The 57,671-nt window shown below is 46.5% G+C and carries 53 protein-coding genes and 1 other RNA gene (2 of these 54 running past the window's edge); 34 read left to right on the top strand and 20 right to left on the bottom strand.

Annotated elements, in window-relative coordinates:
- Window positions 1-642 carry the end of an ABC transporter ATP-binding protein/permease gene (locus tag Q4Q54_RS01785; protein ID WP_311987435.1) on the top strand. 1,158 nt of this gene lie to the left of the window's left edge, so the window shows 642 of its 1,800 coding nt (coding positions 1,159-1,800); its start codon lies beyond the left edge, outside the window; the stop codon is at window positions 640-642.
- Between the two features lie 77 nt (window positions 643-719).
- Window positions 720-980 carry a hypothetical protein gene (locus tag Q4Q54_RS01780; RefSeq protein ID WP_106651643.1) on the top strand — a complete coding sequence of 87 codons (261 nt, stop codon included), beginning with the start codon at window positions 720-722 and terminating at the stop codon, window positions 978-980.
- A 138-nt stretch (window positions 981-1,118) separates the two neighbouring features.
- Here Q4Q54_RS01780 and Q4Q54_RS01775 read toward each other — a convergent pair whose 3' ends face one another.
- The 3 genes from Q4Q54_RS01775 to Q4Q54_RS01765 form a co-directional block, all read right to left on the bottom strand.
- A complete protein-coding gene (locus Q4Q54_RS01775) occupies window positions 1,119-1,328 on the bottom strand; it encodes a hypothetical protein (RefSeq protein ID WP_006080153.1) in 210 nt (69 codons plus the stop codon).
- Between the two features lie 151 nt (window positions 1,329-1,479).
- Complete coding sequence (locus Q4Q54_RS01770; RefSeq protein ID WP_106651642.1) at window positions 1,480-2,970, bottom strand: FMN-binding glutamate synthase family protein; 1,491 nt, start codon at window positions 2,968-2,970, stop codon at window positions 1,480-1,482.
- An 11-nt stretch (window positions 2,971-2,981) separates the two neighbouring features.
- Window positions 2,982-3,599, bottom strand: coding sequence for a histidine phosphatase family protein (locus Q4Q54_RS01765; RefSeq protein ID WP_311987433.1), 618 nt, complete (start codon window positions 3,597-3,599; stop codon window positions 2,982-2,984).
- A 225-nt stretch (window positions 3,600-3,824) separates the two neighbouring features.
- Between Q4Q54_RS01765 and Q4Q54_RS01760 the strand changes: the two genes are divergently transcribed.
- The 3 genes from Q4Q54_RS01760 to Q4Q54_RS01750 all read left to right on the top strand — a co-directional run bounded on the left by Q4Q54_RS01760 (window position 3,825) and on the right by Q4Q54_RS01750 (window position 5,992).
- Window positions 3,825-4,451, top strand: a complete 627-nt coding sequence (locus tag Q4Q54_RS01760) for a DUF5610 domain-containing protein (protein ID WP_311987432.1) — start codon at window positions 3,825-3,827, stop codon at window positions 4,449-4,451.
- A 113-nt stretch (window positions 4,452-4,564) separates the two neighbouring features.
- The gene (locus Q4Q54_RS01755) at window positions 4,565-5,314 is read left to right on the top strand and encodes a ferredoxin--NADP reductase (protein WP_311898639.1); all 750 of its coding nucleotides are present in this window, start codon (window positions 4,565-4,567) and stop codon (window positions 5,312-5,314) included.
- 81 nt (window positions 5,315-5,395) lie between these two features.
- Entirely contained in the window at window positions 5,396-5,992 is a 597-nt protein-coding gene (locus Q4Q54_RS01750) for a glutathione S-transferase N-terminal domain-containing protein (RefSeq protein ID WP_107949212.1), read from the top strand.
- Between the two features lie 14 nt (window positions 5,993-6,006).
- Here the strand turns inward: Q4Q54_RS01750 and Q4Q54_RS01745 are convergent, their stop codons facing one another.
- Window positions 6,007-6,417, bottom strand: coding sequence for a hypothetical protein (locus Q4Q54_RS01745; protein ID WP_107949209.1), 411 nt, complete (start codon window positions 6,415-6,417; stop codon window positions 6,007-6,009).
- A 219-nt stretch (window positions 6,418-6,636) separates the two neighbouring features.
- On the opposite strand from Q4Q54_RS01745, the gene Q4Q54_RS01740 reads away from it, so the two are divergent.
- The 5 genes from Q4Q54_RS01740 to Q4Q54_RS01720 all read left to right on the top strand — a co-directional run bounded on the left by Q4Q54_RS01740 (window position 6,637) and on the right by Q4Q54_RS01720 (window position 13,477).
- The gene (locus Q4Q54_RS01740; RefSeq protein ID WP_311987431.1) at window positions 6,637-7,644 is read left to right on the top strand and encodes a Fe(3+) ABC transporter substrate-binding protein; all 1,008 of its coding nucleotides are present in this window, start codon (window positions 6,637-6,639) and stop codon (window positions 7,642-7,644) included.
- An 84-nt stretch (window positions 7,645-7,728) separates the two neighbouring features.
- Window positions 7,729-9,360: an iron ABC transporter permease gene (locus Q4Q54_RS01735; protein WP_311987430.1), complete on the top strand. Its 1,632-nt coding sequence runs from the start codon at window positions 7,729-7,731 to the stop codon at window positions 9,358-9,360.
- Window positions 9,360-10,409: an ABC transporter ATP-binding protein gene (locus tag Q4Q54_RS01730; RefSeq protein ID WP_311987428.1), complete on the top strand. Its 1,050-nt coding sequence runs from the start codon at window positions 9,360-9,362 to the stop codon at window positions 10,407-10,409. Before Q4Q54_RS01735 ends, Q4Q54_RS01730 begins: the two co-directional genes overlap by 1 nt.
- 176 nt (window positions 10,410-10,585) lie before the next feature.
- Window positions 10,586-12,298, top strand: coding sequence for a gamma-glutamyltransferase (gene ggt / locus Q4Q54_RS01725; RefSeq protein ID WP_311987426.1), 1,713 nt, complete (start codon window positions 10,586-10,588; stop codon window positions 12,296-12,298).
- Window positions 12,299-12,541: 243 nt separating this feature from the next.
- Window positions 12,542-13,477, top strand: a complete 936-nt coding sequence (locus Q4Q54_RS01720) for a Dyp-type peroxidase (RefSeq protein WP_011845757.1) — start codon at window positions 12,542-12,544, stop codon at window positions 13,475-13,477.
- A 71-nt stretch (window positions 13,478-13,548) separates the two neighbouring features.
- On the opposite strand, the gene Q4Q54_RS01715 is transcribed toward Q4Q54_RS01720, so the two are convergent.
- On the bottom strand, window positions 13,549-14,451 hold the full coding sequence (locus Q4Q54_RS01715; protein ID WP_012588568.1) for a LysR family transcriptional regulator: 903 nt from the start codon (window positions 14,449-14,451) through the stop codon (window positions 13,549-13,551).
- 106 nt (window positions 14,452-14,557) lie between these two features.
- Between Q4Q54_RS01715 and Q4Q54_RS01710 the strand changes: the two genes are divergently transcribed.
- Window positions 14,558-15,190, top strand: a complete 633-nt coding sequence (locus Q4Q54_RS01710; RefSeq protein ID WP_311987422.1) for an NAD(P)-dependent oxidoreductase — start codon at window positions 14,558-14,560, stop codon at window positions 15,188-15,190.
- Between the two features lie 140 nt (window positions 15,191-15,330).
- Here Q4Q54_RS01710 and argR read toward each other — a convergent pair whose 3' ends face one another.
- Complete coding sequence (gene argR / locus Q4Q54_RS01705; protein WP_006080175.1) at window positions 15,331-15,801, bottom strand: transcriptional regulator ArgR; 471 nt, start codon at window positions 15,799-15,801, stop codon at window positions 15,331-15,333.
- Window positions 15,802-16,095: 294 nt separating this feature from the next.
- Between argR and mdh the strand changes: the two genes are divergently transcribed.
- Window positions 16,096-17,031, top strand: a complete 936-nt coding sequence (gene mdh / locus Q4Q54_RS01700; RefSeq protein WP_006080176.1) for a malate dehydrogenase — start codon at window positions 16,096-16,098, stop codon at window positions 17,029-17,031.
- A 96-nt stretch (window positions 17,032-17,127) separates the two neighbouring features.
- Here mdh and Q4Q54_RS01695 read toward each other — a convergent pair whose 3' ends face one another.
- Complete coding sequence (locus tag Q4Q54_RS01695; RefSeq protein ID WP_006084140.1) at window positions 17,128-17,526, bottom strand: thiol-disulfide oxidoreductase DCC family protein; 399 nt, start codon at window positions 17,524-17,526, stop codon at window positions 17,128-17,130.
- Window positions 17,527-17,810: 284 nt separating this feature from the next.
- On the opposite strand from Q4Q54_RS01695, the gene folM reads away from it, so the two are divergent.
- Window positions 17,811-18,557: a dihydromonapterin reductase gene (gene folM / locus Q4Q54_RS01690; RefSeq protein ID WP_311987419.1), complete on the top strand. Its 747-nt coding sequence runs from the start codon at window positions 17,811-17,813 to the stop codon at window positions 18,555-18,557.
- Window positions 18,558-18,699: 142 nt separating this feature from the next.
- Here folM and Q4Q54_RS01685 read toward each other — a convergent pair whose 3' ends face one another.
- From Q4Q54_RS01685 to Q4Q54_RS01675, 3 genes are all read right to left on the bottom strand, one after another.
- Window positions 18,700-19,407 carry a 5-formyltetrahydrofolate cyclo-ligase gene (locus Q4Q54_RS01685; RefSeq protein ID WP_311987417.1) on the bottom strand — a complete coding sequence of 236 codons (708 nt, stop codon included), beginning with the start codon at window positions 19,405-19,407 and terminating at the stop codon, window positions 18,700-18,702.
- Window positions 19,408-19,415: 8 nt separating this feature from the next.
- Window positions 19,416-19,596: non-coding RNA, 6S RNA (gene ssrS / locus Q4Q54_RS01680), on the bottom strand.
- Between the two features lie 117 nt (window positions 19,597-19,713).
- Entirely contained in the window at window positions 19,714-20,016 is a 303-nt protein-coding gene (locus Q4Q54_RS01675; RefSeq protein ID WP_006080182.1) for a cell division protein ZapA, read from the bottom strand.
- A 235-nt stretch (window positions 20,017-20,251) separates the two neighbouring features.
- On the opposite strand from Q4Q54_RS01675, the gene Q4Q54_RS01670 reads away from it, so the two are divergent.
- From Q4Q54_RS01670 to thrS, 7 genes are all read left to right on the top strand, one after another.
- Window positions 20,252-20,827, top strand: a complete 576-nt coding sequence (locus tag Q4Q54_RS01670; RefSeq protein ID WP_006080183.1) for a UPF0149 family protein — start codon at window positions 20,252-20,254, stop codon at window positions 20,825-20,827.
- A 218-nt stretch (window positions 20,828-21,045) separates the two neighbouring features.
- Window positions 21,046-22,272, top strand: coding sequence for a 2-octaprenyl-6-methoxyphenyl hydroxylase (gene ubiH, locus Q4Q54_RS01665; protein ID WP_259514247.1), 1,227 nt, complete (start codon window positions 21,046-21,048; stop codon window positions 22,270-22,272).
- Window positions 22,273-22,316: 44 nt separating this feature from the next.
- Entirely contained in the window at window positions 22,317-23,540 is a 1,224-nt protein-coding gene (locus tag Q4Q54_RS01660; protein WP_311987414.1) for an FAD-dependent monooxygenase, read from the top strand.
- A gap of 450 nt (window positions 23,541-23,990) precedes the next feature.
- A complete protein-coding gene (gcvT, locus tag Q4Q54_RS01655) occupies window positions 23,991-25,085 on the top strand; it encodes a glycine cleavage system aminomethyltransferase GcvT (RefSeq protein ID WP_006084135.1) in 1,095 nt (364 codons plus the stop codon).
- A 25-nt stretch (window positions 25,086-25,110) separates the two neighbouring features.
- Window positions 25,111-25,500, top strand: coding sequence for a glycine cleavage system protein GcvH (gene gcvH, locus Q4Q54_RS01650; RefSeq protein WP_006080188.1), 390 nt, complete (start codon window positions 25,111-25,113; stop codon window positions 25,498-25,500).
- Between the two features lie 122 nt (window positions 25,501-25,622).
- On the top strand, window positions 25,623-28,511 hold the full coding sequence (gcvP, locus tag Q4Q54_RS01645) for an aminomethyl-transferring glycine dehydrogenase (RefSeq protein WP_311987411.1): 2,889 nt from the start codon (window positions 25,623-25,625) through the stop codon (window positions 28,509-28,511).
- An 852-nt stretch (window positions 28,512-29,363) separates the two neighbouring features.
- Complete coding sequence (gene thrS, locus Q4Q54_RS01640) at window positions 29,364-30,617, top strand: threonine--tRNA ligase (protein ID WP_311987470.1); 1,254 nt, start codon at window positions 29,364-29,366, stop codon at window positions 30,615-30,617.
- A gap of 92 nt (window positions 30,618-30,709) precedes the next feature.
- Here thrS and Q4Q54_RS01635 read toward each other — a convergent pair whose 3' ends face one another.
- Window positions 30,710-30,955, bottom strand: coding sequence for a DUF3297 family protein (locus tag Q4Q54_RS01635; protein ID WP_006080205.1), 246 nt, complete (start codon window positions 30,953-30,955; stop codon window positions 30,710-30,712).
- Window positions 30,956-31,120: 165 nt separating this feature from the next.
- Window positions 31,121-31,747, bottom strand: a complete 627-nt coding sequence (locus Q4Q54_RS01630) for a short chain dehydrogenase (RefSeq protein ID WP_311987409.1) — start codon at window positions 31,745-31,747, stop codon at window positions 31,121-31,123.
- A gap of 99 nt (window positions 31,748-31,846) precedes the next feature.
- Here Q4Q54_RS01630 and Q4Q54_RS01625 point away from each other — a divergent pair, with 99 nt between their 5' ends.
- Together Q4Q54_RS01625 and Q4Q54_RS01620 are read left to right on the top strand one after the other, a co-directional pair.
- Window positions 31,847-32,734, top strand: coding sequence for a LysR family transcriptional regulator (locus tag Q4Q54_RS01625; RefSeq protein WP_311987408.1), 888 nt, complete (start codon window positions 31,847-31,849; stop codon window positions 32,732-32,734).
- A gap of 430 nt (window positions 32,735-33,164) precedes the next feature.
- Window positions 33,165-33,566: a ribosome recycling factor family protein gene (locus Q4Q54_RS01620; protein WP_311987406.1), complete on the top strand. Its 402-nt coding sequence runs from the start codon at window positions 33,165-33,167 to the stop codon at window positions 33,564-33,566.
- A gap of 31 nt (window positions 33,567-33,597) precedes the next feature.
- Here Q4Q54_RS01620 and Q4Q54_RS01615 read toward each other — a convergent pair whose 3' ends face one another.
- Together Q4Q54_RS01615 and Q4Q54_RS01610 are read right to left on the bottom strand one after the other, a co-directional pair.
- Window positions 33,598-33,777 carry a DUF6435 family protein gene (locus Q4Q54_RS01615; RefSeq protein ID WP_311987404.1) on the bottom strand — a complete coding sequence of 60 codons (180 nt, stop codon included), beginning with the start codon at window positions 33,775-33,777 and terminating at the stop codon, window positions 33,598-33,600.
- Between the two features lie 252 nt (window positions 33,778-34,029).
- Complete coding sequence (locus Q4Q54_RS01610) at window positions 34,030-35,694, bottom strand: methyl-accepting chemotaxis protein (protein WP_311987402.1); 1,665 nt, start codon at window positions 35,692-35,694, stop codon at window positions 34,030-34,032.
- A 311-nt stretch (window positions 35,695-36,005) separates the two neighbouring features.
- Between Q4Q54_RS01610 and Q4Q54_RS01605 the strand changes: the two genes are divergently transcribed.
- Together Q4Q54_RS01605 and Q4Q54_RS01600 are read left to right on the top strand one after the other, a co-directional pair.
- Window positions 36,006-36,236, top strand: a complete 231-nt coding sequence (locus Q4Q54_RS01605) for a hypothetical protein (protein ID WP_311987468.1) — start codon at window positions 36,006-36,008, stop codon at window positions 36,234-36,236.
- A 259-nt stretch (window positions 36,237-36,495) separates the two neighbouring features.
- The gene (locus Q4Q54_RS01600) at window positions 36,496-38,685 is read left to right on the top strand and encodes an OsmC domain/YcaO domain-containing protein (protein WP_311987401.1); all 2,190 of its coding nucleotides are present in this window, start codon (window positions 36,496-36,498) and stop codon (window positions 38,683-38,685) included.
- Window positions 38,686-38,845: 160 nt separating this feature from the next.
- On the opposite strand, the gene Q4Q54_RS01595 is transcribed toward Q4Q54_RS01600, so the two are convergent.
- The gene (locus Q4Q54_RS01595) at window positions 38,846-39,754 is read right to left on the bottom strand and encodes a GGDEF domain-containing protein (protein ID WP_106651612.1); all 909 of its coding nucleotides are present in this window, start codon (window positions 39,752-39,754) and stop codon (window positions 38,846-38,848) included.
- 373 nt (window positions 39,755-40,127) lie between these two features.
- On the opposite strand from Q4Q54_RS01595, the gene Q4Q54_RS01590 reads away from it, so the two are divergent.
- From Q4Q54_RS01590 to lgt, 5 genes are all read left to right on the top strand, one after another.
- On the top strand, window positions 40,128-40,598 hold the full coding sequence (locus Q4Q54_RS01590; protein ID WP_311987399.1) for a cupin domain-containing protein: 471 nt from the start codon (window positions 40,128-40,130) through the stop codon (window positions 40,596-40,598).
- 392 nt (window positions 40,599-40,990) lie between these two features.
- Complete coding sequence (locus Q4Q54_RS01585; protein ID WP_311987397.1) at window positions 40,991-41,716, top strand: hypothetical protein; 726 nt, start codon at window positions 40,991-40,993, stop codon at window positions 41,714-41,716.
- Between the two features lie 143 nt (window positions 41,717-41,859).
- The gene (locus Q4Q54_RS01580; protein WP_311987395.1) at window positions 41,860-45,360 is read left to right on the top strand and encodes an Ig-like domain-containing protein; all 3,501 of its coding nucleotides are present in this window, start codon (window positions 41,860-41,862) and stop codon (window positions 45,358-45,360) included.
- 211 nt (window positions 45,361-45,571) lie between these two features.
- Window positions 45,572-46,018: a hypothetical protein gene (locus Q4Q54_RS01575; protein ID WP_006084117.1), complete on the top strand. Its 447-nt coding sequence runs from the start codon at window positions 45,572-45,574 to the stop codon at window positions 46,016-46,018.
- 212 nt (window positions 46,019-46,230) lie between these two features.
- Window positions 46,231-47,010: a prolipoprotein diacylglyceryl transferase gene (gene lgt, locus Q4Q54_RS01570; RefSeq protein WP_311987466.1), complete on the top strand. Its 780-nt coding sequence runs from the start codon at window positions 46,231-46,233 to the stop codon at window positions 47,008-47,010.
- 79 nt (window positions 47,011-47,089) lie between these two features.
- Here the strand turns inward: lgt and Q4Q54_RS01565 are convergent, their stop codons facing one another.
- Window positions 47,090-48,007, bottom strand: coding sequence for an alpha/beta hydrolase (locus Q4Q54_RS01565; RefSeq protein ID WP_311987393.1), 918 nt, complete (start codon window positions 48,005-48,007; stop codon window positions 47,090-47,092).
- 533 nt (window positions 48,008-48,540) lie between these two features.
- Between Q4Q54_RS01565 and Q4Q54_RS01560 the strand changes: the two genes are divergently transcribed.
- A complete protein-coding gene (locus tag Q4Q54_RS01560; protein WP_311987391.1) occupies window positions 48,541-49,902 on the top strand; it encodes an MATE family efflux transporter in 1,362 nt (453 codons plus the stop codon).
- Window positions 49,903-49,929: 27 nt separating this feature from the next.
- Here the strand turns inward: Q4Q54_RS01560 and Q4Q54_RS01555 are convergent, their stop codons facing one another.
- The gene (locus Q4Q54_RS01555; RefSeq protein WP_311987389.1) at window positions 49,930-50,535 is read right to left on the bottom strand and encodes a DUF4274 domain-containing protein; all 606 of its coding nucleotides are present in this window, start codon (window positions 50,533-50,535) and stop codon (window positions 49,930-49,932) included.
- Between the two features lie 99 nt (window positions 50,536-50,634).
- On the bottom strand, window positions 50,635-51,060 hold the full coding sequence (locus Q4Q54_RS01550; protein WP_263209330.1) for an HPP family protein: 426 nt from the start codon (window positions 51,058-51,060) through the stop codon (window positions 50,635-50,637).
- 255 nt (window positions 51,061-51,315) lie between these two features.
- Between Q4Q54_RS01550 and Q4Q54_RS01545 the strand changes: the two genes are divergently transcribed.
- The gene (locus Q4Q54_RS01545) at window positions 51,316-53,082 is read left to right on the top strand and encodes an alkaline phosphatase D family protein (protein ID WP_311987385.1); all 1,767 of its coding nucleotides are present in this window, start codon (window positions 51,316-51,318) and stop codon (window positions 53,080-53,082) included.
- Window positions 53,083-53,367: 285 nt separating this feature from the next.
- On the top strand, window positions 53,368-53,934 hold the full coding sequence (locus tag Q4Q54_RS01540) for a phosphoribosyltransferase (RefSeq protein WP_028759331.1): 567 nt from the start codon (window positions 53,368-53,370) through the stop codon (window positions 53,932-53,934).
- 91 nt (window positions 53,935-54,025) lie between these two features.
- Here the strand turns inward: Q4Q54_RS01540 and Q4Q54_RS01535 are convergent, their stop codons facing one another.
- Entirely contained in the window at window positions 54,026-55,303 is a 1,278-nt protein-coding gene (locus Q4Q54_RS01535) for a glycerophosphodiester phosphodiesterase family protein (RefSeq protein WP_311987383.1), read from the bottom strand.
- A gap of 370 nt (window positions 55,304-55,673) precedes the next feature.
- On the opposite strand from Q4Q54_RS01535, the gene Q4Q54_RS01530 reads away from it, so the two are divergent.
- On the top strand, window positions 55,674-55,976 hold the full coding sequence (locus Q4Q54_RS01530) for a DUF3622 domain-containing protein (protein WP_006080221.1): 303 nt from the start codon (window positions 55,674-55,676) through the stop codon (window positions 55,974-55,976).
- Between the two features lie 373 nt (window positions 55,977-56,349).
- Window positions 56,350-57,534 (top strand): DUF3103 domain-containing protein, encoded by a 1,185-nt coding sequence (locus Q4Q54_RS01525; protein ID WP_006080223.1) that lies wholly within the window; start codon window positions 56,350-56,352, stop codon window positions 57,532-57,534.
- A 99-nt stretch (window positions 57,535-57,633) separates the two neighbouring features.
- Here the strand turns inward: Q4Q54_RS01525 and azu are convergent, their stop codons facing one another.
- Window positions 57,634-57,671 carry the end of an azurin gene (azu, locus tag Q4Q54_RS01520; protein ID WP_006080224.1) on the bottom strand. It continues 439 nt past the right edge of the window, so only the last 38 of its 477 coding nucleotides appear in the window; the start codon falls outside the window, past its right edge — the gene reads right to left on this strand; it ends in the stop codon at window positions 57,634-57,636.

The following is a 57,671-nucleotide window of genomic DNA, read 5'->3' as shown; positions in this document are numbered from 1 at the left end:
GATAGTGGTGCTGGTAAGTCGACGCTGATTAAACTGCTATTTCGATTTTACGATGTGGACCAAGGCGCGATTAAAATCGATGGACAAGATATCCGTCATTTGACGCAAGATGCGCTGCGACGGGCCATCGCTATCGTGCCGCAGGATACTGTGCTGTTTAACGATTCATTAGTTGAGAACATACGCTATGGCCGCCCAAGCGCGACGGATGAAGAGGTGCGCAACGCAATTAAATTAGCGCACTTAGAGCAATTTATTACATCACTTGCCCTTGGGTGGGATACAAAGGTGGGTGAACGCGGCTTAAAGCTCTCTGGCGGAGAAAAACAGCGGGTTGCGATAGCCAGAGCCATTTTAAAGGGCTCGCCCGTGCTAGTGTTTGATGAGGCAACATCCTCACTCGATAGCCGCTCCGAGCAAGCGATTTTGTCGGCACTGCGGGAAGTCGCTAAAGGGCATACCAGCCTTGTGGTGGCACATCGATTATCTACGATTGTCGATGCTGACCAAATCGTTGTATTGAGCCAAGGTGAAATTGTTGAGCAGGGTAATCACCAGACTTTGTTAGTGGCGAATGGTCTATATGCCAAATTATGGCGGATACAAAATGAGCAGCAACATACTCATCTGAGCAGTGAATAGCGCAATACAGTTCAGTCTTTATTCAGCTTCGGCTCTCTATACTCAAATGCCAACACATCAATCGGAAGAGATCTGGCATGGAAAATATTGCACTGAGAGTGAACATTGAAGGCAAAGAAGAAAAAGTCGCCACTGATTGGTTTGCCATCATGGCGACATTGAAAAAACGTGGTGTTGATTATGATTCGCTGCAACGTATTCATGCTGAATTGAATGCGGGTCTACTGGTGACGACTCGGTGTCTTACTTTGGCTAAGGTCAATCCAGAGATGGTACTTGCGGGCGTGATCCGCGATATGCATGTGCCGACAAGTGACTATATGATGAGCATGCGCTAAACATCATAGAAAATGCGTTAGAAAGTCAGCGTTTGATGAGAATGTGGGAGGGTAGTGGTGAGCAACTATTCTCGATGCTCAAGGAAGAGTCATTTTGCTTTAACGCTTTATATCTTGTTTAAGACCAATAGTGCCGAATTAAGCTACGCCGTTCAGCTTACCAGCTTTCCAACCTTCGCATAAAAGATTCAATTTAGGCGCTGACTCATCGATCAAGGTGAGTCGAATGATCTGTCCTTCACGAAAACACACAAGCTCGCCTTCGATCTCAGTTAGGCGATTACAGCTCTTACAGCTCGTGCTTACAGTTTTACTGGGGGGCAGTTGGCTTACGAAGCTAGATTTCAAAGTGTTTCCTTAAGTTCTATTGTGGGTAAGGTATTTGAATAACGCCTCACCTCACGGATCTTACCTCTTTTGTGATACGCATTCAAATATACCTTATGTAAAACTCATATAGACAAAAGTTGTACTGGCTAATCACCGCAAGGGTTTGCGGCTATTTATCCATGTGCGAATAGAATTTGTCGAGTGAGATAGATAAACCGCTATCGAGCACAATTCGTACATGTGAAGGCTTAAGTTGTCTTGGCTCTGTCACACCGCAAGAGTGCGCGATTAGCCCTAAGTCATGGTGTAAATTATGATTATAGTTAGCGACCCGCGTCGATTTATCCCTAGGATTTAGCCCTTGTTGAAGTTTTGGATTGTGCGTAGTGATACCCGTTGGACAGGTATCTTTATTACATTGCAAGGCTTGAATACAGCCGAGGGCGAACATGTTGCCACGGGCCGATGCGATAAAGTCAGCACCTAATGCCAAAGCCCAAGCGACTCTAGATGGGACGATAAGTTTGCCCGAGGCGATGACTTTGATACGTTTACGCAAGCCTCGTTGGATCAAGATATTGACTAGGATAGGTAAGCTTTCTTTCAGCGGTAATCCGACATAATCCATTAACGGTTGCGGCGCTGCGCCCGTGCCGCCATCGGCGCTGTCTAAGGTGAAAAAGTCGGGGGCTGAGTCTTCGCCGCGGCGTTCAATTTCATCACATAAATCTTCCAGCCATTGTACATCACCGAGTACGGCTTTAATGCCAGTAGGTTTACCTGTAACTTCACGTACTCGTTCGACCATATCCAAAATGTCGTTCACTGACTTAAATTCGATATGGCCATTGGGGCTGATTGAGTCGTGTCCCTCAGGAATGCCGCGAATATGGGCAATTTCAGCATTCACTTTAATACCGGGTAAAATGCCACCCTTGCCAGGTTTTGCGCCTTGGCTCATTTTGATTTCGAACATTTTGACTTCAGGATGAATCGCTATCGCTTTCAGTTTTTCATCATCTAAATGTCCTTGTTCATTTCGCACACCGTATTTTGCTGTTCCAATTTGAAAGACGAGATCGCAGCCACCTTTGAGATGATAAGGGCTCAAGCCGCCTTCACCTGTGTTAAGCCAGCAACCCGCTTGCGCTGCGCCATGGGAAAGGGCGGTGATGGCTGGGCGCGATAGGGCGCCAAAACTCATGGCTGAAATATGGCAAATGGCTTGAGTCGTATAAGGTTGACGACAGTGAGTGCCAATCGTCAGCGGATGAATAGGAGTGATATCTTCATCTTGGGTTGGGAAGGCGGTATTCATAAACATGATAGTACCAGCTGTATCCAAAGGGCGAGTCGAACCAAAGGCTATGGTTCTATCGACATTTTTGGCGGCGCGGTACACCCAGCTGCGTTCAGCACGGTTGAAGGGGAGTTCTTCCCTGTCTTGGGCGAAAAAGTATTGTCTGAAAAACTCACCTTGTTTTTCGAACAGATATCGAAAGCGACCAATCACGGGATAGTTATGTCTTACCGCTTGTTTGGTCTGCATTTTATCTGCGATATACATGTAAATAACCGCGAGTACTGCGAGTCCTATAACGATCAAAAATAGTCCTGAAAACAGATCGAGTCCCCACATAAACCAATTGAGTTCACTCATGTTATTTATCCTTATTCTTGTCCGTAACGGGTGGCGATCAAGCTTGCGGGTTGGCCATCATTGAGAGAGAGTAAAAACAGCTGACTATAGTCCTCTTCGCCGATTGCTTGGATCTCAGGTCCACCCAGGGCTTTGATGATCAATGGCACTGTGTTTGAATGCCCAACGATGAGCGTATTGCCTTGTACTGCATGCACTTGTTCGACAATCTGCTGAATATGTTCTTCGATAGGTTTGGCTGCCTCGACTATCGTCACGGGCAAATGGCGAGCCTCGGCGATAGGCGCGAGTGTTTGCTGGGTTCGCAGGTATTGAGTCGCGATGAGTTGCGACAATGGCGTGCGGTTCAAGGCGGTGATCAGTGACGTTGCGCGCATTTCCCCCTTGGGCGATAACTGTGGGTCATTGGCTGGCGTGTCGGCTTTTTCGGCATGTCTGACTAAAATAATCAGCCTGTTTTCAGCATGGGCTTGGCTAATCGGGGCGAGGCTGAGGCAAGTTAAGATAATAAGACCGGTGAGCAAACTAAGGCGTTTGATATTGATGCTCGTATAGTGCTCAATAGTGCACTTAAGCATTTGTGTAAACACGTGAAAGCGGAAATGACTCAAATTGCGGCCTGCTGCCATGGTGTAACATCCTTTTCTATTGGCTTATCTCTAAGCTCGACGATAGTAATGATCTGCATGCGGGTGGATGGCGCTTTATGCACTTTATACAGAATAAACCCACTCAATTTATGCGGGCCTTATCATGACCTTGTGGTCACGATGGTACTTCAATTCTAAAAATTACTAAAGCTGGTCAAATTTTGGTCGATAATAAAGTCGACCCGAATTGAATGGATAGTCATCATGGAAATCAATAAACCCTCTCAAGTGCAAAGTACCCCTTTGCCGCAGAAAAAATATGCTGAAAATACGGCGCCTAAGGGTACCGAAGTGAGTGATTCGAAGGACGCGAAAACCACCGAAGTGACCTCGAAACAAACCGCGCAGCAAACGAGTAAGCAGCTGATGAATCAAGCGATTTTATCGGCACAGCAAGATGTGAATATCAAGTCAGGCGATCAGTCTATGATCTTGCTTTATCGCGCTGCGATAGAGTCGATTAATAAAGAGTTAGCGCCTACTATGGGCGAGAACGCGATTCAAACTGCTTACGATAATGGCGTAGATACATCGCCAGAAGCGACTGCAGATCGTATCGTGAGTTTTGCGACGCAGTTTTTTAGCATTCACCAGCAACAAAATTCGGGTATGAGCTTAGATGAGCAACTCGATAGCTTTATGGGAATTATTGGTGGTGCAATTGATAACGGCTTTAAAGAAGCGAAAGACATTCTGTCTGGCCTTAGAGTCTTGCAGGGGGATATTGCCGATGGTGTCGATAAAACCTATGGTTTAGTGCAAGAGGGACTACAGGCCTTTAGAGATAGTTTTAATAAGAAGACAGAAGAGACACAATCGAGTGCCAGTTAACGCTCTGTTGTTTTCGGTTCTATCGCCATAAGCCCCTTATCATAAGGGGTTTTTGTTATGCGGAAAAAAGTCTATGCTGGAAGCCTATTTAACGTTTCGCTTGAGGGTACGCTATGTGGACTAGGGGACAAGTTATAGAACGTATTGATTGGAGCGATAAGTTATTTTCATTGCGCATCGCCGCCGAGTTAGCCCCATTTATTCCTGGCCAGTTTATCAAGTTAAGTCAAATGCAAGATGATAAGCGTGTTGCCAGAGCATACTCCTTAGTCAATTCTCCCGATAAACCCTATGCCGAAGTGCTCGCAGTCGCGGTAGAGGACGGCCTGTTATCGCCGCAATTGCAAAACCTTGGCATAGGCGATGAAATTGAAATTACCTCAACCGCGACTGGTTTTATGACCTTAGTGGAAATTCCTAAGGGTGGACTTCAAGGCAAGCACTTATGGTTTTTGGCTACAGGTACAGCGGTAGGGCCATTTTTGTCTATGCTCGACACCCATGAACCTTGGGAGCGTTTCGAAAAAGTCGTACTTGTGTATGGCGTGCGCGAGGCGCAGGATTTGGCGTATCTTGATAAGCTGCGTGAGTTAGAACGCACATACCCAGCACAGTTTACATTAGTCTTGAGTGTGACCCGTGAACCCTTTGCCGATGCGTTGCAGTGTCGTATACCCGAGGGCCTGGTCTCGGGTGAGATTGAAAAAAAGGCAGGAGTAACCTTAAGTGCTGCTGATTCCCAAGTTATGATTTGTGGCAATCCCGGAATGATCAATGGCGCGCAAAGCGCCTTACTCGATAAGGGATTAGTGAAGAATTTACGTCGTGCTCCCGGACAAATTACCGTAGAGAAATATTGGTGATCCCATTTTATATGGGTGGGAGCAAGCCGTTTTCGCTCCTAAATAGCCATAGCGTTTAATGCAAATATAAGGAAATTTTTGATGAAGTTGTTAAGTTCTCAAGCTTCACCCTACGCCCGTTGTGTTAGAGCCTTAATCCAGTATTTAGGAATTAACAATATTGAAGAGCAGCTAGTCAATCCCTTTGAAAACAGTGCCGAATTACTCGATGCTAACCCGCTAGGACAGATCCCGTGTCTCATCACTAACGATGGCGTGGCGTTATTCGATAGCGAAGTGATTATGCGCTACCTAGATGCTGAGCTTGGCGATCGTAAGATGTTTGGCATCTCAAGTCATAACTGGGTGTTGGAGTGTCAATATTCTTTGATAAAAGGCTTAATCGATAGCGCGGTGAAATTACGCCAAGAGCAGATGCGTGAAGATGAAGGCGTGAGATCGGCTTTTTGGACGGCTCGCTTTGAACAAGCATTGCTGCGTGGTCTTATGCAGGTTGAGCTGCAAACCGTCATCACCCAAACCACGATTCAGGCACCGCAATTAGCCTTGATTTGCTTGCTTGATTATGTGGACTTTAGACATCCAGAGTTAGATTGGCGCAAGGTTGCCCCTGCGACGGCACTTTGGTTTAGTGATATGCGTAATCTCCCCGCGTTTATCCAAACCCGTCCCCAATAACTGGATGGAGATGCTCAGCCATCGGTTGCGCGTCTTCCCTTTGGTCTATCACGGCGGTTTTGTTCTCCAAAAGCGCCGAATAATTCCCGTGTAACCCCATATTCGACTCTACGGTCATTCCCTATTTGACGCCTATCTTCATGGTGTTGATAGCGACATTGGCACTGGGTCATAGTGCATTCTTCCATCGGGATTTCCGGTGCATCCTTCGATAAAAAACGTTTTCCAGACAGTGTTTCAGCCTGCTCACAGCAACTGCCGTCATTCACTATGCTTACACTGTGAAAATGATGATGCGGCTTAGTTCTATCCGCGTGTTGATTTACCGCTTTAGCATAGTGTCTATGCCGCTTGTGACCAGTATTGAGTTTAAATAGGCCAAATAGCGCTACTGCGACTATACCTAGTAGCAAAACAGTTAACATGACGCCTCCTGAAAGCATTTTAAGCAAATTAAGGTTCAGTTTAGTTTGATTTGAGATAATCACCAGTTTTGAATTTAAATTCATTAAAAACAAAAAGTTAAATGGACTATTGCTCTCTGTATATCCATCTATTACTCTTGCGCTACTGATAAGCATTATCATTAATGCGGCCATGTTCACACTCGCTGAACATATCATCACTTTGGGGAGAAATGAGTAATGAAATGGGTAACTTGCGCGGCTATTGTTGGGTTAATGTCGGTTGGGCATTCAGCGAATGCAGATGATAAATTAACCGTTTATTCTTATCGTCAAGCCTTCTTGGTGGAGCCTATCTTGACGCGTTTCACCGAAGAAACCGGCATAGGTGTTAATTTGGTCTTTGCAAAAGATGGTATTGCCGAGCGTCTCGCCCGTGAAGGTCGTTTATCCCCAGCAGATTTGGTGCTGACCTCTGATTTCTCGCGTCTAGTTGAATTAGTCGATAAAGATCTGACTTCACCAGTTAAAAATACCCAACTCGAAAGCAACATTCCTGCTCAGTATCGTGACCCCGATGGCCAGTGGTATGCCCTGACCATGCGAGTACGAAATCTCTATACGGCGAAAGACCGTTTAGGGCCGCAGCAAATCACCTATGAAGAACTCGCCGATCCTAAATACAAAGGCAAAATCTGTACCCGCAGCGGTAAGCATCCATACAACATAGCATTAGTGGCATCTATGATTGCTCACCATGGTGAAGCTGAGGCTAAAACGTGGCTGACCGGTGTGAAGAGTAACTTGGCGCGCAAGCCACAGGGTAACGACAGAGCCCAAGTGAAAGCGGTAAAAGAAGGCTTATGTGATATCGCTATCGGTAACAGCTATTACTACGGCAACATGATGCAAGACCCTGAGCAAAAAAGCTGGGCCGAGGCCGTCACGATTAACTTCCCAAACCAAGCCGATCGCGGTGCTCATGTGAACGTTTCTGGCATGGTGCTAACTCGTCATGCGCCTAATAAAGCCAATGCGATAAAATTGATGGAATTTCTATCCGCCGATGTGGCTCAAAAGGCCTATGCTGAAGTGAATATGGAATACCCAGTAAAAGCCGATGTGGCACCTTCAACCTTAGTGGCTTCATGGGGGGAGTTTAAGTCGGATCAATTGCCGATTTTTAAATTGGCTGAATATCACCAAGCGGCAGTTAAGTTATTAGATGAAGTGCAGTTTGATCTCTAGCATTTGACGTTAAGTACGAGTGACAAATTGCAGAATTAGGTTATCAGCGCCATTGATTGGCGCTGTAACTTTTTAAGGATTGACATGATTTTAGGATTAGCCAGAAGCTGGTCGCTTGCTGGTTATGCGGTGGCCACCCTGCTGGTGCTGCCACTGGTTGCGCTGATATTGCAGGCTTTGCAGCCTGACGAAGCCGTGTTTGGCCACTTGATGGCAACTGTCCTGCCAACTTATGTTATCAACAGCTTATTGCTGATCTTTTGGGTGAGTTTAGGCGCGTTATTACTCGCGTTACCCTGCGCTTGGTTGATGGCTCGCTGTGAATTTGTCGGCAGGCGCTACTTGCAATGGGCGCTATTACTGCCCCTCGCTATGCCGGGGTACATTGTTGCCTACGTGTATACCGATTTGCTCGATTATGCGGGGCCAGTACAGCGTAGCTTGAGATCGATTTTTGGTTGGAACTCACCGCAGGATTATTTCTTCCCCGATATTCGCACCTTAGGCGGCGCGGCGTGCATGTTGTCGCTAGTGTTATTCCCCTACATTTATCTATTGGCGCGTACCGCCTTTATGGAACAATCCTTAAGCTTGGCCCATGCATCAAGGAGCATGGGATGCTCGCCGTGGCAGAGTTTTTGGCGTTTATCTTTGCCCATGGCAAGGCCAGCGCTCGCGGTTGGGGTGGCTTTGGTGGCGATGGAAACGGCCGCCGATTTTGCGACGGTTAACTATTTTGCCGTGCCAACCTTAACCACGGCCGTATACGACACTTGGTTGGGTTATGGCAATCTGACCGCCGCCGCTAAGTTGTCGGCGATTATCTTGCTGGTGGTGTTTAGCTTGATTGGATTTGAGCGTTTTGCCCGCCGTAAACAGCAGTTATTCCAAAAACAATCGCGCATCCAAGCCAGTGATTTGTATCGACTCTCGGCAGCGCAAACCGCAGTGGCACTGAGCTTTTGTGCCACTCTGCTGCTATTAGCCTTTTTGTTGCCCTTTGGGATTCTATTGTCCTATGCCATTAGTTATTTTGAACAAAGTTGGGATAAGAGCTTTTGGCAGTTAAGCCTTAACAGTCTCAGCCTTGCGCTGATCACTAGCTTAATTTGTTGCTTAATCGCTTTGCTGCTCATGTTTGTACGCCGGATAAGCCCAAGACCCAGTGATGCCTTGCCCTCACGTTTAGCCTCGACGGGTTATGCCTTGCCCGGCACTGTGCTCGCTATCGGCGTATTAGTGCCGCTCACTATGCTCGATTTTGCGATTAACGATCTAGCGGATCTGCTTGGTTTAAACGGCCCAGGACTTATCCTGACGGGCAGCGTAGTGGCATTGATTTTTGCCTTTTGCGTACGTTTTGTGGCAATTGCTATCGGCAGCGTTGAAAGTAGCTATAAACGCATCTCGCCATCACTGGACATGGTGAGCCTGACTATGGGCCAAGGTCCACGGCAGTTGCTGCAAAAAGTGCATTTACCTCTACTTGGTAAGGGATTGTTTGCGGGCGCATTATTGGTATTTATTGAAAGCATGAAGGAACTGCCCGCAGCATTATTACTGCGACCTATCGGCTTTGAAAACCTTGCAACCTATGTTTTCCAGTTTGTGTCCGATGAAAAACTCGAGCACGGCGCCTTAGCCGCGATTGTCATTGTGCTGGTGGGCTTAGTACCGCTGATTTATTTAAACCGTTCATTGGAGCAACACAGCTGATGACAAACACGCTCAAGCTCATGCAAGTTCATAGCGATTATCAGGGCCAGCAAGTACTCAAAGGTTTGAGCTTGGCCCTCGAGCAAGGGGAAATCCTTGCGCTGTTAGGCCCTAGCGGTTGCGGCAAGACCACATTGTTGCGGGCGGTTGCGGGATTGCAGGCGATTAGCCAAGGTGAAATCCAGATCAATGGTCGCGTTGTGAGTGGAAACAGTCAGTTTGTGCCTAGCGAACAGCGCGGTATCGGCATGATTTTCCAAGACTATGCGCTTTTCCCCCATTTAACTGTGGCGGAGAATATCCTTTTTGGCGTGGCTAAATTGTCGGCCGCCGAGCGTCAGGCACGGTTGGATGACATGCTAACCTTAGTCAAACTCGAAGGCTTAGCTCAGCGTTATCCCCATGAGTTATCTGGCGGTCAGCAGCAGCGCGTCTCGATTGCGCGGGCACTTGCCTATGAGCCGCAGTTATTACTGCTCGATGAGCCTTTTTCTAATATCGATGCCCAAGTGCGCTACGAAATGATGGCGGAAATTCGCAGCATTTTGAAACAGCGTAATGTTAGCGCGGTGTTTGTCACCCACAGTAAGGATGAAGCCTTTGTATTTGCAGATACTTTGGCGATTTTTAATCAAGGCATTATAGTGCAGCATGGTAGTGCTGAAGCCTTATACGCCGCGCCCAATAGCCGTTATGTGGCGGACTTTTTAGGTAGCGGTAATTACTTACCCGCCGCAGTGCTCGATGGACACAGTGTTGCCACTCCAATCGGCCACTTAACCAGCCTCACACCATTAGGGTTGCCGAGCGAGTTCAGCGGTACGGTATTCTTGCGCCCGCAGCAATTGACGCTCAGCGCCGATGAGCAAGGTGTGGGCACGATCACAGAGCGGCGTTTCTTAGGCGCTTTTTGTCATTACTGGGTCAAAATTGAAGCCGCTTCTCACGCTTATTATGTCGAAGTACGAAGCCAAATGATGCAGCTCACTATCGGCCAAAAAGTCGGAGTCACGACAGAGCCGCACTCGCTGGTACTATTTGAATCTTAGACATATTGATATTGTGCAGAGCAAATCTAAGCGGTCAGGTATTAATGTCACGGCGATAAGCTATCACCAACGAAAGTACGACATTTTTGCTTACGTTTAACTTGCGTCTATGCGGTATGGGGTGGTGATTTTTTCGACCATCCTTGTTACTTTGAACCTCCGGTTTTGGAGGACTTATGATAAAAACAATAAAATCAATTTGTAGCTTAGTGACAGTAGTGACGGCGATGTCGTCTTCAGGAGTGATGGCCATGGATAGGATCACGGGTAAAGCCTTTGCGACGCGCTCTGAAGTGTATGCCACCCATGGAATGGCGGCGACCAGCCAACCACTCGCCACGCAAGTCGCTATTGATATACTCAAGCAGGGCGGCAGCGCGGTCGATGCGGCGATTGCCGCCAATGCCATGCTAGGGTTAGTCGAACCAACGGGTTCGGGTGTTGGTGGTGACTTATTTGCCATCGTCTGGAGCGCGAAAGATCAACGCCTCTATGGCCTTAACGCTTCGGGCCGCAGTCCAAAATCCTTAAGTTTAGAAAAGCTTAAATCCCTCGGCTTAGACTATTTACCGCCGCTTGGGCCTTTGCCTGTTTCTGTGCCCGGCGCTGTGGATGGCTGGTATGAACTGCATAATAAGTTCGGCAAATTAGCTATGGCCGATAATCTTGCGCCCGCAATCCATTACGCCCGTGATGGTTTCCCTGTGTCCGAACTCATCGCCTATTACCTTGAGGGGAGTGGTAAAAAACTCGCAAAATTCCCCGGTTTTAAAGAAACCTATATGCCTAATGGCAAGATGCCAGCGGTGGGCGAAATCTTTAAAAACCCAGCGCTTGCTAATACCTATGAGAAAATTGCCAAGGGCGGCCGCGATGCTTTCTATAAAGGCGATATCGCCAAAAGTATCGATAAGTACATGAAATCCCAAGGTGGTTATTTAAGTTATGATGACTTAGCGAGCCATACTAGCGAATGGATCGATCCCGTTTCGGTCAACTACCGTGGTTACGATGTATGGGAACTGCCGCCCAATGGTCAAGGGATTGCGGCGCTGCAAATCCTAAAAACTATGGAACCCTTTAATGTGGCTGCTATGGGCTTTAATAGTCCCGAATATGTGCATTTATTTGTCGAAGCGAAAAAACTCGCCTTTGCCGACAGAGCTAAGTTTTATGCCGACATGGCCTTTAATAAAGTGCCGGTTAACGAGTTGATTTCACAGCAATACAATTATGATCGCGCTAAGTTAATCGATCCCAATAAAGCGGCCAAGAGTGTTGATGCGGGTAATCCTGCGTTGCAACATGGCGATACTGTGTACCTGACCACCGCCGATAAAGACGGCAACATGGTGTCACTCATTCAAAGTAACTACCGTGGTATGGGGTCGGGCATGACACCGCCAGATCTCGGTTTCGTGCTGCAAGACCGTGGGCAAATGTTTGATTTAACGGAAGGGCGTTTTAATAGCTACGCACCGGGTAAGCGTCCATTCCATACTATTATTCCCGCCTTTGTGACCAAAGACGGTAAGCCTTGGTTGAGTTTTGGGGTGATGGGCGGCGCGACTCAGCCACAAATGCACGCACAAATTGTAATGAATCTGATTGATTTTAAAATGAACTTGCAAGAAGCGGGCGATGCCCCGAGAATTTTGCATATGGGCTCAACCGAGCCCACCGGCGAAGTGATGAATGATGGCGGCTACGTCAGTCTGGAATCGGGCTTCCCTGTGGAAACACGCCGTGAGCTTATCAAGAAAGGTCATGTGCTGCGTGATGGACTTGGGGATTTTGGCGGCTATCAAGCTATTGGATTTAATGCTGAAACGGGCGTGTATCGTGGCGCTTCTGAGAGCCGTAAAGATGGTCATGCTGCCGGTTATTAACTTCAGCGTCACGCTAAGGTAAGCTCGAGGTAGAGTAAGCTTTGCTGCTCTAATTCGATTAAACTGAATGACGAGACTTTCCAGTCTCGTCATTTTTACATTAGGGATCTTGGGCGTGATATTGCTACCTAATGAGCATTATCATGATAAACCAGAACAAACTGTGCGTTAGTTAATGTCATTTTCAGGTAAAGTTGCGGATAATATTGCCGAAAATGAATTTAGAAAAAGGGTGATAACCAAATGGATATACAAAATATGCCGCGTGAACAGTTGGGTGTGTGTGCAGAGGGGAACTTACACAGTGTCTATTTGATGTTTAATGCCAATGACAATGTAGAGTCACAATTACGTCCCTGTCTTGCCAACGTTGCGCAGTATATTTATGAGCTGACAGATCAGTATTCTGACAGTGCATTCAATGGTTTTGTAGGGATTGGCGCTAACTATTGGGATAGCCTCTATCCTAATGCGCGTCCTGAAATGCTTAAGCCTTTCCCTGCGATGCAAGTCGGCAGCCGTGAAGCACCGGCAATTGAATATGATTTGTTCGTGCATATCCGCTGCGATCGTTACGATATTCTGCATTTAGTCGCTAATGAAATCAGCCAAATGTTTGAAGACTTAGTGGAATTAGTCGATGAAGAACGTGGCTTTAGATTTATGGATAGCCGCGATTTAACCGGTTTTGTCGATGGCACTGAAAACCCTAAGGGGCGGCACCGTCAGGAAGTCGCTCTGGTTGGTGATGAAGATCCTGAGTTTAGAGGCGGCAGCTATATTCACGTGCAAAAGTATGCCCATAACTTGAGTAAGTGGCATAGATTACCGGTTAAAAAACAAGAAGATATTATCGGCCGTACTAAGCAAGATAATATCGAGTATGAGTCAGAGGATAAGCCACTGACCAGCCATATCAAGCGGGTGAATCTTAAAGATGCGAACGGTCAGTCGATGGAAATCCTGCGCCAGAGCATGCCCTATGGTTCGCTGAAGGAGCAGGGATTGATGTTTATCTCTAACTGCCGTACGCCGGAGCATTTTGAAAAGATGCTGCATAGCATGATGTTTGGTGATGGCGAAGGTAACCATGATCACTTGATGCATTTTACTAAGGCGATGACAGGCTCATCCTTCTTTGCCCCCGCATTGGATTTTATGCTGCAATTCGACGAATAAGCTTTCGAGATCTGCGCCGATTCAGCATCAATTAAACGCACTTACGCTAACGCCTAAGTGCGTTTTTTATGCTAATGCGCTGGGAGCCATTTTTTGATATCGAGTTGCCATTGCTGGGCAGTGAAATCGATAAAGGCGCGCACCAGATTTTGCTGATAACTGCGGGACAAGTACACAGCCCATAAGGTTTGGCCTGGCGTCGTAAAGTCGGGTAACACTTCTTTGAGCTGGCCACTGGCAAGGTATTGATTGGCTAAGTCGCAGGGCAAACGCACTATGCCATGTCCCCGCAGCGCCGCACTCACCAGTACGCCCATATCGTTGGCTTTAAGATTACCTGTGACTTTTACATGCTCGGCTTGCAGCTCTTTCAGGAAAGGCCAATTTTGTTGCGCCGAGTGTATCAGGCAGTTGTGAGCCAGTAGATCGATGGGCTCGACAAGTGGTGTGTTGCTATCAAGGTAGCTCGGCGCAGCACAGATCACGGCATCTATGGTCATTAAACGGCGGGCAATCAAATTATCATCCGGCTGCTCGGTATAGCGCAGTGCCACATCGACTCGCTCATCCACCAATTGGGCAAAACTGTCTGACATCACCAGCTGAATGCTGACCTTAGGGTGAATTTTAATAAAGCGGTCGACGACATCAAACAGGCTGTGCTGTCCAAGGCCAATCGGTGTGGCGATGCGAATACTGCCCACCAGTTCACTGTTATGGCTGTGGGCGCGGCTTTCCATGGCGGCGACTTCACTTAAGATCCGCTGGCAAAATTGCAGCGCTTCTTCGCCTTGCAAAGTCAGGCTGACGCTGCGGGTGGTACGGTGTAGTAAGCGTAAACTCAACCACTGCTCCACTTCTTGAATATGGCGGGACACCTGCAGGCGGCTGAGGTCTAAATGTTCGGCAGCTTTGGTAAAGCTGCCGCAGTTTGCCACTTCGACGAAACTGCGTATTGCGGCAATTTTATCCATATTAGTACCTCAAACTGAAACAATCATGCTCATTTATTGATGTTTATCACGTGAACCACTGCAAGTAAACTGGCTTCAATGTAAATCATCAGAGAGAGTTAACGAAATGAAAATCGCAATTTTAGGTGCAACAGGTTGGATTGGTGGTGCAATTTTAAAAGAAGCATTGAGCCGTGGGCACCAAGTAACTGCGCTAGTGCGTGATCCGAGCAAGTTATCCGCTACTGACGTGGTTGTGCATGCTGTGGATTTAGAGCAGCCATTAGTTGCGCAAACCTTTGCTGGCGTAGATGTTGTCATTGCCGCTGTTGGTGGCCGCGCACAACAAAATCATGGCCTAGTGGCGAGTACAGTTCAGCATTTACTGAATGTGCTGCCTAACGCTAAGGTGCCACGTTTATTGTGGGTTGGTGGTGCAGGGAGCTTAGAAGTGGCGCCGGGCGTGACTCTGGTTTCTAGCCCAGATTTCCCCGCTGCATATAAAGATGAGGCGTTAGCTCAGGGTGAAGCTTTGCAGGTATTCCGTGCGGCGCAAACTGCAATTAATTGGACCTTTGTGAGCCCAGCCGCTGAGATTTATCCTGGCGAGAGTGAAGGCCCATATCGCCTTGGTGGCGACAGCTTCTTTACCGATGCTAATGGTCGCAGCCGCATTTCTGTTACGGATTACGCTAAAGCCATGTTAGATGAGGCCGAACAGGGCACTCACGCAAATCAGCGCATCAGTGTGGCTTACTGACCTTAGCGTATAAACATCGGTGCACGAGAGATTGGCTTAAATGTGTAACGTAATCGGGACAATGGCCAAATAATCAGCGCAAGATTGGACTGAAATGCGTACAGATGAAATAGAACAGGTCAGCAAGCTGACCTGTTTTTTTATTCTGCGTAATTGAATAAAGATTTGATGGTTTCTAAGGTATCGGCGATATCTTGGATGCTCGATGGACAAATAAAGATAGTGTCATCACCGGCAATCGTGCCCAAAATGCCTTCTGGTTTACCGATAGAATCCAATAAACGGGCAATCAGCTGCGCTGCACCTGGGCTAGTTCGCACGACGATCATCGCTTGGTTATGATCGACATCGAGTACCAAATTCTTCAACGGGCTACCCGCGGTTGGTACGCCTAATTCGGCCGGCAAGCAATACACCATCTCTTGCTTAGCGTTGCGAGTCCGCACTGCGCCGAACTTGCTGAGCATGCGTGATACTTTTGATTGGTTAATATTACCAAAGCCTTCAGCTTGCAAGGCGGTGACGATTTCACTTTGAGAGCCAAAGCGCTCTTCTTTTAAAATCGACTTAAAAATTCTAACAAGGTCATCCTGATTCTTGGTCGTTTGCATAATATTATTATTCGTTATTCAAAAAAACAGGCCCATTTTGAATATTTTTAGAAAAATTGTCAACAAATAACCAGATTGGTTGAATAAAAATTCACTAACTCCCTGTGGTTAAGCGTTTGCTGTGGGCTTAAAAATACCAATTTGAGTAATTGTTCTACATTGCTTCTAACTTATTCCGGAATTCTTTTGTCCCACGACTAAGGGATAATTGAAATTGTTGTGACATTCCAGTAATGTGACGCCAACGTAAATTAGATCCATGTCACACATATCCGAGAAATAACGGAGATAACTATGAAAGTTGCTGTACTTGGTGCTGCTGGTGGTATCGGCCAGGCTCTTGCCCTACTGTTAAAAACTCAACTGCCTGCGGGTTCACATTTGTCTCTATATGATATCGCACCGGTTACTCCGGGTGTTGCGGTTGACTTGAGCCACATCCCGACTGCTGTTGAAATCAAAGGTTTTGCTGGTGAAGATCCAACGCCTGCCCTAGTGGGTGCTGACGTTGTTCTAATTTCTGCTGGTGTTGCGCGTAAGCCTGGTATGGATCGTTCAGATCTGTTCAATATCAATGCTGGTATCGTTCGCAACCTGATCGAAAAAGTAGCGGCAACTTGCCCTACGGCTTTGGTTGGCATTATCACTAACCCAGTCAACACGACTGTCGCTATCGCAGCAGAAGTGATGAAAAAAGCGGGTGTTTACGATAAGAACCGTCTGTTCGGTATCACGACATTAGACGTGATCCGTTCTGAAACTTTCATCGCCGAATTAAAAGGCCTGAACGTTGCTGACGTTAAAGTGAATGTGATCGGCGGCCACAGCGGCGTGACCATTCTGCCATTACTATCTCAAGTTGAAGGCGCGACTTTCACTGATGAAGAAGTGGCAAGTCTGACAACTCGCATTCAAAACGCGGGTACAGAAGTGGTTGAAGCTAAAGCCGGTGGCGGAAGCGCGACTCTGTCTATGGGTCAAGCGGCATGCCGTTTCGGTCTGTCTTTGGTTCGTGGTCTGCAAGGTGAAGCTAACATCGTTGAATGCGCCTATGTTGACGGCGGCAGCGAGCACGCAGAGTTCTTCGCACAACCTGTGCTGTTAGGCAAAAACGGTATTGAAAAAGTACTGCCTTACGGTGAAGTGAGTGCATTCGAAGCTAACGCTCGTGATTCTATGTTAGATACGCTGAAAGGCGATATCAAACTAGGCGTTGATTTCGTTAAATAATCTTTCGGATAATCTTTTTAGATTATGACGAATTAAAAAACGGAGCCATTGAGCTCCGTTTTTTTATGCCTGCGTTTTACACTTTCTAAAGCTCATTCAGCGGCGTTTGGTGGGAATTTGGCAATTATCGTCGCAGCGGGCTTTGCCCGTCAGTAAATAGGAGATGCGGTATCTGTGTTTAGCAAAGCGCAGGTAAGTCCAATCGGCGACAGTTTTAATCACGGGCAGGCGTAACAGTTGGATCCAAGCACGTGTTTCTGTCAGTGCCCACGCTTTACAGGTGACATCTAACCCGAGTAACACTTCGCCCGTTGCGGTTTCACCGTGAAGAATAGTATTGGCGTAGTCTCTATCAATATGGCTGAAACGTTCACTAAAGTCGGGTGCATTTAAATCTTCAAGCGCAATAAAGTTGTTGGGATCGCGCGCTTTCAGTTGACGCATTTCGGCGCTACATAATGGACAGTTACCATCATAAAAAATCCGCAGTTCCATCGGGTCCACCTCTGATGACTTGATCACAATACTTGGTCTAAGCTCTTGGCTTGCGCACTTAAGCTTGGTTTCTTATAACCTATACGCAGATTAAAGGGTTTTAGATCGCAGCTGATTTTAGATCGACGCTGATTTTAAATCTAATCCGCGTCTCATTTGGCTTTTTGTTAGGTTAAATTCAAACGAGTACAGTAACATCTTGGTTATTCATCAGGTTAACTTGATTGCTTATCTTTAAGTGAACAAGGTAAAGCCTGACAAATAACGGACTCAAAAGGATAGGTATGACATCTCCCATCATAATCACAGGCGTGGGTAAACGCATAGGTTACGCCTTAGCCAAACATTTTCTCGCCCAAGGTCAGCAGGTGATTGGTACTTATCGCAGCCATTACGATAGCATTGATGAGCTGAACGCTTTAGGTGCGACTCTGTATCCCTGCGATTTTTATGACGATGCCCAAGTGCAATCCTTAATTGATGAGTTAACTCAACTGCCTCAAATTCGCGCCATTATTCACAATGCTTCGGACTGGCTGCCGGATCCTGTTCTTATAAAGAATGAGCCTTTAAAGAGTACCACTTTTACGCCGAGCCAAGTGCTGCAGCGGATGATGCAAGTGCATGTGAGCGTGCCCTATCAGTTGAACTTGGCCTTAGAGGCGCAGCTACGTGCCGCTGCTGGCGATGAAATCGGCGGCAGTGATGTGATTCATATTACAGACTACGTGGCAGAGAAGGGCAGTCAGAAGCACATAGCCTATGCCGCCAGTAAAGCCGCGCTGCACAATATGACGCTATCCTTTGCCGCCAAATTTGCGCCCGAGGTGAAAGTCAATTCGATTGCACCAGCGATGATCCTATTTAATACGGGTGATGACGCCGCCTATCAGCAAAAAACCTTAGCCAAAGCGTTATTACCGAAAGAGGCGGGGAATGCGGAGATTATCGAACTAGTGGACTACCTGCTTAATAGCCGTTACGTCACAGGTCGTTGCCATAATGTCGACGGCGGCCGGCATTTGAGGTAAAGAAAAATCTAGAACGGCCTGCGGCCTCTAGAGCGCCATTGCATAGCTCTAGAATCTAGATTCAAGAAGAAGTCGTTATGGAGCGACGCTCTGCTTTTTCTAGCAGCGAAGCGCTCTAGCTTCTAGTTTCTTGCACCTTCTTTTAAAACGTCAGTACGCGACTTGGGGTGATGATGAATGGCAAAGGCACATCCCAATGCTCGCAGGGTAAACTCGTCACTTGCTGACAGTCGTGGGCGTAACCCATAGGCAAAGGTTTACCTTTAAGCTGCCAGTTTGCCAGCGTCCTATCGTAATAACCGCCGCCCATGCCCATGCGATTCCCCATTAAATCAAACGCCACCAAGGGCGTGATAACCACATCTAGCTCAGTTACTGGGATAATGGCGCGCACATCTAACTTAGGTTCTAAGATGCCGAATTGATTCGCCTGCATCGGCGTGTCAGCACTGTAATGCAGGAATAACAGTTGCCCTGCATTGAAGGGATGCAACCTTGGCAGATAGGTGTGAATGCCCAATTGCCACAGCGCAGCGATCAGCGGCGGCGTGGCGAGTTCGCCATCGTGGGTGAGATAAAGCGCCACATGTTGCGCATTTTGGGCCTGCAATGCATCGAGCATTCGTTGGCAGGCACTTAAGCTTGCTTGGGTTTGTTCGGTTTTTGAAAGGGATTTGCGGGCGGTGCGAATGCTTTTGCGTAACTGATTGCGGCTTTCTTGCGTATGAATGGCGATATTTGCCGCATGGCTGGCGACATCAGTCATTTCACCAACAGCAGCAAACTCTACGGCAAGGTCCGCCGTGTCGCTTTGGGTGTTCAAATGAGAAAGTTTGGAGGATGTAGACATAAATTAAGATGCTCCCCAGAATGCCGCTACCGGTGTAGCCCTTGAACCGTAGGTTCAAGGCGGGTAAATGATTACCTCCTAAGGCTTCTCGGTACAAGCCGAGCATGCACAATGTCAGTAAAGCATTCACCCTGAGATAAAAATTATCGGCACAGGGACATTACCAGTTGGCATGCATCCCAGGGAGCAAAACGGTATTGAATCGCTAAAACATTGGTTTATTTAGATAAGCCAGTTTAGCCATTCACTGTGCGTCAGTCGGTTTAACTCAAATGGTGTTAAATCACCAAGGCGCACAGTTTAAATCTATTTAGTTGAACGCTCAACTAAGGCATTTTCGAGGGTCGACTGCAGCAAGCTGATCCTGTCGTCCATCTGTTGCATGTAATGCTTGTTTTTTTGCTTTTCTTGGAACAACTCGTGTCCAATATTCAGCGCCGCCATAATGGCAATTTCTTCGCGGCTTAGGCTATTGGTTCGGGTTTTTAACGCTGTGAGTTGTTGTTCAACTCCCAATGCTACCGTACGTAAGGCATCCTCTTGACCTTTCGGGCAAGCGATAGAGTAGGTGCGCCCAAGTAGGGTAATTTCAACAGCACTGTTACTCATGTCGCGGGTGATCCTTTCGTTAGCCTCTTAGGGCGGACTATATAGGGCTGATATTAAAAGTGCAAGGTAAGCCGCAAATGGATTGGTCTTTGGCGGTTTTGTTTGCTGTTTGTGTGAGCAGTTGGATAATTTTTTATCAGGGTGTGGCCGATTTCGCCATTATTGGGATTCAGTATTGGTTCAAGTCTTTATCTCTGCTAGCATTGCTGCTGGAAAAATCTTATTGGGATCTGACATGGCAACCCCTCCTTCGTTACGTATCGACAGCTTAAAACTCGCCTTAGATGCGGCTGAAATCGGCCAACATCCGGTAGAAGTTCACGGTGCTTTAGTCGGTTTAATTTGCGGTGGTGTAGCGCAAACTGGCGACACTTGGATCAAGCCTTTATTTGACTTGATGAACGATGGTCAACCTTTGCCAGCGCAGTTGCACCAATTAGTGTGTGATTTGTTTAATGATTCAGTCGCGCGTTTAGTGGATTTTGAATTTGGTTTCATGCCGCTGTTGCCCGAAGAAGAAGAGCCGCTCAGCCAACGTGTTGAAGCCTTGTCCCTTTGGACCCAAAGCTTTTTGACTGGCATGGCAATTATTCAGCCGAAACTGAATCAAGCCTCGGCAGAAGTGCGTGAAGTGATCAAAGATTTGGCAGAAATTGCCCAAGTGGAATTTGATGTTGCCGACGATGAAGAATCTGAAGCTGCTTACACTGAACTACTCGAGTTTGTGCGCATTGCCGCCATTATGTGTTACTCGGAGTTTGGTCCTGAGATCCCGCTTGGCGAGACCGACGATACAGCGGTGGTGCATTAATTTACCGCGATTGTTTAGTGCTTAAGTTTAGTGCTTAGGTTAAATGCTTAGGTTAAATGCTTAATAAGTTAACGCAGTAGTGGCTTCATTTGATATCAAAGGCGGGCAAACCTACCTTTGAATTCATAGCACTGGTGTTTTTGAGTGCATAGCACTGATGTTTACATCTTTTATGTTTACATGCCTCAGTGCCATGCCAAAGCTTGAATGAGATCCCCATGACGGCCACAAATCACATGGATACTTCAGTTCAACACGTCGACATCGCGATTGTAGGCGGTGCGATGGCGGGGGCGACTCTCGCGTTGGCTCTCGCGCGTCTTTCTTTATCTGCAGCTAGGCCGCTTTCCATCGCCTTAATCGAGGCGCACCTTCCCGATAAACAACACCCCGGATTCGATGCTCGCTCCATCGCTATCGCTCATGGTTCTATTTTCGAATTGTCCCGTTTAGGTCTATGGCCAAAGCTCGCCCATTTGGGCACGGCGATTGAAAATATCCATGTATCGGATCGCGGCCACTTTGGCATGACAGAGCTCAATGCCGCTCAGTTTCATTTAGATGCCTTAGGCCAAGTTGTTGAGCTTGAGCGTGTCGGCCAAGTGTTGTTTAACGAGTTGAATAAGAGCGAGGTAAAACTGTTTTGCCCCGCCAAACTTGCGCAAGTGGAACCCGCCGTTGAAGGCCATACCTTAGTGCTCGACACGGGCGAGCGCCTTCAAGCAAAACTCGTGGTCGCCGCCGATGGACTGCAATCCAAAGTGCGCAGCAGTTTTGCTTTGCCCGTGACCCAAGTGGCCTTCGAGCAAACCGCGATTATTGCCAATATTCAAACCGACAAGCCGCATCAACATTTGGCCTATGAGCGTTTTACCCAAACGGGTCCCTTAGCGTTGTTGCCTATGGCTGATAGCCAAGGTCAACCTCGCTTATCACTGGTGTGGGCGCTCGATGATGCACGGGCTAAACAGATGCAAACCGCGCCTAAAGCGGAATTTTTAGCGGCGCTGCAGCAGGCCTTTGGTTATCGAGCAGGCACGTTTATCGATGTCAGCGCGCGTCATGCGTATCCGCTTAATTTGTCGTATATGCCAAGGCCAATCCATCACAGATGTGTGTTTATCGGTAATGCCGCGCAGACGCTGCATCCAATTGCGGGGCAAGGATTTAACTTAGGGCTGCGGGATGTAGTGAGCTTGCTTGAGGTGCTCAAAACGGCGCTAGATCAGGGTGATGATATCGGCTCCGCCGCCGTGACCCATGCTTATCTCAATGCCCGTGAGCACGACAGAAACAGCACTATCCGCAATATCGAATTTTTAGTCCGTGGCTTTTCAAACCAATACTGGCCGATGGCGCTGGGTCGTAACTTAGGCTTGCGCTTATTATCTTGGTTTCCGCCACTGAAAACCCCCGTTGCTCAAAAGGCGATGGGCTGGAAATAACTCGCTTTTCATTACTGGTATCGCAACGCGAAAAGGATGTACCCATGTTAAGTTCACAAGCCTATGACATCGCCATTGTGGGTGGCGGCATGGTGGGACTCGCCACCGCGATTGGATTGGCGCAGGCCAACCTTAATGTCGTCGTTATTGATGCGGGTCACACGGATGCCGTTGTCGGCGAGCCGCGCCTGCGGGTGAGCGCCATCAATAAGGCGAGTCAGCGCTTGTTAGAAAACTTAGGTGCATGGACTTATTTAGACACTTCCCGCGCCACGCCTTATCAAAAAATGGCGGTGTGGGATAAAGACGGTTTCGGCAAAATTGCCTTTGACGCCAACAGCATCAGCGAAACCAGTCTTGGCGCGATTATCGAAAACGATGCCATTAGCTTTGCGCTGGCGAAACGCGTCGCTGAGTTTGACAATATCACTCATATTGAAAACCAACGCTTAGAACGCATTGCCTTTGGCGAGCGCGAAGCTTGGCTGACCCTCGCCAATAGTGCCCATTCCCAAATTGAAAGTGTGAGTGCTGCCTTGGTGATCGCCGCCGATGGCGCCAATTCTTGGGTGCGTGAGCAATGTAAGATCCCGCTGACATTTTGGGATTACGGCCACCACGCAATCGTCGCGACGATCCGCACCGAAATGCCGCACCTTGCCACCGCCCGCCAAGTGTTTTTAAAGGACGGCCCGTTAGCATTTTTACCCCTGTATGAAGACAATCTCTGCTCCATCGTCTGGTCGGTGCCGCCCGAGCGCGCCAATGAATTATTGGCGATGGACAGAGTGCAATTCGAGCACAATTTAACCGCGGCTTTCGACGGTCGTTTGGGGATTTGCCAGCTGGAAAGCGAGCGCCAAGCCTTTCCATTACGGATGCGCTACGCCCGCCATTTTGCCCGCCACCGTTTAGTGTTGGCAGGCGATGCCGCCCACACTATCCATCCGCTGGCGGGCCAAGGGGTGAACCTTGGCTTTTTAGATGCAGCCAGCATTATCGAAGTCATCAGCGAATTACAGCAAGCGGGTAAAGATATCGGCGATTATGCCCAGCTGCGCGTGCTGGAACGTTGGCGTAAAGCCGATGCGATGGAGATGATCGCGGCGATGGAAGGCTTTAAACGCTTATTTGAAGGGACGAATCCGCTGAAAAAAGCGATCCGCGATCTGGGCTTAAATCTGGTTGATAATGTCGCTGGGCTGAAAACAGTGTTCATACAACAGGCCATGGGCAATAAGTCGGCGCTGCCTAAGTTATGTCGTTAGCCTCGGTTGCGCTAATGTGATCAGAATTGCCGCTAATATCAGCATATTGACTGCAAGCTGCGCAAATCTGGTCTTCGCATGTAAAAAAATTACATGTTAAAGATGAGAAAATCTAATGACACTGACTTCGGATTAGAAAAATCTCCTGTATACAAATTTGTGACGCAAGGTATAATTTCGCCGCATTTTAGACCCTAGTATTTATAACAATCACGATAAATATCTGATTAGTTCAGAGCCAATCAGGCGTTTCAATTCAAGACGCATTAATGCAGAAAGGGTCAATTCCTTTCAAGCCAATGCAACGCAGAAGTGAAATGTGTGAGTTGCTCCCGAAGGGCGGCCAATGGTAAACATTGGCAAATCGCTGCAATAGCCAGATATTTAACCGGATTGATATTACCCTACACTAGGCAGAGACCTGAAAAAGGCCGCAAAAAAGGGATAACAATGGCTAACAAAACTATTCTGTTTAACAAGCACTTAGAATCAAACGCTAAGATGGTCGACTTCCACGGTTGGGATATGCCCCTCAACTATGGCTCACAAATCGAAGAACACAATGCCGTGCGTCAAGACGCGGGTATGTTCGACGTTTCCCACATGACTGTGGTTGATGTGATTGGTAACGACGCTTGTGCATTTCTGCGTAAGTTGCTGGCAAACGATGTGGCTAAGCTTAAAGTTCCAGGTAAAGCCTTATACGGCGGCATGTTAGACGAAAATGCTGGCGTCATCGACGACCTCATCACTTACTACCTCACTGACACTAACTACCGCGTGGTAGTGAACTCAGCGACCCGCGAAAAAGATCTCGCTTGGATCGCCAAGCAATCCCAAGGTTTTGACGTCACTGTGACTGAGCGTCCAGAACTGGCGATGATCGCCGTTCAAGGTCCTAACGCTAAAGCGAAAGCCGCTGCCGTGCTCAGTGCCGAGCAAAACGCCGCCATCGAAGGCATGAAACCTTTCTTCGGTAAGCAAGCCGGTTCTCTGTTTATTGCGACTACGGGTTACACAGGCGAAGCAGGCTACGAAATTATCGTCCCAGAAGATGAAGCCCAAGCCATGTGGCAAGCATTGCTAGATCAAGGTGTTAAACCTTGTGGCCTCGGTGCCCGTGACACTCTGCGTCTTGAAGCCGGTATGAATCTCTACGGCTTAGACATGGACGAAACCATCAACCCATTGGCCGCCAACATGGGCTGGACCATCGCATGGGAACCGAGCGACCGTGACTTTATCGGCCGTAAAGCCCTCGAAACACTTCGCGATGCGGGAACCGACAAACTTGTTGGTCTAGTGATGGAAGAAAAGGGCGTGTTACGCCATGATATGCCAGTATTTTTCACCGACTCAGCCGGTGTTGAGCACCAAGGCGTGATTACCAGCGGTACTTTCTCACCAACATTGGGCTATTCTATTGCGATGGCGCGTGTTCCTAACTCAATTGGGGATACGGCGGAAGTCGAAATGCGTAAAAAACGTGTGGCTGTTAGAGTAGTAGCGCCAAACTTTGTGCGCAACGGTAAACAAGCATTTTAAAAAAACGGAACAAGGAACAAGAACAATGAGCAATATTCCGACAGAACTGAAATACGCCTCTTCACACGAATGGATCCGCAAGGAAGAAGACGGCAGCTACACAGTTGGTATCACTGAGCACGCCCAAGAGCTGTTAGGTGACATGGTTTTCGTTGAACTCCCAGAAGTTGGCGACACTGTAACTGCGGGTGAAGACTGTGCTGTAGCTGAATCAGTAAAAGCGGCGTCTGACATTTATGCCCCAATTTCTGGCGAAGTGATTGCCGTGAACGAAGCGCTGGAAGATTCTCCAGAACTCGTTAACAGCAGCGCTTACGGCGAAGGCTGGTTCTTCCGCGTAATGCCTTCTGACGAATCAGAAGTCGACGCCCTGCTGGATGCCGAAGGCTACCAAGCTGTAATCGACGAAGATTAATCGTCGACGCTAACGAAGCCCTGAGGGGCTTCGTTTGTTTTAGCGCAAGATTGACATAACAACAGCCCGTTAATCAGTACCCTACAGTTCTGAATTTCGGCAAATCTGGAACAAGGTTTATCATGACCAAGCAAACCCTCACTCAGTTAGAACAGCACGATTTATTCTTACGTCGTCATATCGGCCCAGATAGCAACCAACAGCAAGCTATGCTGAATTTTGTTGGTGCTGAGTCACTGGAAGATCTGACCGCGCAAATCGTGCCTGAGTCGATCCGTTTAAGCCAAGACCTGAGCATTGGTGATTCCTGCGGCGAAGCCGAAGGCATTGCCTACATTCGTGGTTTAGCGGACCAAAACCAAGTATTTAAGAGCTACATAGGTATGGGTTACTACGGCACTCAAGTGCCAAACGTGATCCTGCGTAACGTATTTGAAAACCCAGGTTGGTACACGGCTTATACGCCATATCAGCCAGAAATCGCCCAAGGCCGTTTAGAAGCCATTCTAAACTTCCAACAAGTGTCGATGGACTTAACGGGTTTAGATTTGGCTTCTGCTTCTTTGTTAGATGAAGCAACTGCTGCTGCCGAAGCGATGGCGCTGGCAAAGCGCGTTTCTAAAGCGAAAAAAGCCAATATCTTCTTCGTTGCCGATGATGTGTTCCCGCAAACCTTAGACGTAGTGAAAACCCGCGCTGAGTGTTTTGGTTTTGAAGTGGTGGTTGGCCCTGCATCTGAGGCCGTTAACCATGAGCTGTTTGGTGCTTTGTTCCAATATACTAACCGTTTCGGTCAAATCACTGACTTCAGCGAATTATTCGCAACTCTGCGTGCGAAGAATGTGGTTGTGACTGTCGCCGCCGACATTATGTCCTTGGTATTACTGAAATCACCGGGCGCTATGGGCGCCGATGTGGTATTCGGTAGTGCGCAGCGTTTTGGCGTGCCAATGGGCTTTGGTGGCCCACACGCGGCCTTCTTCGTTGCCCGTGACGAGCACAAACGTTCTATGCCTGGCCGTATCATTGGTGTGTCAAAAGACGCCCGTGGTAACCGCGCACTGCGTATGGCAATGCAAACTCGTGAGCAACATATCCGCCGCGAAAAAGCCAACTCAAACATTTGTACTGCACAAATTCTGTTAGCGAATATGGCGTCTTTTTACGCCGTATTCCACGGCCCAGATGGCCTGAAAACTATCGCATCACGCATTCACCGTTTCGCCGACATTTTAGCGGCAGGCTTAAAAGCGAAGGGCGTGAACTTAGTGAATAGCACTTGGTTTGATACTGTTAGCATCAAAGGCTTAGATGTTGCTGCCGTCAATGCACGCGCACTGGCTGCTGAAATGAATCTACGTTTCGATGCCGATGGTATTGTGGGCGTGAGCTTAGACGAAACCACATTACGCACAGATATCGAAGCCTTGTTCGATGTGATCTTAGGTGCCGGCCATGGTTTAGATGTTGCCGCGTTAGACGCGCAAATAGTTAGCCAAGGTAGCCAATCGATTCCGGCGGCACTCGTGCGCCAAGATGCGATTTTAAGCCACCCAACCTTCAATCGCTATCAAAGCGAAACCGAGATGATGCGTTATATCAAACGTCTCGAAAGCAAAGACTTAGCACTTAACTACTCGATGATTTCACTGGGCTCTTGCACCATGAAGTTAAACGCAGCGGTTGAAATGCTCCCAGTGAGCTGGCCAGAATTTGCCAACATGCACCCATTCAGCCCACTGGATCAAGCCAAAGGCTTTACTCAGTTGATTGAAGAGTTGTCGACTTGGTTAGTGAACATCACAGGCTACGACGCTGTGTGTATCCAACCTAACTCTGGCGCTCAAGGTGAATACGCTGGCTTATTAGCCATCAAGAAATACCATGAGTCACGTGGCGATGCGCACAGAAACATCTGTTTGATCCCGCAATCTGCCCACGGTACTAACCCTGCATCGGCACAATTAGCCGGTATGCAAGTGGTGGTGACGGCGTGTGATAAGCAAGGTAACGTCGATTTAGAAGATCTGAAGACGAAAGCTGCCGAAGTGGCTGAAAACCTGTCTTGCATCATGATCACTTACCCATCGACCCACGGTGTGTATGAAGAATCTATCCGCGAAATCTGCAACATAGTGCATCAGCACGGCGGTCAAGTGTACTTAGACGGCGCTAACATGAACGCTCAGGTCGGTTTAACGTCTCCTGGCTTTATCGGTGCCGACGTATCACACCTTAACCTACACAAAACCTTCGCTATTCCACACGGCGGCGGTGGTCCAGGTATGGGCCCAATCGGCGTGAAATCACACTTAGCCCCATTCGTTGCGGGCCACGTTGTGGTTAAACCGGGTCGTGAAAGTGACCACAACGGTGCCGTATCTGCTGCACCTTACGGTAGTGCTGGCATTCTGCCTATCAGCTGGATGTACATTAAGCTGTTAGGTTCACAAGGCCTGAAAAAGTCGACCCAAACTGCGCTGTTAAACGCTAACTACGTGATGAAGAAGCTGTCTGAACACTACCCAGTATTGTTCCGTGGCCGTAACGATCGCGTGGCGCACGAATGTATTATCGACCTACGCCCACTGAAAGAAGCCTCTGGCGTGACCGAAATGGATATAGCTAAGCGTTTGAATGACTATGGTTTCCACGCACCAACCATGAGCTTCCCTGTTGCGGGAACCCTGATGATTGAGCCGACGGAATCTGAATCTAAGGTGGAACTAGATCGTTTCATCGACGCTATGGTGTCAATCCGCGCTGAAATCGCCAAAGTAGAATCAGGTGAATGGCCAGTGGACAACAACCCGCTGCACAATGCACCGCACACTATGGCCGATATCATGGACCCAGAGTTTGATACGCGTCCATACAGCCGCGAAGTGGCCGTGTTCCCAAGTGCAGCAGTACGCACTAACAAGTTCTGGCCAACCGTGAATCGTATTGATGATGTCTACGGCGACCGCAACCTAATGTGTAGTTGTGCGCCATTATCAGACTACGAATAATTAATAATGGCTACTTGGCCTAGATAATTCGGCGTCAGCCAACACTTTTCGCTACTCATTGACACCAGTCAACTCCGTGGCGAAAAGCGTCGGCTTCCTTGCCTTATCGTCGGCAGTAACGCCATTATCATTCTTCGGCTTCAGCGAATTTGAAGCATAAAAAAGCGACCGAAAGGTCGCTTTTTTATGTCTTAAAAGTTCTATGACCTAGTCCCAATGATTAAGCACTTACATTCCTGTGACACGTCACCCCCTTTATTTCACAAGAAGCATCCCTGAGGGCTCGACGGCGGCATCTGCTGCATATGGGTGTGCGAATGCCGCGATCATATGGATGTGAATGAGCGGCCATGCCGCCAACGGTCACTTACATGCAAGTGCTTAATTTAGCTAGCCCTTGAGTCTATCTGCACTAAAAGTGGCCTGTTGGTGCTTGGTAAGATAGCTCTCAGTTTAGAAGGTCACTGGTACAACAATACCTGTTTTGGTGTAACGGTTGAGTACAGAGTAATGCCTGTCCTGACATTCAGTGCAACAATGCCTGTTTTGGTGTAACCATTGAGTGAAGAGTTATGCTTGTTCTGACTCTTATGCATGAACCAACTTGTCAATACTCATGTGCGATGCCCTGTGTTTTATTGGCAACAGGCAAGTGACTAGAAGCTAACGCGATATTGTGGAATTTCTAAACAAAATGCTTGCCGCAATATGGATGATTTGTTATTACTGACGCATGAACAAAATATACGTAAGCGCAATTAACACCACCACTACCACCACGAGAATTCTCGGGGGGTAGTTTTTTGCGTCTTTAAAAAAACCCTCTGAGCGACATCGCTAGAGGGTTTTTTTATACCTTGGTTTTGTATTTCGCTCAGATTTAACTCAGATTTTACTCAGGAGAGAATGATGAAAACACATCGCGAAATTGCAGAACAACTTGACCTGTTTCACTCTGAACCACAGGCGCCAGGTATGATTTTTTGGCACCCGAATGGCTGGGCATTATTCCGAGATATTCAAGAGCACATGAGGCGCGTATATCGTCGCAATGGTTTTGAGGAGGTGAACACGCCTGTTTTTATGAAGAAGGAGTTATGGCAAACGTCTGGGCATATGGACATGTTTGCAGAGAACATGTTTTTCGGTGGTGGGAAGGAAAACATCGATGAATATGTGTTAAAACCCATGTCTTGTCCTGCCCATATTTTGCTGTTTAAGCGCGGAGTACATAGCCATAGAGATTTGCCTCTGCGGCTATTTGAGTTTGGCTTGGTGCACCGTAATGAATCCTCCGGTTCGTTAAATGGTTGCCTGCGCGCACGCCAGTTCACTCAGGATGATGCCCATGTTTTTTGCTGTTGGTCTCAGGCTGAGGAGGAGATACGTGGTTTTCTCCAACGTGCAAAGCAGGTTTATGGTGATTACGGCTACCATAATTTAGACGTAAAAATATCGACTAAACCTGAGAAGGCATTAGGCAGCGATGAGCAATGGTGCCGAGCACAAAAGCTATTGGATTCAGCCTGCCAGATTGAGGGCTTTGATGCCGAGTATCAAGCTGGTGAAGGGGCTTTCTATGGTCCCAAAATTGAACTATCACTGACAGATTCTATGGGAAGACGTTGGCAGTGTGGAACAATTCAGTTTGATTTTAATTTGCCTGAAAGATTCGATGTTCACTACACAAATGAGCAAGGTGAATTCGAACGGCCAGTGATTATGCACCAAGCTATGTATGGCTCTATCGAGCGTTGGTTGGGGATTCTCTTGGAAGTCTCACAGGGTAACCTGCCGGATTGGTTGCATCCTGTGCCTGTTGCTATCGCCTCAGTGAATGAGTCAAACAGTCAATTTGTCCGCCAGCTAGCCACATTATGCTTAGCACGAGACATGCGAGTGTTGGTTGATATCAGTCAAAACTCAGTTGCCCGCAAAATGAAACGTTTTCACAAGCAAAAAGTGCCTTATATCTTAACGGTTGGGGATAAGGAAGAAGCCGAGAAGTGTGTGTCAGTTAAGTGCCGAAAAGATGGTGTTATGACTCACATCCCTCTTGCTGAATTAGCTGACTATCTCGCGGATAAACTAGTTCTAAAACAATAACATAATTGGAATGGTGTTTGCTATTTAAGGCTAGCTAGGGTTCCCACGGCTAGCCTTTACTCATTTTATGATCCCGCTCTTTGCGCTAAGGCTTAACGATAAAAGGCTTCAACTGTGCCTTTTACTGTGAGCAAAAGAGGTTGGCCGCGACGGTCTAAGGATTTGCTTGGTACTTTTACCCAACCTTCACTGATGCAATATTCTTCGACATCAAAACGCTCTTTGCCGTTGAGCTTAATACCGATATCGTGTTCGAAAATTTCTGCCACATGGTGTGGGCTGCGTGGGTTAACGGAAAGGCGATCCGGTAAAGCGGGTAATGATGTTGTGTCGGTCATGGTCGTGATCTGTCGTTGTCTATAGTGAAAAAGCGTGCGCTATTGTAGGCAATCCCAGCGCAACGCTCAAGACTTTAACTGTGACTGATTACGCGCCTTGCGTTACAAGGTTAGGTTGTCCTGTTAGGGCACAGCTGTTAGGGCATTGCAGTTAGGACACTGCTGTTAGGGCAAGACTGCACCGCAGCAGGAAAAGGCTTTCAGCACTCGGCCGTTTTCTCTGCCCATGACTGAGCGCAAATAAACCTTGGCTAATGTGTCGGCATTAATTGCACTAAAACCGGGAAAATAGTCCTGATAGCTCGCTAACGACTCGCTTAATACCGTTGGGCTGACAATGTTTATTCGCTGCTGCGCAGGTAATTCGCCCGCGACGGCGGTAACAAAATGCTCAAGTGCGCCGTTTATGGTGGCGGCGCTAACGCCATCTTTTACTGGGACATCGGCGATAATGCCACTGGTCAGTGTAAAACTCCCCCCAGCGTTGAGGTATTGGCTACCTATTTGCACTAACTGTATCTGCCCCAATAACTTACTTTGGAACCCTGTGTACCAGTCTGCTTGGGTCATAGCGTTGAAGGGTTTAAACACGACATCACCCATGGCTGAAATCATTGCATCGACTTTACCGATTTTTTCTAACCCTTGATGGAGTGAATGTTCATCCCGAATGTCTATCAGGACATCCCCCGTTGTTCGCCCTACCTGAATAACTTCATGCTGAGTTGAATGAAATAAGCGGACTATGGCTTGTCCGATTGTGCCTGATGCACCCACTACGACTATTTTCATGACATGCTCCTAAATTGAATACGAATTAAGGATAGTCTGGTTAATTAAATAGAAAAAGCGCATATAATCACCACATTGTTTCGCTAATAGGTTTAATTGATGAATCTCACTCATCTGCAGTCATTTATGCTGGTTGCCAAAATGCACAGTTTTAGCGCTGCGTCTGAACAACTCGGCGCTTCTAAAGGCTTAGTGTCGCGCCATGTTAAATCCCTTGAAGATGAAATGGGTTGTCAATTACTCCACCGAACCACTCGGCGAGTATCAATGACCGAAGCAGGGCATGCGTTATATGGTAAAGCCTGCGAAATCGAGAGGCTGGCCAATGAAGCTGGACGTTTAGTGCAGGATTTAACGCAGGACTCCTGTGGCACTTTAAAATTCACCGCTCCAACGGAACTGGGCAAAAAATTGCTGAGTCCTATGCTGCTTCAGTTTATTGCTGAGTATCCTCAAGTGAAACTCGAACTGTGTTTTGAGCAGAATATTCAAGATGTTGAGTTCGGCAAGTTTGATCTCGCCTTAAGAACAAGCATTGCGCACAGCGATAATCTGATCGCCAGATATCTTGGCAGAATTCGTCATGTCTTAGTGGTTTCGCCCGCACATTCCGCAGCCGCAGAAGTTCGTCACCCTGATGATTTACGCCATTATCGTCTATTGTCTTCGGGCGAAACACAGTGGGTGTTTGAACCACTCGCGGGGGACAGTCTCACGCTCACTTTTGAGCCTGCACTGTGCAGTTCAAACTATGCCACTACACATCTTCTTACTTTGAGTGGTACAGGTATCGCTAGCCTGCCTTATTATTTGGTAGAGGAGGATATCGCTCAGCACAAACTCACTTTGCTCGTTCCCCAATGGCAATGCTATCCACATGAGTTGTATATGGTTTATGCCAAGCAGAGCCATTACCCAAAGAAGCTGCGTGATTTACAACATAAGCTACAAACTTGGTGCGAAACTCACTCAAAATATGTGGGTTAATGAGTCATACCAATCACATTAAATATCTAATCAGTTCAGAGCCTCACAGGCATTTCAATCCAAGGCGCATTGACGCAGAAATGGTCATTCCCTTTTAAGTCAATGCAACACGGGAGTGGGATGCCTGTGAGGCTCCCGAAGGGCGGGTTTCAACACGCTTTATACTGCGTTTAAGGCTTTCGACAGAGCACCACTATGCCTTCAAGCCTTCGCCTTGTCTAAAGCGCGTTGAACTCCCGCTGAATGAACAGATATTTAATACGATTGGTATCAAAGCGTCATCACATCAAATCTTATCCGGCAGAGGGCGGAGCTTTTAGAATAAAGTGAGGCAGAGTACACTGCCGCGCATTGAATTTTTGTATTTGAATCTAAAGTCGAGCAGGCTTTTCCCATGCAGGCATAAAAGAGCGGCGATGAACCAAGCGTTATGAACGACGACATTAGTATCTCGCTGCCCTCGCTTATTCATCGAATTGGGCGGGAGGCGGTTAAACAAGCTCAAGCGATTGCAACCCAATATGATTGCGAGCTTAAGCGTGTGCGACGTTCAAGGAATTGGTGCATTGTTGGCGGGGCGCTCAAGATCCAATCCTGCACCGCTCGTTTACAAGCCGAGCAGCTACTGATGACCGATGGAGCATTTCGTTATCTTATTCAAAAGCTTGAGTCAGCTTTACTGCAGCATGCAGACAAACTTGAACCATTAGACGCTAAGCTGATTCGGCTTATCACAGACAATCCTGCGATCACTTTAGGTGAGTTGATGCAACTGACCCAATGCACTATCACAGAGGCCAGATTGGCACGTTTTCAAGCCGACTCTTGGTAGTTTGCTTGCTTCGCGTTCTCACTATGCGCTTCTATTGCTGGGTTGCTTTTTCTAACACTTTTATTTGATTTTCGATTTGCTCGGCTTCAGCGGTCAGCATTGAGTAGGAGCGAATATCGCCTTTTCTCTGTGCATGCATAGCTTGTTCAAGCTTGGCGTTATATTGCTGAGTTAATTTTTTTAAGGGATTTTTCTTCAAGATTGAAAACATGGCCATTTCTACTAAGTTGAGTATTTGGGTTGTATACGTAGGTAAGCGGATTTAAGTTTTACTTTTTGAAATTAAAAGTAGCGCCTTCAATTCTTAATCCACAACTCTTAAACCACAAACCACAAACCACAAACCACAATCCTTCAATTCCACTGCCATCGGCCTCAGCAAGGCTGGGACGTAATCCCACCTTATTCAGAAAATGAATGGGTTGCTATGTCTTAATTAGCTTACAACCCATTCAAAATAAGTTTAAATCTTAAACTGGCCGACGAGTTTACCTAGGTTAATTCCTTCTTGCGATACGGTTTGGCTGACTCTGGCAGCATCTTCACTGGAATGAAGTAACTCATTCACAATCTCTTGGATGGCGAACACGTTGCGGTTGATTTCTTCGGTCACAGAGCTTTGTTCCGTAGCCGCCGTCGCAATTTGAGTGCTCATGTCGTTGATTGCCGTTACCGCCGATGTCACTGAGCCTAGGCTTTCTGAGATTGCGCGAGAAGAGTCTACTGAGCGCACGCAGCTTTGCTGACTTTCTTCCATCGTTTTCACCGCCAGCGCCACAAGCTTGTGCAGTTCGGATAGCATCTCATTGATTTCTAGCGTGCTTGATTGCGTTCGGCTCGCTAAGTTGCGCACTTCATCTGCCACCACGGCAAAGCCTCTGCCCTGTTCTCCGGCGCGAGCGGCTTCGATGGCGGCATTTAATGCTAATAGGTTAGTTTGCTCAGCAATACCGCCAATTACTGACAGCACATTGTTGATTTTTTTAGATTGTTCGCTCAAGGATTGAATGCTGCCCGCCGCATTGTTGATTTGCGCCATGAGTGCCGAAATTTCTTCTAAAGACGCATCGACGCAGCGCTGAGCATTGGCCACATCGCCTGTTGCGGCATGGGTCGCTTCGGCCACTTGCGTGGTATTTTGCGCTACTTCGCTGGCGGTGGCTGACATTTCAGTAATAGCGGTAACCACTTGATCGGTTTCATTGTTATGTCTGATGAGTTGGCTCGACATCACTTTGGTTTGATCGTGAATCGCGTTGGCGGCGGTTTTAACTTTAGTGGTCGCGTTTGCCACATCGCCTATGATGGTTTGGAGTTTATCGACAAACAGGTTAAAGGATTGGCCTAGTTGTGCAATTTCATCTTCACCTTTCACAATAAGACGTTTGGTTAAATCGCCTTCGCCTTTGGCTATGTCGTTTAAATTGTCTGCCATATTTTTAATTGGCGCGACCATACGTTGGGCGGTGATCAGAATAACAGCGGCAGTAATCGCGGCGAGTAACAGCGCAATTAACAGAATGGCATAGGATTTTTCGATCATCTGCTCAGTGACAGTTGCACGATAATCCTCAACGACAGCATCGATATCATCAATATAAGCGCCCGTGCCTAGCATCCAGTCAGTGCCAGGGATCATCATTGAGTAACCGATTTTTTCAATTTGCTCATTGGTATTGGGTTTTTGGAAATAGAAGGAGAAGTTACCGTCGCCCCTTTTAGCAGCATCGAGTAAACCAACAATGATTTTTGTGCCGCGGGGATCTGTCATATCAATTTTATTTTGCCCTTCGAGGTTGGGCATGACGGCATGGAACAGGTTTTTGCCTTGGGAGTCGTAAATAAAGAAGTAACCAGAACTGCCAAAACGGATATCACGGAGCGCTTGGTTCACATTGCCATTTTCTTTTAAAGACAACTGATATTGCACTATGCCGGCCGCAATTTCGGTGGCTTCTTTTATTTGGGTTTTACGTTCACCGATAAGCTTAGTTCTAAAGGTCGTGACTTCATCTGCAAGGGCGCTTTGTTCGACATAGTAAGAAACTGTCATGAGAATGCACAGGGTCAGGATTAACGGGAATAGCGATAACAGTAGTAATTTATTACGTAAACTGAAATTAGACATGCTTGACGACTCCATGATGAACATCCTTTTTATTGCAGGGCAGTATAGCTAATTTCCCATATTCTTAAGTGCTTAAGTTAACAAAAATATAATGTAAATGACAAAAAGCACGCTTTTTTCTTATGCCTTATGGGTTGGGTATACCTTAAGTTCGGTCACTTTGGTTGATCTTAATCAAGGCCCTATGTGGAAAATGCGTTCACTATATTAGTTAAACTCGATGCAAATGGCGGCTAGACTTTCGCGAACCTTGAAAACTTGCAGCGGGTCGGTAGCAAAGTGACATGGCGGCGAAGGGTAAGGGCGGAACAGTGACGAATGAAAAGCTGATTTTAACGCTGAAAATCTGCATTAGTGTGGGTATTTGTCTTATTGCGCTGGGTATTTATCTGCATAACTTTAATGACACTGTTGAAGCGATGGGCGTGCAGGGGATTATTCTCAGTGCTATGTGTGTCGCCTTTGGCATGGCGTTGTCATTACCGACTAAGATGTATTTAACCTTTATATTGGTTAAGCGAGAGACTGAAAAACATCAATAATTTGTGCTTATACTTGGTTTTACTCAGCGACTAATTGGCTTACTTGGCCTTCCTGTTATTCAATCTCAGTTCAAACTCAAACCTGCTATTCAACCCACTAAGCTAAGCCGCAAATGCCCCGATTGTGGTTTTTAACATAATTAACCCAAGACTAATGGGCTAAAAACACCGATAATTCCCCCTTAATGACTCATTACCAATGACGCGACTTGGTCGATGGGCTGCTACTGACTCGCATATTTAGTGGAAATCATATTCAATGGAAATCAAAGTTAATTTTCTCGACAATCTTAGACTTGAAGCCAAGTTTGATGATTTTACCGTTACCGCCGATCAGCCGATCCGCTACAAAGGTGATGGTTCTGCTCCAAGTCCGTTTGATTATTTCTTAGCGTCGTCAGCCCTGTGTGCGGCCTATTTCGTGAAGGTGTATTGCAAAGCACGCGATATTCCAACGGATAACATTAGACTGTCGCAGAACAATATTGTTGATCCAGAAGATCGCTATAACCAGATTTTCCAAATTCAAGTTGAGTTACCCGAAGATATTTCGGAGAAAGATCGCGAAGGTATTTTGCGTTCAATTGACCGTTGTACTGTTAAAAAAGTGGTGCAAACGGGCCCAGAATTTAAGATTGAAACCGTTGAGAACTTAGACGCAGACGCCAATGCTATGCTGATGGGCCAGCCTAATGGCGCATCGAGCACCTTTATTCTGGGTAAAGATCTGCCGCTGGAGCAGACCATTGCCAATATGACGGGCATGCTCGCCGAGCTTGGGATGAAGATTGAGATCTCATCATGGCGTAACATAGTGCCGAACGTGTGGTCGCTGCATATTCGTGACGCCGCATCGCCCATGTGTTTTACCAATGGTAAAGGCGCGACCAAAGAAAGCGCACTGTGCTCGGCACTCGGCGAGTTTATTGAGCGGTTAAATAACAACTTTTTCTATAATGATCAATTCTTTGGTACCGAAATCGCTAATAGCGAATTTGTGCATTATCCCAATGAAAAGTGGTTTGCGTTAGAAGAAGACGATGCGCTGCCAGCGGGAATTCTGGATGACTATTGTTTAGAGATTTATAACCCAGACGATGAGCTGTGCGGTTCGCACTTGATTGATACCAACTCAGGTAATGTTAAGCGCGGTATCTGTGCGATTCCTTACACCCGTAAATCTGACGGTGAAACGGTTTATTTCCCATCGAACCTGATTGAAAACTTGTTCTTAAGCAATGGCATGAGTGCGGGTAATAATCTGCAAGAAGCCCATGTACAGTGCTTGTCAGAGATTTTTGAGCGCGCTGTAAAACGCCAAATCATTGAGCAAGAAATTGTCCTGCCCGATGTGCCTATGTCTGTACTCGAAAAGTACCCAAGCATCCTCGCAGGCATTAAGGGCTTAGAAGAGCAGGGCTTCCCGGTTGTGGTCAAAGATGCCTCACTCGGCGGCCAGTTCCCTGTGATGTGCGTGACCCTGATGAACCCGAAAACCGGCGGCGTGTTTGCCTCATTTGGTGCGCACCCAAGCTTTGAAGTGGCACTAGAGCGCAGCTTAACAGAGCTGTTGCAAGGCCGTAGCTTCGAAGGCTTAAACGACGTGCCAAAACCAACCTTTAACAGCATGGCGGTCAGCGAGCCAGAAAACTTTGTTGAGCATTTTATTGATTCAACAGGAGTGATTTCATGGCGCTTCTTTAGCAGTAAATTTGATTATGAATTCTGCGAATGGGATTTTTCTGGCACCAGCGAAGAAGAAGCCAACGGCCTGTTTGGCATCTTAGAAGCGTTAGGTAAAGAGGTGTATATCGCCGAGTTTACCGATTTAGGCGCATCGGCGTGCCGTATTTTAGTTCCTGATTATTCGGAGATTTATCCAGTTGATGACTTGATTTGGGATAATACCAACAAGGCGCTGGCGTACCGTGAAGATATCTTAAATCTACATTCGTTAAGCACTAAGCAATTGGCTAATTTGGTCAATCGTTTAGAAGAAAGCCAACTCGATAACTATACGGATATTCGCACCTTAATCGGCATTGTATTTGATGAAAATACCGTTTGGGGTCAGCTCACGATTATCGAGCTTAAGATCCTGATTTATTTGGCACTCGGTGCGCATGAAGACGCGATTGAGCTAGTCGGCGAGTTCCTGCAGTTTAACGACAATACCGTTAAACGCGGCCTGTTTTATCAAGCCATGAATGCTGTGCTAGAAGTGACTTTAGATGAAGAGTTAGAACTTGATGATTTTATCCATAACTTCACCCGTATGTTTGGTGAGGAAGTGATGGAGCAAGTGGTTGGCAGTGTTACAGGAAAAATACGTTTTAGCGGTTTAACTAAGACCAGCATGCAGCTCGAGGGTATTGAGCCGCATTTAAGATTGATTGAAAGCTATAAAAAACTGCATCAAGCCCGTAAAGCTGCGAAAGACGCGAATTAATTCTGTTATTTAGCATTAGCTTAATGTGTTTAAAAGCGAACCTTAGGGTTCGCTTTTTTGTTGGCTGCCTTTTGATGCGTGCTGCTTATGAGCACTTGTGGCTATCACTTATTAAGGGCGCTTGTTATTGCTATGTGTGGTTTGAAATGTTCAACCCAGCTCAGGCGGTATTTGATATAACTCGATTTTTACCGTTACGTTTAGCTTGATACAAGGCGGCATCGGCCCGCTTAAGCGTGTCTTCATAGGAAGTATCCAATGCTTCTATGCTGGCGACCCCGATACTTACTGTGGCAAATAAGTCTTTAACCGCATATTTTTGCAGTTCAGTGTAAAAGCAATCGCAGAGGTATTCTGCAAATTCAACCGCTTGCGAATGCTCGACACCGGGCAGGGCAATCACAAATTCATCACCACCAAAACGATACGCACTGTCAGTTTTTCTAAATTGTGTACGACAGGTTTCGGCAACTGCGATGATAATTTGATCGCCAGCATAGTGACCTAGCTGATCATTGATGGACTTTAAGTGGTCTAAATCGAGGATCAAGATTGAGGTGGGCGTACGGTGGCGCTGAAAAGTGTCGAATTGAACGATTAAGTCACGTTCTAAGCGGCGGCGATTATATAACCCTGTGAGCTGATCGGTGTCGCTGAGCTGACGCAGTTGTAGTTCAAGCTCATGCCGCTTTGAAATATTACTGGCGACCCAGAGCACCACAGGTTCATCATTGACGAGAAAATCTAACGCCTGAATTCGCCCCTCAAACCAAATGGGTTTATCTGGGCCCGCATCGGGCAAGCCTTTGACATCTTTATTGCTAAGTTCATATTCCTCAATCAGTAATGTTCGGCTAGCCAAAGCTTGCTCAATAATGCCTAAGAAGTAATTTGTTTTATTGGGGTTTAATACATCGGTAAGGTACAAGCCGACTAAGCCACTGCCATCGTGGTAATAACGCCCATCTTTACCACCAAATACTGCCACGTACCGACCACTTTTTGACAATATTAAGGCAGGATCTGGCAGTGCATCTAGGACTAACGCCATCTGTTCAATATTGATCATCAATTAACATCCCTGTGGAAAGTCATTCAACCCGAGTTTAGGTCTGCAAGTCTTCATTATGAGCCGCTCTCTGGAACTTTAGCTAATGGATACTGCTAACTCTTTATAATCTAGCCGCTTTGGGTTTGAACAACAAATCATTACGGCACGGCGTACAATTTATTTGTCGTCATGATTTTGCCAAGTCACTCACGCGATTGATACCACAAAGCCATTACTCGTTCTTTGCCTATCATAATGACTCTTAAGTGATGTTTTGCTTTGGCGTGTGTGCTTATGTTCAAAAAGCTTAATTATGGCGCTTAGTGGGCAGATGATTTTCGAGTAGACTTAGAAGCTCAATTGCGGTTTTAATTTTATCCAGGGATTTATCATGCACACTGCCGATGATTTTATTGAACATTTAGCGCTAGAACAGCATGTTGAGGGCGGCTATTACCGCTCATCCTATCGTTCTGAAACGCCGTTTGATCAGACTCGGGCATTATGGAGCAGCATCTATTTTTTACTGCGCACGGGTGAAGTTTCCCACTTTCACCGCCTAACCGCCGATGAAATGTGGTACTTCCATGCAGGACAATCGCTCACCATTTATATGATTGCCCCTGATGGCGTGTTAACCACGGCGCAATTGGGACTCGATTTAGCGGCGGGCGAGCGACCACAATTTTTGGTGCCTAAGGGCTGTATCTTTGGTTCGGCGATGAATCAACCCGGCTTTTCGCTCGTGGGCTGCATGGTGTCCCCCGGTTTTACCTTCGAGGATTTTGAGTTATTTAGCCAAAAAACGTTACTAGCCCACTATCCGCAGCACAGCGAAATCATCAAGCGTCTGAGCCGATAGGCAGAGTGAACGCTCATTTTAAGGACTAATTTTCTGGATTGTATGCTCGTCTTTGTCTGTTCTAACCTTGGTCTGCATATGATTAATTGTAGGTTATTATGCTTACAGAATAATTAGAGTGCCAGAAGTTTAAATTGATTAAATAGTGTTCGGCTTGCTCATATATAACCTGTATTTCTGTTTATATGAATCTAGTGTAGTTTATTTTTTATTAGGGTAATTCTTTGCGTGATAATGATTTGTATGAATGGACTAAAATAGATAATAAATTAACAGGCTGTTTCCAATTATGAATCATTGATGGAGGAATATCTGCGGCTAATAGGTCAAAAGTAGTAATTAAATTACTACTATTTAAATCATGCTATTAACCAATAACGCTGCATATTTTCATGAAAATTAATCTAGCAGTGGATAATTTTTTTAACTTTTTCGTGAAGCTTGCAACAAATGTATACAAAGTTGTTTTTGTTTTTGTTAACATTGGTTTCAAGTTTTTTAGGATAAATAAGTTTTCACGGATGATAAGAGAGATTACAACTCTTTTTGGTATTGTGCTGTTTGTATTATGTTGTCCAGTGTATGCCAAAACTGTCTATAGATATAACTCACCTCTAGATTTTCAACGTGATTACACTACTCAAATTATTAGTGAACTAACTGATAGTCAAATCAGAATCATTGATTTTGATTCAAACATGCAGCTTTTGTCGCACAAGATTGTTACCGGGAAAAGTCTAGAATATCAATGCACAGATCGCATTATAGGTGAGCAAGCCGCAAGCCTTGGTCATGCCTATAAGTATTGGTTTAGTAATCAGTTGGATTACTGTGAAATCGACTCAAGTTTTTTTCCTTATATATATGATTCCATCGTTTCTGAGTTAATAGTTGAGCCTAGCACTATTATCTTAAACATTCCGAACGATATCCCGCCCGAACTCGAATTACCTAATGGAACACTTATTCAGCATGTATTTGATTTGATACCTATAGCCGATTTCTCGTCCTTATACCCTGTGATTTCAAAACGATTAACGCAGAACGGAACACTCGTTGTGAAAGAAGGTAAATACACCTTCCAACTATTATTACTTTCTAAAGGAGATATGAAGTGATACAAAAAAATAACTTGAGCAAGGTCGCCATTTGTGTGGGGCTCGCTTTAACATCTAGCTCAGCTATAGCTGCAAACAGTTGGTTATCACGGGTCAATACTGTCACTGAACAGCAAGACAAATCCATTGTATCAGCAAACCATATGCAATCAGTTTCAGTGATGACTTCTGATTCTTCTAACGCTGTATTCGATATTACTGTGTCTTTGCACAATAATCCTGAAGGGAGTGATCAGAAAGCCTACGAGGAAATATTGGGTTATTTTGCCGATGGGGTATGTGAGCAATCGAACGGTGAACATAAGCTCGGAAAGATAAGTATTTTCAGAGAAAATAAGCATAGATCTAAATCTGACATTATTTGGGGCGAGCGTGAATGGCCGCGAGCAAATACTGCGGGCTTTGGCGCCAATGGTATGCATATTTGGTTTGGAGATGTTTTTCCAAATGGTGCAGGGCAAGGCAAAGATCACAATATGCTCACCGATACCCTGGGCTCTGGCTACACCTTGGCCCACGAGTGGGGACACTACGCCTATGGTGTGTATGACGAGTATAAAGGTAACGCGGTTTCCGGTGCAGCTAATGCAACGCTCACCACTGACGTGGCTACTGATTCCATCATGAGTAATCAATGGCAAGCAAGAAACGGTGATATGAAATGGTTGAATCATTCAACTGCGATTAATATTGGCGATGTAAACCGTACCGCACAGGGACGAGTGTATGGTAAGAGTGCTTGGGAAGTACTTACTCAAGACGTTAAAGACGACCCTAAATCTGGGCGGAAAACGGCTCAGCCAACTCGTACTCGATATACTACTTTGGCGAATAATGCGCCAGATGCTAATAATCCGGTAAAGAAAGAGTTACCCGCAGCGCAGTTTAGTTGTCGTGATCAGCTTGATTTTGTTTGGGTTGAAGGCGATATCGATATGCAGATTGTCATGGACCGTTCGGGTAGCATGTCTGGTTCACCTATCGATAACGCCAAGCAAGCCGCTAAAATACTTGTTGATGCGACTGCTGAAGGCAGTACTGCGATGGGATTAGTTTCATTCTCAGGCCGTTCGAGTGTTGAGCAAGATTTTGCGATGCAAAAATTGCCCAAGCCAGATAACGGTGTTAAACAAGCTTTGAAAGGTGCAATTGATAATATTTATGCCTATGGTTCAACGGCATTGTTCGATGGCAGTCAGTTAGCACTTGATAATTTATCGGCTTATCAGGCTTCGGCGGCAAGTGGCGCACCAGGTGTCGTTTTTGTGCTTGCTGATGGTGACGATAATAATTCTATAAAATCAGAATCCTCGGTCATCACTGCCTATCAAAATGCTAATGTACCAATTTTTAGTTTCGGTTATGGCTCAGCTTCTCCAACGGGTCCTTTAGTGACAATGGCCAATGCTACCGGTGGAAAATACTTTTCTTCACCAACAACACTCGCGGAAATTATCGATGCTTTTTTACAAGCAAATGCTATTGCCACTGATAACCAAAACTTAGTGTCATCAACGCTTAATATTGCAAGTGGCACGGGTGCAACCCAGAGTATTTATATCGATTCTGGTTTAGATAATGTCAATATTTTCGTAAACCATAAAGGCGGCGCTTCTGACCTGCAACTCACGCTAAAAGATGCTTCAGGTCATAATGTCAATGGCGTAACTTTCGATTGTTTACCTGTGTCGGGAGGGCAATCTTGTAGCGTCAATGTCCCTAATAGCGTTGTTGCCTCACTTGGTCATGGTGAATGGCAACTTGAGTTAATAAACACAAATGCAAATCGTGCGCTAGATGCGACGGTCAATGTCAGTGCAGAGCCAAGTCTAGCGGGAAGTTATACTGTCTCTGTTGAGGGATTTGCTGGTAATGCCGTAAGTTACCCAAGCCCGATGATTTTAACGACTGCGTTAACCAAAGATAAACTTATCACTGGTGCTAATGTCATCGCTACGATCAAGGACCCAATGGACAACACGACCAACTTGGAAATGTTTGATAATGGCCAAGGCGGTGATGCGGTTGCAGGTGATGGTATTTACTCCGCCGTTGCACCATACAATCAGAATGGTATTTATCAAGTCGAAGTGAATGTTGATAACAAAGAAAGCAAGGCTAAATATACTGCCACAGGCCTATTTACACCCACATTAGACGGCTCTGAGCCAGTACAAGAAGCTTTACCAGCCATAACGGAGAATTTTGTACGTATTGCGAAAACCTCATTGGTTGTGAGCAATGTGCCTTATTTTGACAGTGATGGTAGCTATATCACCGCAATTAAACTCGATACGACCAATGCTGGTATCAATGGAGTGATTGACAGTGCTGGCGATCTTGATTTCTATGTCTTAGAAAATATAGATATGAGCAAAGACCTCGTGGTACGTGTGACAGACTCTAGCTTAGGTATGAAGCCAAAGTTAACCGTTTACAAATCAGACGCGTCTACGACAATTGTTGATAATGTTACCCTAGCAACAAATCCATCAGCGACAAACTATGTATTTTCAAAGCTAGCTAAGTCTGAATTGGAATCGACTTTATATGTTGTCGTTAGCCACGAAGATGACACAGCTGTTACGGGAGGATACCAAGTGAGTGCGGGTGAGCCTTTAAACACTGACGTCCCGCCGAACAATGTGCCAGTAGCCAACTCGGATGCTATGACAATTTGGGCTGGCCAAAAAGTGACAATTTCACCTTTGGCAAATGATACGGATGCAGATGGTGATACTTTAGTGATCGATAGCGTTACTACTGGATCTACTAAGGGGACTGTTGCGGTTTCGGGCAATGTTATCAGTTATGACTCAGGTAGTGCCTTTGCAAATGAAACACCAGGCTCAACCGTATTAGATAGCTTTGCTTACATCATTACCGATAACAAAGGTGGCTTTGCTGAAGCTACAGTTGGTGTCAGTGTAAAAATTAATACACCGCCAACAGCAACGCCTGATGCTATCAGTGTCAATGAGAATGCGACTGTTACAATATCGCCGTTAACGAATGACACTGATGCCGATGGTCATACTTTTACCCTCACGGCTAAACAAGCTAGCCTGAAAGGTAAGCTGACAGATAATGGCGATGGTACGTTTATCTACGATCCTAACGGTCAGTTTAATGATTTGGCCAAAGGTGAAACGGCCAATGAAGTATTTAGTTACACCATCACAGATGAAATTGGCGCGACAAGCACAACTGAAGTGACTATTAGCGTTGTTGGTCTTAATGCGGCTCCTGTTGCTGTCGCTGACACAGCGGTAACGACTAAGTCGGGCAACATACAAATTGCCTTACTTGCAAATGATACCGATGTTGATGGAGACACGCTTACTATCACAGCTATTGATGTTGGCTCTTTGAAGGGCAAGGTCACCAATAACAATGATGGTACTGTGACTTATAGTCCTAATGGACAATTTGGTCATCTATATCAAGGTCAATCTGCAACTGAGACTTTTAGTTATACCATCTCAGATGGTGATGCTGAAATGAAGGCATCTGTTACAGTGACGATCAATGGTGAAGGTCAAGCGCCGGTAGAACCTGAAAAAGAAGGTTCTTCAGGTGGTAGCTTGTCATGGCTATCATTGCTACTTGCACCATTAGCGTTTAGCCGCCGTCGAGTTAAATAAGACGGCATAGTGCGCAATAAAAAAGCAAGCTTAACCGCTTGCTTTTTTATTTTCTTAAATTCAGTCAACTCGGTTTGAGGTTCAGTATTTAAAGTGAAAGCTTTACCTTCCAGCTCCGCGTGTTTGCTATTCAAAACAGCGCGACAAAGATGTTATTTTCTAGCAAAATAGGCCAATTTTTTGTCTTAAATACAGCAATTTGGTGAGTTAAATGGCGCGTAAGGGAAAGGGTGAAAGCGAGTCGTATCGCAAGTTTATAGATGAACAGGCAAAGCAAGCTTATGAAGATCTTGTTAAAAACCAATCACCTAAAAAGGCATTTCTAGGGGCATTACTTGGTGTTTTCTTAGGTTTAGCCTTACTTATTCTCTTTGTTTGGAATGGGTTAGTGTTTTATTGGATGCTCTTTGTTCCTGCGGCCGTTATTGGTTACTTGGCCTGCAAGTTTGGGAAAATCTATGAGAGTAAGTATGCAAACATGGTGGGTGTGATTGGGCTACTAACCAATGGCATTGCCGTCATGACCCTATATAACTTTGAAGCTCTTGCCTTATCATCTATTCCCATTAGCTTTTTTGTGACTCGGTATTTCGCCAAACTGAAATTGACTGAAGCACAGGAGAAGGGGATCTGGCGTAAGGAAATAGGTCAGTTGTAGCGAGTACTCAAAGTTAACGCCTGTGGTCTGTTTGGCGTGGTCAGCCGAGCTGACCGTAATTATACCTTTCAGCCGTAAAACGCTACTCAGTGTCGTTAAATTTGGCTCAATAGTAAGATATCCCCGCGACAAGACTTGTCTATTGGCGTTTAACCACGTAAAACAGGCTTTTTGGCGTACCTCTATGTACCAAGTGTTAGGAGTAATTGAATTTGGAACACTTAGTGTGGGAGCTCGATCCTGTATTAATCTCGTTTATGGGACTAAAAATACATTGGTATGGAGTTTTGTTTGCTGTTGCTATCACTGCTGGTTTTCAGGTGATGAAGCGGATTTATATCAAGGAAAATCTCGATGTCGAGTCTCTTGATAATCTGCTGATTTATTGTGTGGTTGGCATCATAGTGGGCGCGCGTTTGGCCCATTGTATTTTTTATGATCCGGCTTATTACTTTGCCCATCCGTTGAAGATTTTGGCGATTTGGGAAGGTGGACTCGCCAGCCACGGTGGGGGTTTAGGAGCTATTCTGGCGCTGTATTATTACCAACGCAAAGTGAAGCTGCCATTCCTGTTTTTGTTGGATAGACTCGCGATCGCTACCGCCATTTTTGGCTTTTTTGTGCGTATGGCGAACTTTGCCAACTCAGAGATTTTAGGCGATCCAACGACAAAACCTTGGGGCATTATATTTGCCCGTGTTGATATGTTGCCAAGGCATCCGGCGCAGCTTTATGAGGCTTTTGCCTATTTGGCTATTTTTATTGCGCTTTATACTCTGTATCAATTTACGCAGATTAAACAACGGCATGGCGCGATTTTCGGCCTGTTTCTGGTGTCGGTATTTAGTGCGCGAATTGCGATTGAATCGATTAAAGTCAGCCAAGCGGCTTACTCTGAATCTGTGCTAAGTGCGGGACAACTTCTGAGCTTACCGTTTTTAGCCGTAGGTATAGTCTTGTTGTTCTTGGCGTATCGAAAGAAAACCGTTTAAATTTAAATATCAAACGGTTAAAAAAGGCTTTCTATCGAGATAGAAAGCCTTTTTTATGAATTAATCATCAAGTATGACGTTAGGCTGTCTTCACTATATTGGTCACCTGCACCATGGCATCCCGAGCGGAACGGCTCACGCCCGAGAGTTGGAAGAAACCATGGATCACCCCAAGATAGCGGCGGCAGTGGGCATTCACGCCAGCCTCTAATAGATTCCTAAATAGCTGTTCACCTTCATCGACGAGTGGATCGAATTCGGCGGTGATGATATGGGTTTCGGGTAAGCCTGCTAAGTCATCACGGCGTAGTGGACTGGCTTCGGCATCGGTTCTGGGGTGCCAATCTAAATACAGATCGAAACCTGTTAGCAAGGTGTCGCGGGTGATGATGTATTTCTCGCCATTGTCGCTATAGCTTTGGCTCTTCGCGGTGGCATCGAGCATAGGATAGATAAGCACTTGTTTGTGTGGCAACCATTGCCCTTTGGCTTTTAAACGCAGGCAAGTGACTAGGGCTAAATGGCCGCCGGCGCTGTCGCCCATTAGGGTGATCTTGGTGTTATCACCGCCCCATTGGTGGCAATGTTGATAGATGGCTTCTGCTGCATGGCAGGCATCGTCGTGGGCAGCGGGATAAACATGTTCTGGGGCGAGGCGATAGCGAACGGCAATCACCAGTGCGCCAGCATCATTGGCGAGTTTACGCAGTTGTTGATTGTGGGTTTCAACGCCGCCACTGACAAAACAGCCGCCATGGTAGTAAATGACAACGGGTAAATCGTTTACTGCCGAAGGTTTGAACAGGGTCAATTCTGCGCCATCGATAGAAACTGCGCGCACCTCGAACACCTCTTCCGCTTCACCTGCGAGTACCGTGCTGGCGATATAACCTTGTCTACGTTGCTCAATGGTCTGCTCTCGCACCGATGGACAACCCGCCGCGATAAACTCGCTAACCAATTGTTTAATTCCCTCTTCTAAATAGAGTTGGCTCATTTAATACTCCCTCAATGTTCAGTGCGCTCGGCTGTTCTGTAATGGGCAGAGTTTATCGGCAGTTTAATTGAAATGGTAGCCGCAGTGATGAGAAGCAATAGCGGATTAGCAGCATTGACATGATTTCTGCCAGTAACTATTTTTGCTCAATTTGTTTTTGCTCAGATTGTTGTGCGCACTCTGGCTCTGTACTCATTAATTAGATGCTTGTTAGCCTAAATTCACACACTGTGATGAGTCCTGTTTTTAGCTCTGCCATCAACTCATTAATGAATACGGTTGCAGTCGGCATATTTTCAATATTACAGATTGAGTTGTATGGCGACTTGTAAGAAAATTACCAAATCAATTGACCATTAGGCTGGATGCGCTTAAATTTCCGCCTGATTGTGTGTTAGTTAGCACTAGGTTGTCTATTTGTGAAAGTTGCTTTCAGTCTCTTGGCTAAAATATAGGTTGCCAAGATACCGTTTGAGCGACACATTGAGCCAGCGCTCACATCGTTATCCGTACTCTATTTGCAGGAATTCTTCGTGGCTAAAGCACCCAAAACATTGCAACAACGCATGAGCATAGTCGCCCTCACTTGGCCGATTTTTGTCGAGACCTTGCTGCAATCACTGCTTGGGATCAGCGACATTTTTATGCTCAGCCATTATTCCGATAACGCGGTAGCGGCAGTGGGACTCACGACTCAGCTGATGTTCTTCATGATGGTCATGTCCATGATGGTGAGCACAGGTGCGAGCATCTTGATTAGCCAGAATAATGGCGCAGGCCAGTCGCAACAGGCGGTTGATATCGGGGTGGCAAGTGTTGCATTGAGCTTAGGACTCGCCTTGATCATGGGCGCCTCTATGTTCTTCGGCGCTAAGGGGATTATCGGCCTGTTTGCGCTTGAACACGATGTGGCAGGCTTTGGATATGACTACTTAGTGATTTGCGGCAGCTTGAGTATAGGCTTGGTCATGAACATCGCTTTTGCTGCGATTTTAAGGAGTTACGGCTTTACCCGCTCGGCCATGCTCGTCACCTCAAGCACAGGCTTGATGAACGTCATTGGTAATTATATTGCCCTGTATTCTCCCTTTGGCTTGCCTGTTTATGGGGTAACAGGGGTGGCAATTTCCACCGTCACCAGCCAGATCATCGGCGCTGTGATCATGCTGATGGTGATCCGCTATAAAAAGATCCCGTTGCCGCTGCAACGACTTAAGCTTTTACCGCGCAGCACTTATTGGAGCGTGATGCGTATCGGCTTGCTCAATGCTGGCGAGATGCTGTCTTACAATGTAGCTCAGATGACCATTATCTATTTTATCAGTCAGATGGGGACGTTATCGCTCACGGCTTATACCTATGGGCTAAACATCAGCCGGTTTATTTATTGTTTTGCGGTGGCGCTCGGGCAGGCGACGCAAATTCAGACCGGATACTATGTCGGCAAACAATGGTTCGATGAAATCACCACTCGGGTGCAGCGTTACTGTCTAGTGGGCTTTATGGTTTCCCTTGGTATCGTCTTAGTATTCTACTGGCAGCGATTCACTATTGTTGGCTGGCTAAGTGAGAACGAAGAAGTCATTCAACTGACGGCGTTATTGCTTGCAGGTTCAATCGCGCTCGAAACGGGGCGGGTGTTTAATCTGGTGATTATTTCGGCATTAAAAGGCGCGGGTGATGTGGCGTTCCCTGTGCGGGTTGGCCTCTTTAGCATGTGGGGCATTGGCGTGCTATTGGCATGGTTCTTTGGATTGCATTTAGGTTACGGCGTGCTTGCAGCATGGCTTGCCGTTGCGGCAGATGAGTGGGTGCGTGGATTGATTATGGTACACCGTTGGCGCTCGGGTCGCTGGCAGCGTTTTACGCGTATTCCGCCAGTAACCCCAGCTTAAACTGTTCTGATATCAAAAGGTCAACGCTTATTGGTTGCCCCATTTGCCCGATTTCAGTAGTTCATTTTTAAATTGTAGATACCTTGGGTGCCCTTCATCGGTTTCGATTTCCATGGTGCTGTAGGGGGCAAAAATAGCCCCTGGAATTTGGCATCCTCTAGTAAGAACGTCTTCTAATGAGGGCATAAAACATTCTTTAATCGGGTCAAAATGGATTTTATAACTTGCATAGCCGCGCGCAACAAATCTATCGGTTATGGTTTTGAATAGCTGTCCAAAAGGTGTATCGAGCGTCTCTGGCGTGGAGTAATAAAAGCCTTGTCCGTACCAGTAGAGTAATAAGGCGGTACCTGCGTCGCAGAGTGGATGTTCGATAATCGCCCTGACCATGTCGGGATCATCGTTATCCCAATTCAAGTTGGCCGCGACAAAATGCAATTCCTCCATACTTTGTAAGTCACTGATACAGGTGATTTGTGTCGCCGCTTTGCCAAAGTAGGTACTGTCTTGATGTAAAAAGTCGTAATCGGGATCGGCGAGTAATTTGGCGAGTTGTTGTTGATTGGCAAAACAGCCAAATTCTGCGCATTCATAGGCGCGAATAAATTGTTCCTGGGAGAGTAATTTAGCCAAGGGAATCCTTTCTTTTTATAGAAAACACAGTTTATAAAAAATACAACGCCAGCCTTTACGTAGTAAAAGGCTGACATCGAAGAAAAGGAGCGTAAAACGTTACGCTTGCTGTTGCAGCAGGGTACGGCATAGCTTGATAAAGTCCGATGACGTGACGATACCGAGCACCTTTTTATCGACATCGACGACGGGCAAGCAGCCGAGTTTGTTTTCGATAAAATATTCCACCACCACAGTTAAGGGCTCGTCGGCAGTAAGATGCTGAAAGTCTTGGTCCATCACGGTTGTGATCGGCGTGTATCGTTCTTTGCGCTCGAGCGCGCCTTGGCCGTACTTGTTCAACATAGTCATCACGCTGGCGATCATCTTTTTATGGGTGAGTACGCCAACGAGGGTGCCATCAATTTCAGAAATCACAGGTAAGTGGCGTACGCCACGGGTTTGCATCAGATGGTGGGCATCTTTCAAGCTGGCGCCATCGCTGATGCAGATGACTTGATCACTCATAATATCGCTGACTTTCATTGTTAAATTCCTTTTCTTGCCATTCTTAGGCGTGCATTTAACACGCTGCGTTAGCCTGCACCGATGCTAGCAGCTTCCTTGTTCGCTGCGCTAGCCCCGCTTAAATAAAGTACGCCATTCAGTATAAGTATTTGAATTGATAGAAATCATAAAAGGCTGACAAAGACGTCACAAATGTGTAACAGTGATGTCTCACAATCGGGGTCTCATTAGACCTCATACCAGTGAAGCCTTATCTAACAAGGAATAATAATAATGAATCGTACCGTAACTCGTCGTGACTTTTTGGCTATGTCGGCCAAAGGTGTTGGCGTTGCTGTGATCTCTTACGGCTTGATGGGCTGTAGCGATAGTAATGATGATAATTCTGTACCTGCACAATTTTTACATGGGATTGCCAGTGGCGATCCTGCTATTGACGCTGTGATCCTTTGGACCCGTGTCACGCCTGAATCTGAGGGCGATGTAAAAGTGAGCTGGCAAGTGGCAAGCGATGCGGCCTTTAGTCAATTAGTGACCACGGGTGAGATGGTCACTAATGCGAGCCGTGACTACACGGTTAAGATTGATGCCCGCGGCTTACGTGCTGGCCAAAACTACTTTTACCGCTTTATGACAGGTGACAAAACCTCTGCCGTGGGTAAAACCCGTACTCTGCCTGAGGGCGATGTGAGTTCTGTCAAACTGGCGGTGATGTCCTGTGCGAACTTTCCAGCCGGATATTTTAACGTCTATGAGTTAGCGGCGGCGCAGGATGACTTAGATGCCGTGGTGCATTTAGGCGATTACATCTATGAATATGCCCGTGGCGGTTATGCCAGTGAGCATGCTGCAGAGCTTGGCCGTGAAGTATTACCGGCCACTGAGTTGCTGACATTGGGCGATTATCGCACCCGTTATGCTCAGTACCATACCGATGCGAGCCTGCAAAAGTTACACGCGAAAGTGCCTTTTATCACGGTATGGGATGACCACGAAGTGGCCAACGATACTTGGCGTGATGGCGCCGAGAATCATAACGAAGGCGAAGGCGATTTTGCCGTCCGCAAAGAAGCTGCACTGCAAGCTTATTTCGAATGGTTGCCTATTCGTCCATGGCGCGAAGGGAACCATGAAGAGATTTACCGCAGCTTCAGTTACGGAAATCTCGTTGACATGCACATGCTCGATACCCGTGTATTGGCCCGTGATAAACAGCTCGATTATGCCGACTATATGGATCCGACAACGGGTTCGTTTGCGGGCGAGCGTTTCCTTGCCGATGTGACTTCGACCACTCGCACTATGCTGGGTCTGACGCAATTGTTATGGCTGCAGGGCACTCTGCTGCAAGCAACGGGCAAGTGGCAGGTGTTAGGGCAACAGATTTTGATGGGCAAGATGTCATTGCCGGCGGCGATTGCGACTCAGCAGATGAGCATTCCCCAATATGCCATGTTAGGTGCGTTAGCTAAGCTAGCGGCGCGTGCGGCGGCAAATGATCCCACGCTGACCGCCCAAGAGTTACAATATCTTCAGGCTAATCAAGCCTTATTAACCCCAGAAGTTATCGCACTGCTGCAATTACCTGCCATTCCATACAACTTAGATGCTTGGGACGGTTATGCCTATGAGCGTGAGGTGATTTTAGGTACGGCTAAATCGAAAAACCTCAACCTAGTCGTGATCGCGGGTGATACCCATAATGCCTGGGCTAACGAGCTTAAAGATGTGAATGGCGATACCGTTGGGGTGGAGTTTGCGACCAGCTCAGTGTCTTCACCAGGTCTTGAGTACTATTTGAATCTGCCCGCTGAGCAGATCCCTGCGACTGAGGCGGCGATCGTCGAGTTAGTGCCAGATCTTAAGTACGCTAACTTAAGAGATCGCGGCTTTATGACGCTCACTTTCACCGCTGATGAGGTGCGCAGCGACTGGCATTATGTGGATACCATTCTATCGAAGGATTTCCAAGCGGCAACGGCACGTGGTTATAGCGCCAAGGCAAAAGTGGGCGAGCATGTGATTACGCCTATCGTTTAACGCAGGTATTTATTCGCTGTTTTTAGGCCACCTTAGAGTGGCCTTTTTGTTGCTTTTTGCCTAAAAAGGCAAAATAAATGTCTGTTGTCACGCAAGTTCTTACTATTACTGCAGCACAGCGCATTTTTTTGGTATAAAATTCGCTCCCAAAATTCGGCGGCTGCCTACACTTGCTAAGGCAAAGCTGTTTTAGTGTTTTGGGAACCTTTACCCGCCGAACAGACCTTACAGGGGTCATAAGCTTTAACGACCTAAGAATAAAATCAATGTGATGGGGACTGTGTCATGTCAGAAAAGTATTTTGTTACCGCGCAGCAATTGCTGGAAGATTCATTTTTATTAGCTTCGCAAGTGTATGAGAGTGGCTTTCGTCCGCAGTTTATTGTGGGTATTTGGCGTGGCGGCGCTCCAATCGGGATCGCGGTACAGGAATTTTTCGACTTTAAACAAGTTGAAACCGATCACATTGCCGTGCGTACTTCTTCCTATTATGGGATTGGCACCGACAAACAAAGTAAAGAAATCAAAGTTCATGGCCTGCATTACATCGTTGAAAATGCGAACGCAAGCGACGGTTTATTGATTGTGGATGACGTGTTTGACTCTGGCCGCAGTATCCATGCATTAAAAGAAAAACTCAGCCAACTGATGCGCCTGAATATGCCAACCGATATACGTATCGCTTGCCCTTACTACAAGCCAAAAAATACCGCAGTGCCTTTAAAGCCTGACTATTACATCCATGCCTCTGAAGACTGGTTAGTTTTCCCGCATGAAGTCACAGGTTTAACGCCGGAAGAAATTGCCGAAGGCAAGGGCGATTTAAAGAATATCCAGCACCTGTTTAAATAGCTTGCTCGCGGCGAAATATAGACTATTTTCGCAATAAAAAATGCGTTAACGATTAATCGTTAACGCATTTTTTGTTTTCTATATCGACGACTTATAAATCCATACAGTTCGCATAGTAAGTCACAGTGGCGGGCCAGTCGGAGAACACTCCAATCACACCGACATCTTTAGCTAATACATCGAGTAATTCAAAGGTATCGCCTTCGTTATCTATGGCTTCGGTAATGCTTTGATAATAAAAGCCGCCGCCATTTTTTAATAATCCAGAACGTTCCAGCGACCAAGTGATGATCTTAAGCCCAGCGCCTTTGGCGGCCTTAGCGTATTCCGAAGGGATGATCTTTTTGTCCGCATCTAAGGCGACTAAAACCCAGAGTGGCGGTGCGATAATTTCGACGCCTTGGGTCTTCAAATCCGCCATTGATGGTGACCAAGTGGCAGAGTTTTGCGGATCGAAAGCGCTGTTATAATCGTATCTGTCATCGAGAAATACGGCTTGTTTCGCAAACTCAGGTGCATTGGCAACCCAATATTTGATGTCATCTAAGATAAATGATTGAGGGAATACTTGCGAAGCATCGACGCCTGCCGCCGTGTATTCATCTAACATTTTTTGTGCGTAATCCTGCTGAGTAAAACCATCGAATGGCATAGATACGCTGGCGGCTTTGAGCTCTGGCGTCATCTTCACACCAGCTTTTTTAAACATTTCAATACTTTCGGCGTGGGTCATCAAGGTGCCATTGCCAGCGTAGAGATCGGTGCGCCAGTTTGGAGTACCATTGATGAATTCGGCCGCAGTGGTCGCTTTAGGATTGCTGCCTTCCATCTTACCCTTGAGGGTTTTAAATTCGGCGAGGGTGATATCGCTGGTGCAACAGGTCGCCGATGCGCTTACGCCATTGGCGGCATCAGCAGGAGTGAATGGGCTCGAACATTTATTAGCCAGTTCAGGCACAGCTAAAATGTTGGTCGTGCTGGCAAGATCGCACTGTGAGTGGCGGCACACTAAGGCTTTATCGGCGGTGAAGGTGACATCACATTCAACTATGCCAGCGCCCGAATCGATAGCCGCTTGGTAGGATTCCTTTGTATGCTCAGGGAATTGCATTGGTGCGCCACGGTGACCGATGGAAAACTCGCTGCGATAAAAATTGTCAGTGGTGCATTGTTCTAAGCGGGTTTTAAGTGTGCTGTCTTGCATTTGACGCACGAGGAATAAAGGTCTTTCTCCCACTTGAGCTGGAACAGGTTTGCTGGCGGGTGGCGTGACTTCTGTGTTGTTATCGTCACTATTGCAACCAGCTAATAAAGCGCTAGCGGCAATTAACAGGCCGAGTGAGAGCGACGAAATAGGGCGTAGTTTCATCAGATTTACCTATGAGTAATGATGTAAATTATTAATATTAATCAGAAACTCTAAAGTGTTAATGTGACTAAAAAAGCCAATTTTTATGACATAAACAAGAATATATACCGGTTGCACGACGATTATCTAAAGCACGCTAGCTTGCGATGAACAGCCATAGACAGAGGATGAGCGAGATATATGCGCAGTGTTGTTTTAGACTTGAGAATTGACTCCACTGTGCGAGTCGATGAAACTGGCATGAATATTTTCATCTGGGCGATCTTTCTGGGCCGAAATCAAGTACACTGCGCTCCTTTTGTTTTATGATGAGCGTTTGGTTCGCTTGATAAGACAAACGTGACAAGCATCATTTAGGAAATAGAGCAGAATGAGCAAGGGCAAAAAATACGATTTTCGCGTGACACAGGGCGACAAAGGTTGGAAAACTGAAATCACTCGTCGCATGACATCAACTAAAACGGTTGTGTCTAAGAGCCATGATGGTTTTGCGACCGAAGCCGAAGCGCAAGCTTGGGGCTTGACTGAATTACAAGTGTTTTTAGGCACGTTAACTGAGCGCAACAAGCGTCGTTCAGAGAAACAAGCTAAAGCAAAATTAGCGGCAGCATTAGCAGCTGAAGCGGCAACTGATGCCGAAGATCTTGATGAAGATGATTTCGACGAAGAGTAACACTCACACGTTTAGTATTGTCTTATCAAGCTAGTGTGATTGTTAGGGCGCGCATGACGCGTTCTGAAACGTCACTCTGGCTATGAATAACAAAAGGCGGATCTTAGGATCCGCCTTTTGTGTTTTTGTCGCTCAACCTCGTTGAGCTTGTAAACCCATTTGTTGTTTCTTCCTGTTTATTCCGCACGTTTTGGTCAATTGAGAGCCGTTATCGCTATAGTCTTGTTTTTAGAGAGTTTCAGCGCTATTGCGTATTCTATACCATTAATAAATAACGATAATTATTATCGTTTAGTTTACTTGGATTCGGGTCTGTGCTCATATGTAGAGAATTCGAACACACGTTTAATTTTATTAAGGTAAGGGAACTCCTATGAAACTACTTCAATCCAGTTTATTACTGTGTTTGTCGGCTTCGGCAACCATGAGTTATGGCCAAGCCTTAGATGGAGAGGCGTTACGCTTGCTACAGGCGTCGCTAAAGGATTCGAGTTTGGATGCACAAGCTCAGTTAACCAATACTAAGCGGGCATTGGCGTTAGATTTGAGCCATCAATATGCGCAGCTTGCGCCTATCTTACAGACTGAAATAAACCAGTATCAGTTGGCCGTAAATGCCGATGACATTCTGTCTCAGCATAGGCTCAATGATAATGTGATAACCAAAGCCGATGCGTCGATTCGCCGAGTGAAGGGCCTAAGTGCCAAAGCGGATTCTCTGGTGCAAGTGCGTCTGGCGGATGAAACCATGTTAACCCCATGGCAGCAAGGTGAGTCTCCTTTATTTGCCTATGAGCCCGATGGTGACGAGAGTCAGTGGGATTATATTGAAGCCTTTGATATTCATGGGCAAGTTCATCAATTAGACGTGTATAACCTACCGCAGCAGCCGGTGTTTGTGGTCGGTATCGACAGTAAAAAAGCCTTTGTGGCTGGCTTAGAGGTGATGCGGGCGACATTTGCCGAAGCACAATCGGCGAAAAAAGATGGCGTGCTACTGAGCCGTGCGCAAACACAGGCGGTGGCAGACAAGCCTATTTCAACCACAGTGATCAAACAAATATCCTTGAAGGATGACCATGAGCCGTGGATTTCTGGTCGTGCCGAGATTTACGGCATAGTGACTGGGGTTGACCCGAGCCGTGAAGAACCTGTGCTCGATATCGTCGAAATGCCCTATTTAGATTATGCGGATACGACCTATTATCCGAATCAAATCATCATCCATTGGGAGCGTTATCGTTGGGCGGCTGCGGACATGATCCTAATGGAGCATGACGATGGCACTAACTATAAAGTGTTGGCCACTAAGTTGTTGGAAGCGGCGGAGCAGATCTTAAAGTCGATCCCCGATCCAGAAGCTCAGGGTTATGCGCTGATCCCGCAAATCACCAATGGTATTTTAAGTGTGATGCCGGATGCTTGGTTCACTAATGACGATGACTTTGTTGACGTGTATTACACCTTGCAGGAAGGGGTTGAATATCCTAACTTGAACGGGGCTAACGGTAATGCGATGACGAGCTTTGCGCCATTAGTCATCCAACCAAGACCATGATGAATTATTGCGGCTAAATGCAATGGCTGGAATGTAAAAGCGGATCCTAAGATCCGCTTTTTTGTTTTTATCACTTAACGTTAGGCTAAGCCATTCACCTTAAGCTTTTAGCTTGAAACTACCTTGCATAATCGCCC

Source organism: Shewanella sp. SP2S2-4 (assembly GCF_031932025.1).
GTDB classification, from domain to species: Bacteria; Pseudomonadota; Gammaproteobacteria; order Enterobacterales; family Shewanellaceae; genus Shewanella; species Shewanella baltica.
This window is presented reverse-complemented; position numbering and strand designations above follow the sequence as displayed.

Bases quoted from the DNA above. Each gene is read 5' to 3' on its own strand.
- Q4Q54_RS01765 (WP_311987433.1), bottom strand. From the start codon at position 3,599: ATGGCAGCAGGCCGCAATTTGAGTCATTTCCGCTTTCACGTGTTTACA.
- argR (WP_006080175.1), bottom strand. From the start codon at position 15,801: ATGCAAACGACCAAGAATCAGGATGACCTTGTTAGAATTTTTAAGTCG.
- Q4Q54_RS01735 (WP_311987430.1), top strand. From the start codon at position 7,729: ATGATTTTAGGATTAGCCAGAAGCTGGTCGCTTGCTGGTTATGCGGTG.
- Q4Q54_RS01695 (WP_006084140.1), bottom strand. From the start codon at position 17,526: ATGGAACTGCGGATTTTTTATGATGGTAACTGTCCATTATGTAGCGCC.
- Q4Q54_RS01565 (WP_311987393.1), bottom strand. From the start codon at position 48,007: ATGAGCCAACTCTATTTAGAAGAGGGAATTAAACAATTGGTTAGCGAG.
- Q4Q54_RS01750 (WP_107949212.1), top strand. From the start codon at position 5,396: ATGAAGTTGTTAAGTTCTCAAGCTTCACCCTACGCCCGTTGTGTTAGA.
- Q4Q54_RS01610 (WP_311987402.1), bottom strand. From the start codon at position 35,694: ATGTCTAATTTCAGTTTACGTAATAAATTACTACTGTTATCGCTATTC.
- Q4Q54_RS01530 (WP_006080221.1), top strand. From the start codon at position 55,674: ATGAGCAAGGGCAAAAAATACGATTTTCGCGTGACACAGGGCGACAAA.
- Q4Q54_RS01745 (WP_107949209.1), bottom strand. From the start codon at position 6,417: ATGTTAACTGTTTTGCTACTAGGTATAGTCGCAGTAGCGCTATTTGGC.
- gcvH (WP_006080188.1), top strand. From the start codon at position 25,111: ATGAGCAATATTCCGACAGAACTGAAATACGCCTCTTCACACGAATGG.
- gcvT (WP_006084135.1), top strand. From the start codon at position 23,991: ATGGCTAACAAAACTATTCTGTTTAACAAGCACTTAGAATCAAACGCT.
- Q4Q54_RS01525 (WP_006080223.1), top strand. From the start codon at position 56,350: ATGAAACTACTTCAATCCAGTTTATTACTGTGTTTGTCGGCTTCGGCA.
- Q4Q54_RS01550 (WP_263209330.1), bottom strand. From the start codon at position 51,060: ATGAAAGTCAGCGATATTATGAGTGATCAAGTCATCTGCATCAGCGAT.
- Q4Q54_RS01545 (WP_311987385.1), top strand. From the start codon at position 51,316: ATGAATCGTACCGTAACTCGTCGTGACTTTTTGGCTATGTCGGCCAAA.
- Q4Q54_RS01580 (WP_311987395.1), top strand. From the start codon at position 41,860: ATGCAATCAGTTTCAGTGATGACTTCTGATTCTTCTAACGCTGTATTC.
- Q4Q54_RS01595 (WP_106651612.1), bottom strand. From the start codon at position 39,754: ATGATCAATATTGAACAGATGGCGTTAGTCCTAGATGCACTGCCAGAT.
- Q4Q54_RS01670 (WP_006080183.1), top strand. From the start codon at position 20,252: ATGGCAACCCCTCCTTCGTTACGTATCGACAGCTTAAAACTCGCCTTA.
- Q4Q54_RS01730 (WP_311987428.1), top strand. From the start codon at position 9,360: ATGACAAACACGCTCAAGCTCATGCAAGTTCATAGCGATTATCAGGGC.
- Q4Q54_RS01615 (WP_311987404.1), bottom strand. From the start codon at position 33,777: ATGTTTTCAATCTTGAAGAAAAATCCCTTAAAAAAATTAACTCAGCAA.
- ggt (WP_311987426.1), top strand. From the start codon at position 10,586: ATGATAAAAACAATAAAATCAATTTGTAGCTTAGTGACAGTAGTGACG.
- Q4Q54_RS01715 (WP_012588568.1), bottom strand. From the start codon at position 14,451: ATGGATAAAATTGCCGCAATACGCAGTTTCGTCGAAGTGGCAAACTGC.
- Q4Q54_RS01660 (WP_311987414.1), top strand. From the start codon at position 22,317: ATGTTAAGTTCACAAGCCTATGACATCGCCATTGTGGGTGGCGGCATG.
- Q4Q54_RS01585 (WP_311987397.1), top strand. From the start codon at position 40,991: ATGAAAATTAATCTAGCAGTGGATAATTTTTTTAACTTTTTCGTGAAG.
- Q4Q54_RS01625 (WP_311987408.1), top strand. From the start codon at position 31,847: ATGAATCTCACTCATCTGCAGTCATTTATGCTGGTTGCCAAAATGCAC.
- mdh (WP_006080176.1), top strand. From the start codon at position 16,096: ATGAAAGTTGCTGTACTTGGTGCTGCTGGTGGTATCGGCCAGGCTCTT.
- Q4Q54_RS01535 (WP_311987383.1), bottom strand. From the start codon at position 55,303: ATGAAACTACGCCCTATTTCGTCGCTCTCACTCGGCCTGTTAATTGCC.
- folM (WP_311987419.1), top strand. From the start codon at position 17,811: ATGACATCTCCCATCATAATCACAGGCGTGGGTAAACGCATAGGTTAC.
- Q4Q54_RS01575 (WP_006084117.1), top strand. From the start codon at position 45,572: ATGGCGCGTAAGGGAAAGGGTGAAAGCGAGTCGTATCGCAAGTTTATA.
- Q4Q54_RS01630 (WP_311987409.1), bottom strand. From the start codon at position 31,747: ATGAAAATAGTCGTAGTGGGTGCATCAGGCACAATCGGACAAGCCATA.
- Q4Q54_RS01755 (WP_311898639.1), top strand. From the start codon at position 4,565: ATGTGGACTAGGGGACAAGTTATAGAACGTATTGATTGGAGCGATAAG.
- Q4Q54_RS01540 (WP_028759331.1), top strand. From the start codon at position 53,368: ATGTCAGAAAAGTATTTTGTTACCGCGCAGCAATTGCTGGAAGATTCA.
- Q4Q54_RS01635 (WP_006080205.1), bottom strand. From the start codon at position 30,955: ATGACCGACACAACATCATTACCCGCTTTACCGGATCGCCTTTCCGTT.
- Q4Q54_RS01760 (WP_311987432.1), top strand. From the start codon at position 3,825: ATGGAAATCAATAAACCCTCTCAAGTGCAAAGTACCCCTTTGCCGCAG.
- Q4Q54_RS01590 (WP_311987399.1), top strand. From the start codon at position 40,128: ATGCACACTGCCGATGATTTTATTGAACATTTAGCGCTAGAACAGCAT.
- ubiH (WP_259514247.1), top strand. From the start codon at position 21,046: ATGACGGCCACAAATCACATGGATACTTCAGTTCAACACGTCGACATC.
- Q4Q54_RS01685 (WP_311987417.1), bottom strand. From the start codon at position 19,407: ATGTCTACATCCTCCAAACTTTCTCATTTGAACACCCAAAGCGACACG.
- Q4Q54_RS01600 (WP_311987401.1), top strand. From the start codon at position 36,496: ATGGAAATCAAAGTTAATTTTCTCGACAATCTTAGACTTGAAGCCAAG.
- Q4Q54_RS01710 (WP_311987422.1), top strand. From the start codon at position 14,558: ATGAAAATCGCAATTTTAGGTGCAACAGGTTGGATTGGTGGTGCAATT.
- Q4Q54_RS01720 (WP_011845757.1), top strand. From the start codon at position 12,542: ATGGATATACAAAATATGCCGCGTGAACAGTTGGGTGTGTGTGCAGAG.
- Q4Q54_RS01675 (WP_006080182.1), bottom strand. From the start codon at position 20,016: ATGAGTAACAGTGCTGTTGAAATTACCCTACTTGGGCGCACCTACTCT.
- Q4Q54_RS01620 (WP_311987406.1), top strand. From the start codon at position 33,165: ATGAACGACGACATTAGTATCTCGCTGCCCTCGCTTATTCATCGAATT.
- Q4Q54_RS01770 (WP_106651642.1), bottom strand. From the start codon at position 2,970: ATGAGTGAACTCAATTGGTTTATGTGGGGACTCGATCTGTTTTCAGGA.
- Q4Q54_RS01780 (WP_106651643.1), top strand. From the start codon at position 720: ATGGAAAATATTGCACTGAGAGTGAACATTGAAGGCAAAGAAGAAAAA.
- gcvP (WP_311987411.1), top strand. From the start codon at position 25,623: ATGACCAAGCAAACCCTCACTCAGTTAGAACAGCACGATTTATTCTTA.
- Q4Q54_RS01740 (WP_311987431.1), top strand. From the start codon at position 6,637: ATGAAATGGGTAACTTGCGCGGCTATTGTTGGGTTAATGTCGGTTGGG.